Source organism: Segatella maculosa OT 289 (genome assembly GCF_000243015.1).
Classification (GTDB): Bacteria; Bacteroidota; Bacteroidia; order Bacteroidales; family Bacteroidaceae; genus Prevotella; species Prevotella maculosa.
The window spans coordinates 19,623-77,293 of the sequence record NZ_JH594503.1 but is presented as its reverse complement, the minus strand read 5'-3'; the positions used below and the strand labels follow the sequence as shown (position 1 = coordinate 77,293).

At 48.3% G+C, this 57,671-nt stretch carries 46 protein-coding genes, 2 tRNA genes and 1 riboswitch (1 of these 49 only partly in view); of the genes, 26 read left to right on the top strand and 22 right to left on the bottom strand.

Annotated features, from left to right (window positions below; genetic code table 11):
- From HMPREF9944_RS06320 to recQ, 11 genes are all read left to right on the top strand, one after another.
- A protein-coding gene (locus tag HMPREF9944_RS06320) for a GumC family protein (RefSeq protein WP_008565261.1) crosses the window boundary here: on the top strand, positions 1–1,392 show its 3' portion. Its footprint begins 189 nt before the window's first position; the window shows 1,392 of its 1,581 coding nt (coding positions 190–1,581); the start codon falls outside the window, past its left edge; it ends in the stop codon at positions 1,390–1,392.
- A gap of 16 nt (positions 1,393–1,408) precedes the next feature.
- A complete protein-coding gene (locus HMPREF9944_RS06315) occupies positions 1,409–2,569 on the top strand; it encodes an EpsG family protein (protein ID WP_008565259.1) in 1,161 nt (386 codons plus the stop codon).
- 1 nt (position 2,570) lies between these two features.
- Positions 2,571–3,866 carry an oligosaccharide flippase family protein gene (locus HMPREF9944_RS06310; RefSeq protein WP_244861128.1) on the top strand — a complete coding sequence of 432 codons (1,296 nt, stop codon included), beginning with the start codon at positions 2,571–2,573 and terminating at the stop codon, positions 3,864–3,866.
- Complete coding sequence (locus HMPREF9944_RS06305; RefSeq protein ID WP_008565256.1) at positions 3,859–4,626, top strand: glycosyltransferase family 2 protein; 768 nt, start codon at positions 3,859–3,861, stop codon at positions 4,624–4,626. Before HMPREF9944_RS06310 ends, HMPREF9944_RS06305 begins: the two co-directional genes overlap by 8 nt.
- Positions 4,613–5,482 (top strand): alpha-1,2-fucosyltransferase, encoded by an 870-nt coding sequence (locus tag HMPREF9944_RS06300; RefSeq protein ID WP_008565255.1) that lies wholly within the window; start codon positions 4,613–4,615, stop codon positions 5,480–5,482. The genes HMPREF9944_RS06305 and HMPREF9944_RS06300 overlap by 14 nt, the downstream gene beginning before the upstream one ends.
- A gap of 61 nt (positions 5,483–5,543) precedes the next feature.
- Positions 5,544–6,350: a glycosyltransferase gene (locus HMPREF9944_RS06295; RefSeq protein ID WP_008565254.1), complete on the top strand. Its 807-nt coding sequence runs from the start codon at positions 5,544–5,546 to the stop codon at positions 6,348–6,350.
- Between the two features lie 47 nt (positions 6,351–6,397).
- Positions 6,398–7,033 carry a sugar transferase gene (locus tag HMPREF9944_RS06290; protein ID WP_008565253.1) on the top strand — a complete coding sequence of 212 codons (636 nt, stop codon included), beginning with the start codon at positions 6,398–6,400 and terminating at the stop codon, positions 7,031–7,033.
- Positions 7,034–7,401: 368 nt separating this feature from the next.
- On the top strand, positions 7,402–8,754 hold the full coding sequence (gene tig / locus HMPREF9944_RS06285) for a trigger factor (protein WP_008565252.1): 1,353 nt from the start codon (positions 7,402–7,404) through the stop codon (positions 8,752–8,754).
- Positions 8,755–8,923: 169 nt separating this feature from the next.
- Positions 8,924–9,589, top strand: a complete 666-nt coding sequence (gene clpP, locus HMPREF9944_RS06280; protein WP_008565250.1) for an ATP-dependent Clp endopeptidase proteolytic subunit ClpP — start codon at positions 8,924–8,926, stop codon at positions 9,587–9,589.
- Positions 9,590–9,592: 3 nt separating this feature from the next.
- On the top strand, positions 9,593–10,831 hold the full coding sequence (clpX, locus tag HMPREF9944_RS06275) for an ATP-dependent Clp protease ATP-binding subunit ClpX (RefSeq protein ID WP_008565248.1): 1,239 nt from the start codon (positions 9,593–9,595) through the stop codon (positions 10,829–10,831).
- Positions 10,832–10,933: 102 nt separating this feature from the next.
- Entirely contained in the window at positions 10,934–13,111 is a 2,178-nt protein-coding gene (gene recQ, locus HMPREF9944_RS06270) for a DNA helicase RecQ (RefSeq protein WP_008565247.1), read from the top strand.
- A 920-nt stretch (positions 13,112–14,031) separates the two neighbouring features.
- On the opposite strand, the gene HMPREF9944_RS06260 is transcribed toward recQ, so the two are convergent.
- The 18 genes from HMPREF9944_RS06260 to HMPREF9944_RS06180 form a co-directional block, all read right to left on the bottom strand.
- Positions 14,032–14,463, bottom strand: a complete 432-nt coding sequence (locus tag HMPREF9944_RS06260) for an HU family DNA-binding protein (RefSeq protein ID WP_008565245.1) — start codon at positions 14,461–14,463, stop codon at positions 14,032–14,034.
- Positions 14,464–14,546: 83 nt separating this feature from the next.
- Positions 14,547–16,172, bottom strand: a complete 1,626-nt coding sequence (locus HMPREF9944_RS06255; protein ID WP_052300153.1) for a hypothetical protein — start codon at positions 16,170–16,172, stop codon at positions 14,547–14,549.
- A 72-nt stretch (positions 16,173–16,244) separates the two neighbouring features.
- Positions 16,245–16,475, bottom strand: a complete 231-nt coding sequence (locus HMPREF9944_RS06250) for a hypothetical protein (RefSeq protein WP_008565243.1) — start codon at positions 16,473–16,475, stop codon at positions 16,245–16,247.
- 51 nt (positions 16,476–16,526) lie between these two features.
- Positions 16,527–16,685, bottom strand: coding sequence for a hypothetical protein (locus tag HMPREF9944_RS12970; protein ID WP_155814626.1), 159 nt, complete (start codon positions 16,683–16,685; stop codon positions 16,527–16,529).
- Between the two features lie 451 nt (positions 16,686–17,136).
- Positions 17,137–18,381, bottom strand: a complete 1,245-nt coding sequence (serB, locus tag HMPREF9944_RS06245) for a phosphoserine phosphatase SerB (RefSeq protein WP_008565241.1) — start codon at positions 18,379–18,381, stop codon at positions 17,137–17,139.
- A 22-nt stretch (positions 18,382–18,403) separates the two neighbouring features.
- Entirely contained in the window at positions 18,404–19,504 is a 1,101-nt protein-coding gene (gene mnmA, locus HMPREF9944_RS06240; protein WP_008565240.1) for a tRNA 2-thiouridine(34) synthase MnmA, read from the bottom strand.
- A 5-nt stretch (positions 19,505–19,509) separates the two neighbouring features.
- Positions 19,510–20,406 (bottom strand): YitT family protein, encoded by an 897-nt coding sequence (locus HMPREF9944_RS06235; RefSeq protein WP_008565239.1) that lies wholly within the window; start codon positions 20,404–20,406, stop codon positions 19,510–19,512.
- 644 nt (positions 20,407–21,050) lie between these two features.
- On the bottom strand, positions 21,051–22,736 hold the full coding sequence (locus tag HMPREF9944_RS06230) for a RagB/SusD family nutrient uptake outer membrane protein (protein WP_008565236.1): 1,686 nt from the start codon (positions 22,734–22,736) through the stop codon (positions 21,051–21,053).
- A gap of 11 nt (positions 22,737–22,747) precedes the next feature.
- The gene (locus tag HMPREF9944_RS06225) at positions 22,748–25,516 is read right to left on the bottom strand and encodes a SusC/RagA family TonB-linked outer membrane protein (RefSeq protein ID WP_008565235.1); all 2,769 of its coding nucleotides are present in this window, start codon (positions 25,514–25,516) and stop codon (positions 22,748–22,750) included.
- Positions 25,517–25,548: 32 nt separating this feature from the next.
- A complete protein-coding gene (locus tag HMPREF9944_RS06220) occupies positions 25,549–27,390 on the bottom strand; it encodes a RagB/SusD family nutrient uptake outer membrane protein (RefSeq protein WP_008565234.1) in 1,842 nt (613 codons plus the stop codon).
- An 11-nt stretch (positions 27,391–27,401) separates the two neighbouring features.
- The gene (locus HMPREF9944_RS06215; RefSeq protein WP_044113495.1) at positions 27,402–30,527 is read right to left on the bottom strand and encodes a SusC/RagA family TonB-linked outer membrane protein; all 3,126 of its coding nucleotides are present in this window, start codon (positions 30,525–30,527) and stop codon (positions 27,402–27,404) included.
- Positions 30,528–31,088: 561 nt separating this feature from the next.
- Positions 31,089–31,170: transfer RNA gene (locus tag HMPREF9944_RS06210), tRNA-Tyr, on the bottom strand.
- 9 nt (positions 31,171–31,179) lie between these two features.
- Positions 31,180–31,254 (bottom strand) — tRNA-Val (locus HMPREF9944_RS06205).
- A gap of 108 nt (positions 31,255–31,362) precedes the next feature.
- Positions 31,363–31,986 (bottom strand): hypothetical protein, encoded by a 624-nt coding sequence (locus HMPREF9944_RS06200; protein ID WP_008565232.1) that lies wholly within the window; start codon positions 31,984–31,986, stop codon positions 31,363–31,365.
- A 10-nt stretch (positions 31,987–31,996) separates the two neighbouring features.
- Entirely contained in the window at positions 31,997–32,995 is a 999-nt protein-coding gene (locus HMPREF9944_RS06195) for a hypothetical protein (RefSeq protein ID WP_008565231.1), read from the bottom strand.
- A gap of 22 nt (positions 32,996–33,017) precedes the next feature.
- Entirely contained in the window at positions 33,018–33,989 is a 972-nt protein-coding gene (locus HMPREF9944_RS06190; protein WP_008565230.1) for a hypothetical protein, read from the bottom strand.
- Between the two features lie 32 nt (positions 33,990–34,021).
- Complete coding sequence (locus HMPREF9944_RS06185) at positions 34,022–34,915, bottom strand: tetratricopeptide repeat protein (protein WP_008565229.1); 894 nt, start codon at positions 34,913–34,915, stop codon at positions 34,022–34,024.
- Between the two features lie 974 nt (positions 34,916–35,889).
- Complete coding sequence (locus HMPREF9944_RS06180) at positions 35,890–37,248, bottom strand: TrpB-like pyridoxal phosphate-dependent enzyme (RefSeq protein WP_008565228.1); 1,359 nt, start codon at positions 37,246–37,248, stop codon at positions 35,890–35,892.
- Positions 37,249–37,358: 110 nt separating this feature from the next.
- Between HMPREF9944_RS06180 and HMPREF9944_RS06175 the strand changes: the two genes are divergently transcribed.
- The gene (locus HMPREF9944_RS06175; RefSeq protein WP_008565226.1) at positions 37,359–38,771 is read left to right on the top strand and encodes a sodium:solute symporter; all 1,413 of its coding nucleotides are present in this window, start codon (positions 37,359–37,361) and stop codon (positions 38,769–38,771) included.
- A 14-nt stretch (positions 38,772–38,785) separates the two neighbouring features.
- On the opposite strand, the gene trxB is transcribed toward HMPREF9944_RS06175, so the two are convergent.
- Positions 38,786–39,724, bottom strand: a complete 939-nt coding sequence (trxB, locus tag HMPREF9944_RS06170; protein WP_008565225.1) for a thioredoxin-disulfide reductase — start codon at positions 39,722–39,724, stop codon at positions 38,786–38,788.
- Between the two features lie 28 nt (positions 39,725–39,752).
- Positions 39,753–40,307, bottom strand: a complete 555-nt coding sequence (locus tag HMPREF9944_RS06165; protein ID WP_008565223.1) for a glutathione peroxidase — start codon at positions 40,305–40,307, stop codon at positions 39,753–39,755.
- Positions 40,308–40,665: 358 nt separating this feature from the next.
- Here HMPREF9944_RS06165 and HMPREF9944_RS06160 point away from each other — a divergent pair, with 358 nt between their 5' ends.
- Together HMPREF9944_RS06160 and HMPREF9944_RS06155 are read left to right on the top strand one after the other, a co-directional pair.
- On the top strand, positions 40,666–41,205 hold the full coding sequence (locus tag HMPREF9944_RS06160) for a lipocalin family protein (protein WP_008565222.1): 540 nt from the start codon (positions 40,666–40,668) through the stop codon (positions 41,203–41,205).
- Between the two features lie 35 nt (positions 41,206–41,240).
- Positions 41,241–41,876 carry a hypothetical protein gene (locus HMPREF9944_RS06155; RefSeq protein WP_008565221.1) on the top strand — a complete coding sequence of 212 codons (636 nt, stop codon included), beginning with the start codon at positions 41,241–41,243 and terminating at the stop codon, positions 41,874–41,876.
- 695 nt (positions 41,877–42,571) lie between these two features.
- Here HMPREF9944_RS06155 and HMPREF9944_RS06150 read toward each other — a convergent pair.
- Entirely contained in the window at positions 42,572–44,032 is a 1,461-nt protein-coding gene (locus HMPREF9944_RS06150; RefSeq protein WP_044113493.1) for an aminoacyl-histidine dipeptidase, read from the bottom strand.
- Positions 44,033–44,055: 23 nt separating this feature from the next.
- On the bottom strand, positions 44,056–45,054 hold the full coding sequence (locus HMPREF9944_RS06145) for a lysylphosphatidylglycerol synthase transmembrane domain-containing protein (protein WP_008565218.1): 999 nt from the start codon (positions 45,052–45,054) through the stop codon (positions 44,056–44,058).
- Positions 45,055–45,143: 89 nt separating this feature from the next.
- Positions 45,144–45,239: riboswitch (purine riboswitch) on the top strand.
- A gap of 15 nt (positions 45,240–45,254) precedes the next feature.
- Between HMPREF9944_RS06145 and HMPREF9944_RS06140 the strand changes: the two genes are divergently transcribed.
- The 12 genes from HMPREF9944_RS06140 (at position 45,255) to HMPREF9944_RS06085 (ending at position 57,422) form a co-directional block, all read left to right on the top strand.
- Positions 45,255–46,601 carry an MATE family efflux transporter gene (locus HMPREF9944_RS06140; protein WP_019966766.1) on the top strand — a complete coding sequence of 449 codons (1,347 nt, stop codon included), beginning with the start codon at positions 45,255–45,257 and terminating at the stop codon, positions 46,599–46,601.
- 349 nt (positions 46,602–46,950) lie between these two features.
- On the top strand, positions 46,951–47,754 hold the full coding sequence (gene rsmA, locus HMPREF9944_RS06135; protein WP_008565216.1) for a 16S rRNA (adenine(1518)-N(6)/adenine(1519)-N(6))-dimethyltransferase RsmA: 804 nt from the start codon (positions 46,951–46,953) through the stop codon (positions 47,752–47,754).
- Positions 47,745–48,221: a GAF domain-containing protein gene (locus tag HMPREF9944_RS06130; RefSeq protein WP_008565215.1), complete on the top strand. Its 477-nt coding sequence runs from the start codon at positions 47,745–47,747 to the stop codon at positions 48,219–48,221. Before rsmA ends, HMPREF9944_RS06130 begins: the two co-directional genes overlap by 10 nt.
- Before the next feature lie 45 nt (positions 48,222–48,266).
- Positions 48,267–48,827 (top strand): ribosome recycling factor, encoded by a 561-nt coding sequence (gene frr / locus HMPREF9944_RS06125; RefSeq protein ID WP_008565214.1) that lies wholly within the window; start codon positions 48,267–48,269, stop codon positions 48,825–48,827.
- Positions 48,828–48,835: 8 nt separating this feature from the next.
- Positions 48,836–49,768 carry a ribosome small subunit-dependent GTPase A gene (rsgA, locus tag HMPREF9944_RS06120; RefSeq protein ID WP_008565213.1) on the top strand — a complete coding sequence of 311 codons (933 nt, stop codon included), beginning with the start codon at positions 48,836–48,838 and terminating at the stop codon, positions 49,766–49,768.
- Between the two features lie 84 nt (positions 49,769–49,852).
- Positions 49,853–50,356 (top strand): STM3941 family protein, encoded by a 504-nt coding sequence (locus HMPREF9944_RS06115; RefSeq protein WP_008565211.1) that lies wholly within the window; start codon positions 49,853–49,855, stop codon positions 50,354–50,356.
- A 142-nt stretch (positions 50,357–50,498) separates the two neighbouring features.
- Entirely contained in the window at positions 50,499–51,008 is a 510-nt protein-coding gene (locus HMPREF9944_RS06110) for an RNA polymerase sigma factor (protein ID WP_008565209.1), read from the top strand.
- Positions 50,998–51,726, top strand: coding sequence for a hypothetical protein (locus HMPREF9944_RS06105; protein WP_008565208.1), 729 nt, complete (start codon positions 50,998–51,000; stop codon positions 51,724–51,726). Before HMPREF9944_RS06110 ends, HMPREF9944_RS06105 begins: the two co-directional genes overlap by 11 nt.
- A gap of 17 nt (positions 51,727–51,743) precedes the next feature.
- A complete protein-coding gene (locus HMPREF9944_RS06100) occupies positions 51,744–52,400 on the top strand; it encodes a hypothetical protein (protein ID WP_008565207.1) in 657 nt (218 codons plus the stop codon).
- Between the two features lie 363 nt (positions 52,401–52,763).
- Positions 52,764–55,199 (top strand): SLBB domain-containing protein, encoded by a 2,436-nt coding sequence (locus tag HMPREF9944_RS06095; protein WP_008565206.1) that lies wholly within the window; start codon positions 52,764–52,766, stop codon positions 55,197–55,199.
- 36 nt (positions 55,200–55,235) lie between these two features.
- Complete coding sequence (locus HMPREF9944_RS06090) at positions 55,236–56,306, top strand: GumC domain-containing protein (protein ID WP_008565205.1); 1,071 nt, start codon at positions 55,236–55,238, stop codon at positions 56,304–56,306.
- A 36-nt stretch (positions 56,307–56,342) separates the two neighbouring features.
- Positions 56,343–57,422 (top strand): TerC/Alx family metal homeostasis membrane protein, encoded by a 1,080-nt coding sequence (locus HMPREF9944_RS06085; RefSeq protein WP_008565204.1) that lies wholly within the window; start codon positions 56,343–56,345, stop codon positions 57,420–57,422.
- Positions 57,423–57,671: the final 249 nt, after the last annotated feature.

Genomic DNA, 57,671 nt, shown 5'->3' with positions numbered 1-57,671 from the left:
GGTTCGAAGCTCACAGCAGGCCTTAGTATGATACAAGGTATGGGCGGATTGTTTGGCGGTTCGTCCAATGTAAGCAACGAACTCTTGGCCATGAAGACGCCGGCCAACATCATGGAGGTGGTCAACCGCCTGCATCTTGACTATGTATACAGCACACGTCCCTTTCTGAGAAAGCTGCCTTTGTATGGCGAAACACTGCCCGTCAGGGTGTTCATAGGCCGACTCAAGCCCAATGAAACGGCCACCATGAAAATCGATCTGAACGGAAACAGCGTGAAAATCTATGGACTAAAGAAAGGAAAAACGGCTTTCGAGCAGGAATATCAAGGTCGGGTGAACGGCGTGTTCCACACGCCCATCGGACCGATTGCCGTTACGTCGACCCCTGTCTACACAGGAAAAGAAGACCTTACCATACGTTTGAATAAGGTTGCCGCCATGGATATGGCCGACAATATCCTGCAAAATCTCAACGCAGGTATCACGGAAGAGTTGGGATCGGTCATTGATTTGAGTTATCAGGACGCTGTTCCTAAACGAGCAGAAGACATATTGAACATGATTATCAAGGTGTATAACGAGCGTTGGATGGCCGATGAGAACATGCTCAATCGCACGACTACGCAGTTCATCGACAACAGAATAGCCGAGTTAACGGCTGAACTAAGCAAGACAGAGCGCACACTGACGACCTATAAAACAAAGCATGACTTGCCCAATGCCATTGAAATGACCAAGTTGGCTATAGAGAATTCGGCAATGATGAGCACGGAATTAACGACGTTGCGCAGCCAAAGAACGGCGGCATCTTACATGAAACAGTTTCTCGACAAGCCTTCGAATGCCAACCAAACCCTGCCTGTGAACCTGCTCAACAACGACAAAATACTCTCCGAACAGATTGGAACTTACAACCGTTTGCAGCTGGAACGCAACCGAATAGCCGAAAACAGCAACGCCAACAACAGCATTGTTCTGGGCTTGGAAAAGCAACTTGGCAACCTGCGCACGTCCATTCGGGCCGCCTTGGACAACAGTATCCGACAGGCAGACATTCAGATTGCCGGCTATAAAGGGCTGAAAAGCGAGAATGATTCACAGTTGAAAGCCAGTCCGATGCAGGCAAAATTCCTCTTATCTGCCGAACGTCAGCAGAAAATAGAGGAGCAACTCTACATCTTTATGCTGCAAAAACGCGAGGAAAGTGTACTCTCCAAGGCTTTTACTCCCTACAAAATACGTGTGCTTTCTCCGCCAATGGGTAGCCTGAAACCCATGAAACCCAAGGCCAGTGTCATTATCTTTGGTGCCTTGCTGGTAGGACTTCTGCTGCCAATGGGCTGGATATTCGCGAAAATGAACATAGAAATCATGCTTCGGGAAGCGGCATAACATCTTTCATTCCGGCATGCTCTACATCGCACTTTACTTCTTTTCATTTGTCATGGTGGCCGTGGTCTCTCGCGTTTTCGACAACGCCGGGACTCGGAAACTATTTCAATGGGTGCTTTGTTTCTGCCTGCTTTTCGGCTTTTTTGGCTTCCGTGACATCACAGTCCTCAATGACACGCCCCACTATTACGGCTTTTATTATAGCAAAACGCTTTACACAAGCTATCTGAATGCGTCCGTTTTCAGCTTCAGACTGGCCGACCAATTCGAGTATGGCTTTCAGGTTTTGGTGCATTTCCTCATCAAATACGTTTCCAAAGACCCCTATACCATCATTCTGTTCTCCTCGTTTGTCATCACGATAGGCAACCTTTGGTTCATTCAAAAGAAAGCGGAAGACGTGGCAATGGTGTGCTTTTTCATGCTGATAGGCAATGTTTTCTTCATGCACTACTGCATCATTCGGCAGACATTTGCCATTCTTATCTTCTATATTGCCTACATCAAGTATTTAGAAAAAGGCCGAACAATGGGCTTTTGTGGCCTGATTTTCCTTGCTTCTTTGTTCCATTCGTCGGCACTTGTGTTGTTGTTGCTGCCCGTATTCAAGCGAATCAAGGCCACAAAACGCAGCACATTACTTGTTTTGGGAACTGCTTTCATCGTGTCATTATGTATATTCAAGCTGCTCTCCGCATTCGGATTGCATGACAATCCCTATTATAAATATGCCATACAAAAGGAGTCACTCTCGATAATCGGCCTCGTTGAGGGGGCCATGATGTTCCTTATCGTCTTCCTATCTTATTTCCTTCAAAAGCGAAACCGGGAAGTTCCGATTGACAGAAACGTTTATGCCGTGCAACTGCTTGCCTTATGTGTGAGCATAATCCTGCCCGTTTTCTATGCCTTTGCACGCATCAATGACTATCTCTGGCCCATTATTTTGATTACGTTCCTGCGTTATGCGTATCCCGGACTCATTGAAAGAGGTTCGCCGATAAGCCACAGAAACAGGCTCGTCAGACAGGTTTCGGGATTGGTAATGACCCTTGTCTTCGTCTCAAAACTCGTCATTGTCAACACTTATCGCCCCGAATGGCTGCACGTAGTGCCCTATAAGACCTACGATTTCAGTAGCCGTTACCACTATTATCACCTTTATCCACAGGAATAACGTGAGAAAAATCATCGCAACCCTACGCACTTCAGACATTGCCCGCCGCATCATGGGTGGCGCATTCTGGTCGTTTACCGGCACAGCAGCAGGTAAATTGTGTGTGTTGATTGCCGGAATTGCATGCGCAAGGATACTGGGTAAGGAGTTATTCGGGCAGTTCGGAATGATTCGTTCCACGATAAATATCTTCATCGTATTGGGCGCTTCAGGCATCGGAGTGACTGCAACAAAGTTCATATCCCAGCTCCGTCAGACCGAAACCTCGCGTGTTCTTGCCATCAGCAGACAGACCTATCGCTTCGCTATTGCAACGGGATTGGTGATTGCAACAGGCTGTTTTGTGTTCGCAAAGCAGATAGCTTCTTACGGACTTCACGAGGAATCGCTCACCGGAGAGATAGAAATAGCGAGCCTATTGCTGTTCTTTTCCATTCTCTATGGTGTACAGAACGGCATCTTGTCGGGTATGGAAGCTTTCAAGACCATAGCAAAGAACACGCTGATCGGAAGTATTCTCGAGTCTGTCTTTATGATTGTCGGTGCACTTCTTTGGGGCTTGGACGGTGCAATCTTAGGTTTCGGGATAGGTGTCATCGGCCTGTATGTTGCCAATAAGATAGCCATTCGGCAGCTGTTTTCCAGTTATGAAAATAGCCAAAACACCAAAGTAGCGTCTCAAACCGACTATAGGTTGCTCTTGAATTACAGTATTCCGGCCACCCTTTCAGCACTGACGGTGACGCCGGCCTTTTGGTGTATCCGGACGATTCTCGTCAAACAGAACGGTTATGACAGTCTTGCGCTGTTTGAAGCTGCCGACCAATGGAAGGTCATGATGCTTTTTATTCCGACCGCCATCAGCCAGATTGTACTGCCAATCCTATCAAGTACGTTGGGAGACAGCCGGAAATTCCGTCGCATTCTTTATGCAAATATCTTGATTATAACGGCCGTTTCGCTCGTCATAGTGGCTGTGGTTCTGCTGTTCGGAGAGCCGATTATGCATCTTTACGGCAGGGGATTTACAGACAAGATGCCGTTGTTTTACCTCGCTGTTTCAACTTTATTCTCGGCCTATTCCAATATCATTGAAATGTCAGTTTACAGTAAAGACAAGATGTGGTCATGTTTTTTCCTGAACTTGTTATGGGCCATCGTCATGATAGGTTCGGCCTCGTGGCTGGTTGATAAAGGGCTTTCGGCGACGGGAATCGCCTTGGCTGTCTTGATTGCCTACATTGTAAAGTCCGTTTGTTTAACCATTTATCTGACTTATCTTGTTAAAAATGATTGATTTTTCTGTAGTCATACCAACCTATAAACACCCTGAATTGGCACGGAAAGCCATTGCTTCTGTGCTGAAACAACAAGGCGTGACGGTGCAAATCATCATTTCTGACGATTCCGACAATGATGGAATTGCGTCATTATGCAGCTCTTTCTCTCGGACAAACCTCTTGTACCGGCACCATGAAAAGCGTGGCAATGCGGTTGGGAATTGGAACTATGGGCTTGGATTTGCCGAGGGAAAGTACATCATTTTGATGCACCATGACGAATATTTTGAAAGCAATAACCATTTGGAACGGCTGAAAAAGGAATTCGATGCAGGGGCTGACGTGGTGATAAGCAATGTCAAAGTAAGGCTAAACGGGAAAGAAAAAAGACGCTTTTTCCCTGAAATCGTAAAATCATTCATGCTACGTTGCCCATCGACCCTCTTTGCCTTCAATGCCATTGGCCCGTGTGCTTGTGTTGCTTTTGCCCGCGGAGCCGTACCGAGATTCAACGAACGGTTGTCATGGTTGGTTGATGTAGAGTGGTATTTTAGATGTCTTTCACATCAGGAACCAGCTTATTTGAATGACTTATACATTGTATCACAACACGGACATCAAGGTCAGATAACGCAAGAAATCAACATTTTGCAGGCATTAAAGGAAGATAAGAAAACCGTTTGCGAGCTGTCTTATTGCACAGCGGCTATCAAAGCAGCCTTGTTTCTCAATCAAACCATACAGTCACTGAAATGTTTCAGATATGAAAATCGTTAAAATCATAGGCGGACTTGGCAATCAAATGTTTCAGTATGCACTGGCTATTGCATTGCAAGAAAGGTGGAAAGACGAGGAAATCAAGCTCGACTTGCATGGCTTCAACGGCTATCACAAGCATCAAGGCTACCAACTTGACATGCTGTTCGGGCATCGGTTTGAGGCCGCAACGCTAACCGATGTGGCACAATTGGCGTGGCCTTATCCACATTATCAGCTGTGGCGCGTGGGCAGCCGACTGTTACCTAAGCGTCGGTCGATGTTGTGTGAGCCATCAAAAGGACTTCTTCCGTCAGACGTTTTGAAGCAAAAGGGTAGTCTGTATTACGATGGTTACTGGCAAGACGAACGCTATTTCAAGGCTATTCGCCCGCAAATCATGGCCGCATTCAAGTTTCCCGACTTTACAGATAGGCGCAATTTAGAGACCGAAAAGCGGCTGAAAGCGAGCGAAGCGGTCTCCATTCACGTCAGAAGAGGAGATTATTTGGACGATATTTTGTTTCAAGGAACCTGTGACATTGCCTACTATCAGCGAGCCATTGCCCGACTCTGTCAACTCAAAACGCCGGTGTTTTGCATCTTCTCCAACGATATGGCTTGGTGTAAAGTGCATATTGAACCGCTACTCCACGGAAAAGAAATCCTTTATGCTGATTGGAACCGCGGTAAAGAGAGCTATCGCGACCTGCAACTCATGACCCTTTGCAGGCATCACATCATTGCCAACTCCTCCTTTTCTTGGTGGGGTGCATGGCTTAGCAAGGCTGATGACGGCATTACTATAGCCCCCCAGCATTGGTATGCCCATGATGCGAAACCCTCACCTGCGGCAGAACGTTGGATAAAGGTTTAGTCTTCGCAAGTTTGAATAATACAAGAAAAAGGTGTAACTTTGCAGCATCGTTTTTCAACACATGGAGTTTTCCGTCCTTATATCTATCTATCAGCGCGAGAAACCGCAGTATTTGAAACAGGCACTCGACAGTCTGTATGCGCAGATTGTGCCTCCCTCGGAGGTCGTCATCGTTGAAGACGGTCCGCTGACCGACGGACTTCATGCCGTTATCAATGCCTTTTCAACGCAGCACCCTACGAAAATCGTCAGGCTACCCCATAATCAAGGACTCGGAAAGGCTTTGCGCGAAGGGTTGAAGCACTGCCGGTTTCCCATCGTGGCACGCATGGACAGCGATGATATTTGCATGCCCCGGCGGTTTGAAAAACAGCTTTCCATCATGGAAAATACGAAAGTCGATATCGTTGGAAGCTGGATAGACGAGTTCTCGGGCTCAAAAAGACACGTCGTCTCTACGCGGAAAGTGCCCGAGTTTCAGGCCGAAATACTTCGCTTTGCCCGCCATCGAAACCCCATGAATCACCCAACGGTGATGTTTCGTAAGCAAGTTATAGAGGCCATTGGTAGCTATCAAGACCTAAAACTCTTTGAAGATTACGACTTATGGGTACGTGCCTTACAGGCCGGAGCCACCTTTTATAATCTACAAGAGAGTCTTCTTTGGTTCCGACTCAGCCCGGAAGCCTTTCAGAGAAGGGGTGGATTAAACTACATCAAAAAAGAGATTAGATTTCAAAGAAGGCTCCATCGATACGGTTTTATCGGTCTGTGGAATATGCTTCAAAATATCTTTATACGCTCCATTATCAGACTTTTACCCAATAAAATACGTAAATATATCTATATTTTTAGCATACACAGATAACAAAACACACAAAATTACGTTAAGATATTTAGAAAGTAATTGACAAAATGCTCACAACAATCATTAGAAACAGTTATAGCTTAGAAGGAGTGAATGAAATCGAACCCATGATAAAACGCCTCATAGATTTCATGATTGCCGCAATATGTCTTGTCATCTTCTCACCCTTGCTCCTCTATTGCTATCTTGCTATCAAGAAAGAAGACGGTGGTCCAGTCCTATTCAAGCAGGAACGCATTGGTCGTTTCGGCCGTCCTTTCTACATTTATAAGTTCAGAAGTATGACCATCGACGCTGAAACAAACGGTCCGGAACTGTCTGATCAAACGCATGATAAGCGATTGACCAAGGTAGGAAAGTTCCTTCGGGGCCATCATCTCGACGAGCTTCCCCAGCTATGGAATGTTTTTAAGGGCGATATGGCATTCGTCGGGCCGCGGCCGGAGCGCAGTTTCTACATCGAAAAGATTATGAAAAAGAATCCGCGCTACAGCGATTTGTATCAAATTAGACCCGGAGTGACCAGCTATGCTACCCTCTATAACGGCTATACCGACACGATGGAGAAGATGCTTACACGGCTGCAAATGGACTTATACTATCTTGAAAACCGCAGTTGGTGGCTGGATTTGCGCATTCTTGGGCTAACTTTCCTCCGTATTGTCTTTGGTAAAAAGTTCTGAATATGGACTTTTGATCATTGAACATTGCTGTTTGAACTTTATGACTTGCTGACCGGTAGCTATTAAATGAAGTGGAGAGCTATCGTAGGCCTTAAAGAATGCTCGGTGGGGTTGTGTTCTTTATTTAAAAAGGTGGGCTTGTATATTTTTCGAAGCGTAAACTAAATGAGACAGCTCACGCCGTTCTGTGCAGGAAGGACACAAGACCTATAGCCTTGGAAACCAAATATTTGCATTCAAGATGAAGCGTTTTGTTGGTTAAAAAAATAAATTTTTGCCTTATATATTAGGTATATTCATTAATTATCTGTAATTTTGCGTTCCGAAAATTGCGGAAATAACATAATTATATAAACAAAAACATCGAAATGAACATTTCATTTGAAAACCCTGACAAGGTGAATGGCCTGTTGACCATCACCGTTGAAGAGGCTGATTACGCGGCAACTGTCGAGAAGACATTGAAAGACTATCGCAAGAAAGCCAACTATCCGGGCTTCCGTCCGGGCATGGTTCCAATGGGACTTGTCAAGAAACAGTATGGCTCGGCAGCCAAAATGGATGCCATCAATAAGCTCATTGGTGAACAGCTTTCCAAGTATATACAAGATAACAAGATACAGATGTTGGGCGAACCGCTGCCTTCTGAAAAGCAGGAAGCACAGGATTTGGAGAAACCGGCACCTTATACGTTTGCCTTTGACATTGCTATTGCACCGGAATTCAAGATAGAACTCAACGGACATAACAAGATTGACTATTATAACATTACCATTGACGACGCACTCATCGACCGGCAAGTGGATATGTTTGCATCGCGCATGGGAAGCTATGAAAAGGCCGAAAGCTACGAAGACAACGATATGTTGAAAGGTGACTTGCGAGAACTCGATGAGAAAGGCAACACCAAAGAGGGCGGAATTACGGTGGAAGGAGCTTCCATCTTGCCGAACTATATCAAGAACAAGACGCAGAAAGCACGCTTCAAAGGTGCGAAGCAGGGCGATGTCCTAACCATCAATCCAAGCAAAGCCTACGAGAGTGAGGCCGAGATTGCATCACTTTTGAAAGTAGAACGTGACCGTGTGAAGGACATCAAGGGCGACTTCAGCTATCAAATCACCGATATTCAACGTTATAAGAAGCACGCCATAGACCAAGAACTCTTCGACCAGACTTTCGGAAAGGATGTCGTTAAAGATGAAAAAGCATTCCGTGAGAAGATTGCAGAGGGTCTGAAGAAGCAATTGGAGGTTGATGCCGACTATAAGTTTATCCTTGATGTGCGTGCTTATTGCGAGAAGAAAGTGGGTAAACTCACGTTCCCCGATGCGCTGTTGAAGCGTATCATGCTCAATAACAATAAGGACAGGGGAGCCGATTTCGTAGAAAAGAACTACGAGCAGAGCATCAAAGAGCTCACTTGGCACTTGATCAAAGAGCAGTTGGTTGCTGCTAACGACATCAAAGTTGACGATGCCGACGTGCTGAATGCGGCCAAAGAGAGTGCCCGTACCCAGTTCGCACAGTATGGAATGAATAATGTTCCCGACGAATATGTAGAGAACTATGCAAAGGAAATGCTCAAGAAACGCGAGAATGTAGATGGTCTTGTAAACCGTGCTGTCGACATCAAACTGACTGCAGCCTTGAAGAAAGCTGTCAAGCTGAATGAGAAGGAAATCAGTCTCGATGACTTCAACAAGATGATGTCGGCGTAATCGTTTTTTGAAAAAAAACTTCTTTTATCAAGAGGTTATCGACTTTTTTTATTATCTTTGTCTATGTGAAGACAGCCGATGCAGGTTTAACATTGGCATTTTCTTTGCAAGAGGGATACTAAAAAGGTGGATAACCTCTCTTTTTATCTTCAAACAAAAAGATTTTTATATGAATGATTTTAGGAAATATGCTACGAAGCATTTGGGAGTGAACGGCATGGTGCTTGATGATGTCATTAAGTCGCAAGCACAGTACCTGAACCCTTATATCTTGGAAGAGCGACAGTTGAATGTCACACAGATGGATGTGTTCTCACGACTGATGATGGATCGCATCATCTTCTTGGGAACCGAGATCGACGACTACACGGCCAATACATTGCAGGCACAGCTGCTTTATCTTGATTCGGTAGACAGCGGAAAAGATATTTCAATCTATATCAACTCTCCCGGCGGTAGCGTTACGGCAGGCTTGGGCATCTATGATACGATGCAATTCATCAGCAGTGACGTAGCAACAATATGCACCGGAATGGCTGCTTCCATGGCTGCTGTGTTGCTTGTTTCAGGACAAGAGGGCAAACGATCGGCCTTGACGCACAGTCGGGTGATGATACATCAGCCGCTCGGAGGGGTGCAGGGGCAGGCCTCGGACATTGAGATTGAAGCCAAGGAAATACAGAAATTCAAGAAAGAACTCTACACAATCATCTCCAAACATTCGCATACTCCGTTTGAAAAAGTATGGCAAGACAGCGACCGAAACTATTGGATGACGGCCGAAGAAGCCAAGGAATATGGTATGATTGACGAGGTTTTGGTACGCAAAAAATAAGCCATGACAAAGAAAGTATGCAGTTTTTGCGGACGAAATGAGAAAGAAGCCGGTCCGCTGATTACCGGAGTCAACGGCTATATCTGTATGGATTGTGCCAAGCAGGCCTACGAAATCGTGCGCAGTGCAGGCTTTGCAGATGACGAAAAAGAGGCAAAGGCCCAACCTTTCGAGTTGAAGAAAGTACCAAAGCCCAAGGAAATCAAGCAATATCTTGATGAATATATCATCGGACAAGATGAAGCCAAGCGTTTCCTTTCGGTTGCGGTATACAACCATTACAAGCGTTTGCAACAGCCGAACGATGATAATGGCGTGGAAATAGAAAAGAGCAACATCATCATGGTAGGCAGTACGGGAACGGGAAAAACGCTCCTTGCCCGCACGATAGCCAAGCTTTTAGACGTTCCTTTCACGATTGTCGATGCCACAGTCTTCACGGAAGCCGGCTATGTCGGGGAGGATGTGGAGAGCATTTTGAGCCGTTTGCTTCAAGTAGCCGACTACAATGTGGCTGCAGCCGAGCGAGGAATTGTCTTCATTGACGAGATAGACAAGATTGCAAGAAAGAGCGATAACCCCTCGATCACGCGTGATGTAAGTGGTGAAGGCGTACAACAGGGATTGCTGAAACTGCTGGAAGGCACGATGGTCAACGTGCCGCCAAAGGGCGGACGCAAGCATCCCGATCAGGATTATATCCACGTCAACACGAAGAATATCCTCTTTATCTGCGGCGGAGCCTTTGATGGTATCGAGCGAAAGATAGCACAACGCATGAATACCCATGTCGTTGGCTACAACTCGGTGCAGAATGTTGCAAAGATAGACAAGAATGATTTGATGAAATATGTACAGCCCATGGACTTGAAGTCGTTTGGATTGATACCCGAAATCATCGGTCGTCTGCCTGTATTGACCTATCTAAACCCACTCGACCGTGAGGCTTTGAGGCGGATACTCGTAGAACCGAAGAATTCTATCATCAAACAGTATGAAAAGCTTTTCGAAATGGACGGTATCAGTCTTTCGTTTGAGGAAGAAGCACTGGACTTCATTGTCGATAAAGCCGTGGAATACAAACTCGGAGCCCGTGGCTTGCGCTCTATTGTGGAGTCGATCATGATGGATGCCATGTTTGAAGTGCCTTCTAAGCGCACGAAAACATTTGTCGTTACGCTTGACTATGCCAAAGCACAACTCGACAAATCCTATTTACAAAAGCTCGACCCCACGGCATAGTCTCTCCATATTCGGGCGGAAGGAAAGGAACTTGCGCCTGAATACCCCAATGAAAAACAACGCTGCCCCACACAAAGGGCAGAACAGAAGACTTCTTATCGTATGGCAAAGGACGTTAATCTTACCCGGCAACTGAAACACTATTTCGGCTTTGACAAGTTCAAAGGTGATCAGGAAGCGATTATCCAAAACCTGATGAGTGGCCACGACACATTCGTACTGATGCCCACCGGCGGCGGAAAGAGCCTGTGTTATCAGCTACCTTCACTGCTCATGGAGGGCACGGCTATTGTCATTTCGCCGCTCATTGCGTTGATGAAGAACCAAGTTGACGTCATCAACGGGCTGAGTGAAGAAACCGGAGTGGCCCATTACCTGAACTCGTCGCTCAATAAGGCTGCCGTTCAACAGGTAATGGACGACATAAGAAGCGGACGTACCAAGTTGCTGTACGTTGCTCCCGAATCGCTCAACAAAGAAGAGAGCATTGATTTCCTGAAATCGGTCAAGATATCGTTTTATGCCATTGATGAAGCACATTGCATATCTGAATGGGGACACGATTTCCGACCCGAATATCGCAATATACGCCCCACCATCAACAAGATTGGCGATGCGCCCGTCATCGCCTTGACGGCAACGGCCACCGACAAAGTGCGTTCCGACATCAAGAAGAGCCTTGCCATCATCGATGCCAAGGAGTTCAAAAGCTCGTTCAACCGTCCTAACCTTTATTATGAGGTGCGTCAGAAATCGGACGAGGTGGACAAGCAAATCATCAAGTTCATTCGCCAACACGAAGGAAAGAGCGGCATCATCTATTGCTTGTCACGCAAGAAAGTGGAAGAGCTTTCCGAGGTGTTGAAAGCCAACGAAATAAAAGCGGCCCCCTATCATGCAGGACTTGACAGTGCCACGCGCTCGCAGACCCAAGACGACTTTCTCATGGAGCGTATCGATGTTATCGTTGCAACGATAGCCTTCGGAATGGGTATTGACAAGCCCGACGTGCGCTTCGTCATTCATTATGACATTCCAAAGAGCCTTGAAGGCTACTATCAGGAGACCGGACGGGCCGGACGCGACGGCGGGGAAGGCCTCTGCATCGCCTTTTATGCGCAGAAAGACTTGAAGAAACTCGAGAAATTCATGGAGGGGAAACCCGTCGCCGAACAGGATATCGGCCGCCAATTGCTGCAAGAAACGGCCGCCTACGCAACCTCTTCCGTCTGCCGGCGCAAGATGTTGCTGCATTATTTCGGCGAGGAATACACACAGGACAACTGCCACAACTGCGACAACTGCCTGCACCCGAAAGAAAAAATCGAGGCAGGGAAGGCCTTGCTCATCGTTTTGAAGTCCGTACTCGCCGTCAAAGAGAACTTCCGACAGGAGTATGTCATCGATTTCATCAAGGGTCGCGGCACAGATGATATCCTATCGCATAAGCACGACCAGCTGGAAGATTTCGGCTCGGGCGAAGATGAAGATCCGAAGCTCTGGAACCCGGTCGTGCGTCAAGCGCTGATAGCCGGCTATCTGAAGAAAGATGTCGAGAACTACGGCCTTCTGAAAGTGACTGCCACGGGCAAACGGTTCATCAAGCATCCAACCGCTTTCATGATAGTCCGCGACAACGAGTTCAAAGACGACGAAGACGAAGTCGTAAACGAGGCCGTGGGCACCGTGCTCGACCCCGAACTGTTTGCCATGTTGAAGCGGCTGCGCAAGGACATGGCCGAGAAGCTCCACGTTCCGGGCTATGTCATCTTCCAAGACCCGTCGCTGGAGCAGATGGCCACCATGTATCCCGTGACGACGGAGGAGCTGCAACAAATACAAGGCGTGGGCTCAGGAAAGGCAAAAAGATATGGCAAGGAGTTCCTCGAACTGATCAAGCGTCATTGCAAGGACAACGACATCGAACGACCCGAAGAGCTGAGGGTGCGCACCGTGGCCAAGAAGAGCATCATCAAAGTGAAAATCATTCAGAGCATCGACCGACAACTCGCACTGGACGATATCGCCGAGTCGCTCGGTCTGTCGTTCGACGAACTGCTTGACGAGGTCGAGGCCATCGTCTACAGCGGAACAAAACTCAACATCAATTATTTCATCGAAGACGTCATGGACGACGACCATGTAGACGACATCTACGACTATTTCAGGGAAAGCGAAACCGACAGCCTCAATGCCGCCATCAAAGAATTAGGCGATGACTACAGCGACGAAGAAATCCGCTTAGTAAGGATTAAGTTCCTCTCTGAAATGGCGAATTAGCAGCCAAGTAACTTTTCATTTCTTCTTCCTCGTCTTGCCTTTTGGCATACGTCAAAACCCTATGCAAACCAGCAATCCAAGCGCCCGAAAAAGCTTCTGATTGTAAATTATTTTCAATTCCCTTCTTTCTCTTTTCGGCCTCGAAAAAGGGTTAAAAAATCGACTCTGTAACTTATTGATAATCAAGCTATTAGGAGAGCAAAAATTCCCTTATAAGAGAATTTAAATTCGCTTATAAGACAATTTAAATTCTCTTATAAGGGAATTTTGATTTTCTTATAGGAAAATTCAAAAAGAGTGCGTAGCAAATTCAAAAAGACTACAGAATTGTAAAGTTTTTTTGCCATCCCTAACCCCTCCCCCCTCCCCGAAGGCCCACCCATAACCTCTCCCGAGGGAGGGGAGGAAACCTCACCCCCCGGCCCCCTCTCCGAAGGGGAAGCCTCCCCCAGCCCCTCCAAAGGGAGGGGAGAAAGCCTCTCCCCCAAACCCCTCCCCGAAGAGGGAGGGGAGTAAAATGCAAATAGACCTTGCGAACACTTTAGTTCACAAGGTCTATTCAATTCATAATGACATTATCTATCATTGCCCGCAAGCTCGGTCTCCCCTCCTTCGGAGGGGCTGGGGGAGGCTTTCTGGGAGAGGCTCCCGGGTGTGTATTGAAACGGGGAGGGCACACTGACAAGCGAGTTAATCATAAGGTGAATTTTGATTTTGATTAAATACAGGTAAGTCGTGCGCCCTCCCCAAGGAGGCTTCCCGCTGGGAGCCTCCCCCAACCCCCGGAAACCTCCCCCAACCCCTCCGAAGGAGGGGAGTGCAAACTAATTCCTCGCAAGCTCGGTCTCCCCTCCCTTCGGGAGGGGGCGGGGGTAGGTGTCTGGAGAGGGGTTGGGGGTGGGCTGTTAGTTGTTAGTCTCTTAGTTCCCGGGCTTCTCGTCTGCCGCATTCACGATATCCTCCTGCGGTGCGAAGTTGAGGAGGGTTGGCGTGAGCGTGTCGCGCATCGTGGTGCTCTTGGTGAACTGCACGTTCGCCCGCTTGATGAGCTGTGCGCCCTTCTTCTTCGCTTCGGCTGCCGTGGCCACGCCTTCGGACTTGATGGTGAGGCGGAACGAGCCAAGGTCGCCCAAGCGCACTGTGTTGCCACTCTCCAGCGCGTCGATTACCTCGGTCTGCAGGGCATCGAGCACGGCCTTCACGTCGGCGCTCGACACCGTTGACCGCTTCTCAATGCGCTTCACGATTTGTGGCAGCGTCACCGGCGTGCTCGGCGCAATCTGCGGGTAAAACTTCTTCTTTTCGTCCTTCTTCTGCGGATTCTTCTTTGCTTGAATGATGTATTTAATCATAGCTCTAAAAAATTAAATGGTTATAAAATAATTGATTAATATCAGGCTCCACACATGACGGAAGCCTGTTTGGGGTTGGATACTTATTCGAACATTCTCATTGCATATCCCTGCTGTCGGTCTTGATAGCCACAGTTGATAAACTTAGAACTACCATTGATTGTGATAGCTAATACATATGCACGATAATTATCATAAGGCCATGAACTCGACGACCAATAATAAGCACGTTCTCCCATTTCGCGCATCGTTCCCGCTATATATTTACCAAATAAAGGCAAGAAGAAATAATCTGTAGTATTAGGTACTGGGGCTGTACTCAGCTGAACATGGGCTGGCCAACGACCAGTGTCTATTTGCCTTCGCCAATCTATGGGGTTATGCTTTGGATAGCCGTTCTCCATTTGTTCTTTAGTGATTCCCTCGTCGGCCATGATCTTTGCCTTTTTCTTCAGCCATACTCCACGATATTGGATAGCGGAGATTAAATGATTATTGCTAATAATAAACGGATAGCCCATTGACTCAAAATGCGGATCGCCATGATATGCATACCACATCATCTCGTTTGCATTGGGAAGTTTTCGGAAGAGTTCGCTTTGTGCATCGTAACGAACAGGGACTGTCATAGTGCCCGTACCACCGTCATTGAACCACCGTTCGGGGTCATCTGTCTTATTCTTAGGCCAGTTCGGTCCCCCATAGTTGTTTGAGAAAGGCTGATCTAATTCATGCCCCCACCAATAATCTTTCCGGGCATCCCACATGTAGTACTTTCCCATTTCATACTCTGGAGCAAAGTTGACAGTAATGTCATATATCTTTCCTTTCTCAAGAGTTTGGGCCATGAAGGTTTTTCTGATGTTTCTAGTGACATTAGTGATAGGGTCTTTGAGGCAGTATTCAATCTCTAAATCGTAGGTACCGGGGCGGATAACCACATAGGCAGCATTAGCATCATGCCGTGTCTCGGTATAGAGAGGAGTGTTGGCCCATACAAATATCTCTTTACCAAAAACAGGAGAACTTTTACGCGTGAGATTCTCACCATCAAAATGGAAAGGGCCTGTTATAGACCCAGCAGGACTTGCATCGTTTTTGTTGTCTGCTTTGATAATGAAATTTACCAAATTTATATTGGAAACAAGCCCTGCATGACTACAACGGGGAAGGAAACACAGATAGGCTGCTTTGTGTGCTATAGTGAAGCTGAACATGCTGGTACCTACGTTGTGTGCTACGCCCGACCCACAATCACCATTCTTGCCTGCAAGCCTAAAGTCATTACGACCTGCATGCACAGTATTATTAATAAAAACGGTATTGGCATTTTCATTCCCCCCGTTTGTCGTATTCGTATAACGCACCTCGCAACCATCATTATAGTCTGACATACTGCCGGGTAGGGTGAATGCTGCTTTTCTTCCTTCATTGTACAATACCGTGGCAGTGCTCTTCCTCCAGTTGCCATTACGGTCTTTTACCCAAATAAAATCATCGCTTGTCCAAATGAAATCGGCGCCTTGGCCGGGTGTATGCTTGATATTGGTACGTGTCTTTGCATCAACAATCTCATCATCACCATATATACACTGATGTTTGGCGGCAAGTCTCGGGACTTCGGTTGAAAAGATTACTCCACCTTTTTGGACCTCATCTTTCTTATCTATATCCTGTGTTACATTTTCATTATTACAAGCTACTAACATTCCTACTACTGTGATTAGTAGACATGTTCTTATCGAAATCTTTATTTTCATATCTTTTGTCTTTTGGTTATTTTATTCTTCCCACACCGAGTAACTGCTTCCCTCTCTTGAAAGGGGGTAGGAGATTTCCTCTTCCTCGTCTTCCCATTCCTCTATCCTTCGCTTTGCATTACCTAATGTGCCGCCTTGTTCGACATGCTCATGCTGACCACTCATTGCATGTAAGAGGTAATTTTTCTCCATCGGTATAACTGTGCACCGTGGGGTAATGTAATGTAGTCTTTCTTTCTGTTCTCTGTTCATAATCTCTCATTTATAGGGTGAATATTCTTTTGTTTTGCTTTCCTTTTCTCGTTACGTGCATGGCGCATGTAGGGACGCACGGCTCGTGCGTCCGCTCCAATGGCCCGCTAACTGCCGACTCATCAACTCGTCCACTTGCTTACTCGTCAACCGAATTGGGCGGATGCACGAGCCGTACGTCCCTACATTTTGCGACGTTATTTCGTTCATTTTTTGCTCATGAAAGGACATGAAAAAGCGAACAAAGGGAACTCTCTTAAGCCCTTTGTTTATTGGGGTTGCGCGCTCCTCGCGCGCGCGTACGCGAAGACGTTTAAACGCTAGATGCGCCTGTGTGTGTGTGTGTGTGTGTGTGTGTGTGTGTGTTAGCAAATTATTTGGATTAACCAAATAATAAGCGTTAAAAGATGCAGAGAAATCAAAGTTTCTTTGCACCGGCTTCACACCTTTATATATATGATTACTTTCTGTCATCGCGTGCAAAGGTAAGGCAAAATTTCGGAACAGACAAACTTTTCCTCAACTTTTGAGCATTGACCATTGACCTTTGACCTTTGACCTTTGAGCATTGAACTTTATGATTAGCTCGCTATTAGCTCGCAAGCTCGCACTCCCTCCCTTTGGGAGGGCCGGGGTGGGTGTTAGGAGGCTCCCCTTCTCTTCACAACTTTCCCTGCTCTCCCAGATAACTGTCTTTAAAACCGAGGAAATAAAGCACACCGTCGAGACCGATGGTGCTGATGGCCTGTTGGGCTGTTGCCTTCACACGTGGCTTGGCATGGAATGCAATGCCCAGTCCGGCCTCGGAAATCATTGGCAGGTCATTGGCGCCGTCGCCCACGGCTATGGTCTGCGCAAGGTTCACCTGCTCCACCTGCGCGATGAGCTTCAGAAGCTCGGCCTTGCGCCTGCCGTCTACGATTTCTCCCACGTAGCGACCCGTGAGTTTGTTGTCGTCATCGATTTCCAGTTCGTTGGCATATACATAGTCTATGCCGTAGCGATGGCGAAGGTATTCGCCGAAGTAAGTAAAACCACCGCTGAGAATGGCTATCTTATAGCCGCAACGCTTCAAGACCGACATCAATCGGTCGGCACCCTCGGTGATGGGCATGTGCTCGGCGATATCTTGCATGACGCCGGCATCGAGGCCTTTGAGCAGAGCCACGCGTTGGGTGAAGCTTTCCTTGAAGTCAATCTCGCCGCGCATGGCCCGTTCAGTAATGGCCTTCACCTGTTCGCCGACGCCTGCGCGCGCGGCCAGCTCATCGATACATTCAGTCTGAATGAGCGTAGAGTCCATATCGAAGCAAATCAGGCGGCGCATGCGGCGGTACATATCGTCGCGCTGGAAGGAGAAGTCTATCTCTTGTTCCGAAGCCAAGTGCATGAGTTGCGCCTGCATCTGCTCGCGGTTGTTGGGCGTTCCGCGCAGCGAGAATTCGATGCACGCCCGCACGTTGCGCTCGGGGTTCTTGATGCTCATTCGACCCGTCAGGCGCAGGATAGAATCGATGTTCAATCCCTGCCCGGCGATAATCTTCGTGGCGGCGGCGATTTGCTTGGCGGAGAGCGTGCGCCCGATGACGGTCAGAATGAAGCGGTTTTTGCCCTGCCGGTTCACCCAAGCCTCGTATTCCTCATCGGAGACGGGCAGGAAACCGATGTTCACATTCAGCTCTTCGGCCTTGAAGAGCAGTTCTTTCATCACTTGCCCCGAGTGCATGTCGCCAATACGGATAAGGATACCGAGCGACAGTGTACTGTGGATATCTGCCTGCCCGATGTCGAGGATATGCGCATTGTGCCGCGCAAGGATTTCCATGATTGAGGCCGTCAGGCCCGGTCGGTCTTGTCCCGTGATGCGAATGAGTATCTGTTCTTCCTTTTCTTCTGTTGTTTCCATTTCGATATATGATGTTCGTTAACTACCATGTGATTTCTCCCGACCCATAACAACGATGATGCCGTTCGTCGTAGACTACGCAGAATTGGCCCGGAGCAACGCCATGCACCTTGCTGTCGGCATGGATCATATAGGTGTTGTCGCCCGTCTGTTCGATTGCAGCCGGCAGATATTCGGGCGTGTGGCGTATTTTGAACGTGACGCGGAGGGGAAGTTCCGGCTGTGCGACGCCATCGGGACAATACGTCGTGGCATGGAAGTCGTGCACATTGAACGTCTGCTTGTAGGCCGTCGCCGGGTCGTAGCCGTGGCTGACGTAAAGGATATTCTGTGCCACATCCTTCTTCACGACAAACCACGGACCGCCACCGAAGCCCAAGCCCTTGCGCTGCCCGATGGTGTGGAACCATAGCCCCTTATGCGTGCCTATCTTCTTGCCCGTTTCCAGTTCGATGACATCTCCCACCTGCTCGCCAAGATAGCGGCGCACGTATTCGTTGTAGTCGATGTTGCCCAAGAAGCAGATGCCCTGACTGTCGCGTCGCTTGGCATTGATGAGGTGCTCGCGTTCGGCAATCTCGCGCACCTCGTTCTTCTCGAAATGTCCGATGGGGAAGAGGGCCTTCCGCAGTTGCCAACCCTCGATCTGTGCCAAGAAATCCGTCTGGTCTTTCACGGGGTCGGGACTCGTTGTGAGCCATTTCCGCCCGTTAATCCATTCCGTTTGCGCATAGTGCCCCGTGGCGATGAGGTCGTAACCGTGGCCCATCTTCTCATCGAAGGCACCGAACTTGATGAGCCGGTTGCACATCACATCAGGGTTAGGCGTGTAGCCGGCTTTCACCTTCTCCATCGTGTAGCGAGTCACCTGCCCCCAATATTCCTTGTGGCAATCAACCACGTCCAACTTACAGCCGAAGCGAGCCGTCATGGCCGTAGCCATCTCCAAGTCTTCCTCGCTCGTACAGTCCCACTCCTCTTTTTCCTCGGGCCCTATCTTGATGTAGAAGCAGTCGGGGCGCAGGCCGTGGATCACCATCTCATAGAGCACCACGCTACTGTCGACGCCGCCCGAGAGCAGCAAGGCCGTTCGCCTATTCTTTATTTCGTCGTAATCTATCATAGACTTTATTTACCATTCAAGCGTTTGCGCCCCACCTTCATGCGGTCGAAGCCCAAGCCGTAGACGCCCGACACGGCACTCTGACTCACGAAGGCATAGGGGTCGACATCGTCGATGATGCGGAAGATATTATGGCTTTCGTTCTGCTTGGCAATCACGAACAGCATACCCACCTTCCGCCCCGTGTAGAAGCCGTGGGCATCAATCACCGTGCACCCGCGGTCGGCCTCGTCGTTGATGAGCCGCCCTATCTCCTGATACTTCTCCGAAATGACGAAGAACTGCACCGACCGCCTGAAGCCATTGATGACATGGTCTATCGTGTAGGTCATCACAAACAACACGATATAGCCGTAGATGACTTTCTCCCAACTGCCCGTGACAAGATAGCCCGACGTAATGACGCAAAGGTCGCAGGCAAGGATAATGTGCCCCAAAGAGATGTCGCGGTACTTGTGCACGATGGCCGCAATGACGTCCGAACCGCCCGTGCTCCCGTTGCGCAGCAGGCTGAACCCCGTTCCCAGTCCCAACAGCAGGCCGCCCACCACGCAGGCAAGGAACGGCTCGTCGCCGAACATCACCTTCGCGCCCACCACGTGCTGCCACAGCGTAGTGAACAGCGTGAAGAAGCCCACGGCATAGATGGTCTTCATGCAGAACCTGAGCCCCATGATGCGCAAGGCAACGGCCAACAGCAGCGCATTCACCGCCAAATAAGTGTATTGAACAGGAAGCCCTGTGCCCCAGAAAACCACCGACGAGATGCCCGGAAGCCCACCTATCGTAATCTTATGGGGCAGCAAGAACGCCACCCAACCCAGACTCCCTATCATCATCGCCAACGCTATGATGAGGTAATCATAGAGCCCGCGCACAAGTCTTTTGTCGTTCCTTCTCATACATGCATCGTTATTGCTTGCAAAATTACAAAATAAAAGCCCAACTCATGCAAGTCAGACTGTAAAAGTGGCGGAAAAGGAAGCGTAATCCGCCCCACACGCCTTATAGGTCTGTCCCGCTTCCGCACCTTATCATAGGAAATTGGACAAACGTGTCCAGCCGATTGGACAAACGTGTCCAACGGATTGGACAAACGTGTCCAGCTGATTGGACAAACGTGTCCAGCGAATTGGACAAACGTGTCCAGCTGATTGGACAAACGTGTCCAACGAATTGGACAAACGTGTCCAACGAATTGGACAAACGTGTCCAATTCATTATACACGTCGTTATAATCAATTATACACACTTGTATAATCAATTATACACGTTAGTATAATGGGCTATATACGCCTGCATGATTGGTGGTGTACTACAGTATGATGATCGATTGTAAAGCCTATCCGAATACGTCGGCTTAGGGTAGGAGGGGGAAAGCATCTCGCTGCGTTCGGGCGTTTCGCTGCGCGGCATAAGGCGAGTGGGGAAACGGTTCGCCGCAAGGCATAAGAAAAAGGGAAAGCGGGCGGTTCGCTTTCCCCTTGACACCGGGCAGGCTCCGCCTCGCGGGGAGCGCAGGGCTGCGGCCGGCAATGGTGAGCGGCTATTGTGCCCAACCGGGGTTTTGAATCAGATGGCCGTTCTTGTGCAGCTCGGCGTTGGAGAAGGGATAGAAGTAGAGCTTGTCAGTCACGGCGTAGGTGCAGAGCTTCTCGCGGGTGTAGGCCAGCGTTCCGTCGTCGCGTTTCTCGATGCTCACTTTGTAGATGTCCTTCATCTCGTCCAAGGCTTTCAGGCGGCGCAAGTCCCAGAAGCGGTGCCCCTCGAAGGCCAGTTCCACGCGCCGCTCGTTGCGCAGGCGGGCAAGGAAGGCGGCCTGCGGCATGCCCGTGGGGTAGGGCGGCATGGCTACGTTCTTGCGGGCTCGCACCATGTTGACGGCCTCGCGGGCCGTGAGTGGCAGTCCGGCAGCCGTCTGGTCGGGCCCGTAGGCCTCGGCCATCGCCTCGGCATAGTTCAGCAGGATTTCGGCGTAGCGGAAGAGTATCCAGTTGTGGTCGAAGCTGTTGGTAGTCTTTCCGGCCTCGAAGGTCACTTTGTTGTTGAGATACTTCTTCAGATAGTAGCCCGTCGTGGTGGCGTTGCGCAGGGGCTGCCCGTTCTTTCCGCCGAAGAAGGTCTCTACGGGCACGGCTCCGGGCCATTTCGAACCGTTGCAGACGATGGTCATCTGCAGGCGTGGGTCGCGGTTCTTGTAGGGGTCGGCCGCTTGGGCGGCGTTGTTCCAGTCGAAGGGGGTGCCGTCTTTCATCTCGTAGGCGCTCACGAGGTTCTCCGTGGGGCACGTGTTGCCCGAGCCCCGCTCTACGCCGATGGGATAGTTGGCCGCCTCGAAGTGCGTGGTCTTGCCTTCAGGCCGGCACAGAATGACTTCGGGGCTTTGGTTGTTGATGGCACCGAAGAGGTTCTGATAGTCGTTGTCTAAGGCGTAGCCGAACGCTGCGGCTTGGCTGATTAACTCGTAGGCTGCGGCTGCGGCGGTCTGCCACCGTGCCACGTCGGCCGAGGGATTGAAGAGCGGGCTGGCCAGATAGAGCGTGGCGCGCGACTTCAGGGCCAAGGCCACGCCCTTGCTGACGCGCTGCATGTTGGCCGGGCCGCCGGGCAGTGCCGTGGGCTTGTCGGGCAAGGCTTGTGCCACGTCGGTGCATTCGTCGATGACGAACTGCAGCACCTTCTCGGCCGAAGCCGGTTGGGCGCGAGCGGCCTCTTCCTTGGTGAGGGTCTTCGTGATGAGCGGGACGTTGCCGTAGCGTTTCACCAATTCGAAGTAATAGAAGGCCCGCAGGAAGCGCACTTCGTGGCGTTGGTTCAAGTAGGCGGCATAGGTATCTTGGAAGTCGTCGGTGTTCTTCCAGTCGTCGAACGTCAGACCGAGGCAGTTCTCCAAGTAGAAGTTTGCGTCGTGAACGGCCTTGTAGTAATTGGCGAACACGTCGTCGACCGTGTTGTTGGGCGACCAGCCGCCGTTGACAAAGCGTTGGACGGTCGCCGTGGGATAAACGTGGACGGCGTCGTCGGTGGCTGCGTCTTGCATCGCGCCGGATATTCCATCGAGCCCGTTCGGCAGATAGCTGTAGACCTGTGTGCACAACTGTGCGACCTTGGCCGGGTCGTACAGCGTTTCGTTCTTGTCGTAGTAGGTGGACTCTCCCGTGTTCAAGAAGTCACAGCCGGTGAACAGTCCGATTGTGCCGACGAACAATATCGTTATCTTTATATGTTTCATAACCATCTGTTTTAGAATTTCAAATCAAAGCCGATAGCAAAGCGCGACATCGACGGGTGGCCCGCCTTCATGTTCTCGGGGTCCATAATCTTGATATGGTCGAGACTGAATAAGTCGTATGCCCGCACGTAGACCTTTGCGTCGCTCACGTATTTCAAGGGCTTCAGCCAATGCTTGCCGGGCTTGTAATACAGCTCCAACGTGCGCAGCTTGAGAAAGGCGCCGTTCTGTGTCCATAGCGAATTGTTCGCATAATTGTTCACCGAGCCCGTAGAGGTCAGTCGCGGATAGCGGGCGTTGGGTCTGTCGGCGGTCCAGCGGTTGTCGTAATATTCCTTCGATAGAGTCCGGTTGCCAAACAACGGGTGATAAACGCTCGGCGTATTGGCCTGCACACTGACATTGCCGATGCCTTGGAACAATGCATACACGCCCAGTCCTTTATATTCGGCATTCAAATCGAACGAATAATAGATTTCGGGGGTCGAGCTATAGCCCAAGGCCTGCTGGTCGTAGGCATCTATCACGCCGTCGTTGTTCAGGTCTTTGTATCTTAAGTCGCCCGGACGAACGGCTGACAGCGTCTGCTTGACGTTCCGTTGGTCAATCTCGTTCTGACTCTGATAAATCCCTTCCACGACATAGCCGAAATACTGTCCGATTCGCCTGCCCGTTCGCTTCAGATAATCGTACGGACGATATTCTTCATTCTCATTCACAATCTTATTGCGAATGAAAGAGAACGTTCCGCCCACCGCGTATCTGAAGTCGCGGACAGCATCAGACCAATGAATGGCGGTCTCGATACCGCGGTTGTCCACAACTCCCGTGTTCTCTTTCGGCACGGGGAGTCCGAACAAAGAAGACACCTTGCCGTTCGCCCCGACCAAGATATCCGTGCGATGGTCATAGAAGAGGTCTACCGTTACGGCCAGCTTCTGGAAAGCACGCATGTCTAATCCGAGATTCAGCTTGTGTGACTTCTCGTAAGTAAGGTCGGTAATTCCCAATTGAGAGAGTCTCAAGCCGTCGTTCTTCTGCGGTGTCTTCCCGAAAAAGAAGCTGCCGCCGTTGCCATACATATCGATAAAGAGGTCGTTGTCAAAGTCTGCGCGTCCAGCAATGCCATAGCTGGCCCTGAGCTTCAACAAGTCTAACCAATTGCACTTGAGAAACTTCTCTTCAGATAGTACCCAGCCTGCACCAACGGCCGGGAAGAAGCCCCAGCGTTTGCCCGGCATCAGAATGCTCGAAGCCGACTCCGACATTGACAGGTCGAACAGATAACGTTGCTTGTAAGCATAATGCACTTGTCCCACTATGTCTATGAACGAATAAGATGTGTTCTGTCCTTTTGCTGAAAGCTTATCCATTCGATATTGAGCCATGACAGATAAGGAGTGCAGTGCCCAATTCTTTTGATAATTTGCAAATGAATTGAAATTGAAATGATTGTAGGACGCACCAACCGAATGGCTGGCATTCAGTGCGGTTTCATTGCGCAGGTTCTTATAAGTATAGGTACTGGTTGCCCAATCATAGGTAGCTTGCTCGTAACCATACTTCCGCGCATTCCCGTCCCAATAAGAGGCGTTATTGTCTAAGCCGACCTGCAGGCCTGCCGTGAGTCCTTTCAACAAGAAATCCATGTTTTGCGTCAACTTCATGTCGGCAAAGATATTCCTTTGCTGCGACCGGGCATAGCCCGACCCGGATATCATGGCCACGGGGTTCGTGCCGATGTCTGTCGTTCCGGCCCAGATATTGCGACTGTTCTTGATTGGGAACGCTCCGGAAGGCACTTTATAGAGCGCCTCAAAGATGTCGGAAATGGTTTCATTCGGGCGATTATGCTCCGAGAATGTCCCAAACATATTCAATTGAAGCATGGTTCTCTTTCCCAATTCTATATCCAAATTGGTTCGAATATTCAACTTCGAGTATTTGAACTGCGTGGAATAACCTTCATTGTCTTTCGTCGGTCTCAATATACCGTTGTCGTTCAAGTAATTCAGTTGCGTATAATACTTCACATATCGGCTGCCTCCCGTTGCAGAGAACGAAATGTTGTTTCCGTTGCTGTATTTTCTAAGCGACTCTCCCCACCAATCTACGTTGGCATAGGCATCGGGCTTCGTCCCGTCTCTGAAAGCGGCAAGCTCGTCTGCATTGTAACGTGGCGTCAGTCCGTCGTTCTCCATGCCCTCGTTCAAGGCCCGTGCAAAGGTGTATCCGTCTACGAACTTCGGCGTACGGAATGGCTTTGCCATGTTGAACTCATAGGAGAACCGGATGGTTGGGGCACTGCTCATTCCTCGTTTCGTCTTTACGACGATAACTCCATTACCACCTCGCATGCCATATAAGGCCGTCGCCACCGCGTCTTTCAGTACGGTAATCGATTCTATCTCTTCCATTGATATTTGTCCGAGCTCACGTTCAAAGCCATCAATCAATACCAAAGGACTCTTCTTGTTGAACGTGCCGTCGCCTCTGACAAAGAGTTTGGCCGTAGTCTCCCATGCCGTACCTTGGTTCTGCAAGACTTCCATTCCGGGAATCAAACCGTAGAGTGCGTCGCGTGGGTTGATTGCCTTACGATGTGCCAATTTCTCTTTTGTGGTATAGGCGGTGGCAGTCGTCGTTTCTTTCAAGTCAAACGATACATCGCGTCCATAAGTCACTAAACTGGTGTTCTTCTTTGCCGGTATGCTGTCTGCATGGGATAACAAACATGCCGGAGAAAAAACAAGCCCTACAATATATATTTTAAGATTCATTTTCTTCACCTTATTTAATTATATCTTCATTATCATTCCCAGCCCGGATTCTGTACCAAGCCATAGCCCTTATTGACCTCTTTTGAAGGGAAGGCACTCAGACACATCCGTGGTTCCCAGCCGGTCTTCCACCATGCTCTATAGTATTTCGTCAGCGCAAAGGGTTTTAAGACGTAGGCCTTGGTCTTTTTGTTCTTGTATACATGAAGTCCGTGGAGCGGTTTCTCGAAGATATCATACATCTTCCAACGAATCAAATCGAAGAATCTGACTTCCTCGTATGCAAATTCAACCGCCCGTTCATGTAGAACCGCCTTACGGAACTCTTCTTTACTCATTCCGACTCTCAATGCTGGCATTCCTACACGCGCACGGACTGCATTTATATATTGATAGGCTTCGGCCGTAGGCCCATCATTGTATTCGTTCAATGCCTCCGCATAATTCAAATAAACCTCAGCCAATCGCATGATAGGCCATTGAACAGGACGATTGTAAGCATCGGTGTTCCTGTCGAGACCCCATTTACGGCATGCCAAACCTGTAGCCAAGCTCAGTTTGTGCATTCTTCCTTGTGCCCAATCTTTCCCTTTGGGATAATTGACCTTGTCCTTTGGGTTCTCATCTACCATATCGGCATTACGCCCATTATATTTATCGCCGTCCAAGATAAAGTTCTCATACAGTCGGGGATCACGGTTTTTGAATGGATTTTTTGCCATTGCGGCATCTTTCCAATCGAAAGGCCGACCATCTTGCATCTCAAACATATCGAAAAACTCTTTCGTTGGACAATATGCGCCCCATCTGATAGCCTTGTCAAACTGCCCGTTATCATTCGTACAAAGGAAGCTTCTGCGGCATGCTATCAGCGTTTCCGTATTCCCCCGGTCAAAATAAGCACTCGTATAAGCCTCACGTTTCGTGGCAATTCCCTTATCGCCGGCCTCCACCAACTTGTAAAAGCCGTTGGCATTCATGGCATCAAAAAACGCTTTGCAAGCATCAACGGCCTGTTTCCACCTGTTTTTATCATAGCCACCGAACCATGTCATCTTCTTTTCAGAAGCCTTTCCATTGGCAAACGGCGCATCTGAATTAAATAGCGGGCTGGCTACAAAGAGCAACACGCGTGTCTTTAGTGCCATGGCACCACCCTTTGTCATTCTGCCATCCCAATTCTCCAACTCTGTTTCGGGAATACTCCAAGGGAACTCTTTCTCGGCAATAGCTTCATCTAAGAGTTTTATGATGAAGTCCACGGTCTCTTGTAACGTGGCACGTGCTGGGAACGTTGCGTCATCGGCGGAAATAGCATGGTCGATAATCGGTAGTGCCCCGTAATGCCGCAACATGTGTACATAGAACACGGCGACCATCATCTTTGCTTCTGCCTTCAGACGTGCTTTTTCCTGCGCATCCATGTCGGGAACCCGGTCTACATTCGCATGGAAAAGCCATGCATGACGGACGCCGGTCCAAATACCCGACTGGGCGAATTGCATCTTTGTGCGATGCGAATTGATGGTTGTGTTGTCCTCTATCGCTGCATTATAGAGACCGGGATAATAGGTATTGGAGAGCGCAGAATATCCAATGTTGTCGTAATTCAGGTCAGTCAGCCCCTCTATCGTACTCATACACATCTGTGTCCAAAAGCCTTTGGTCTCCATTCCATACGGCAGATACTGGTAACTGCGCCATAATACACGCCGTGCATATTCTGCTTTTCCGAAGATAGTGTCTTTGGTTACGTCCGTACTTGGCGGTTTCTGCAGGAAACCCTCTCCCAATGCCATGTCTTCACATGAGGAGAAGCTCATCATCATCATCAGACCGGCGAACAATATCCATGTTTTATTTATTGTTTTCATCGTTTCTTGATTTAAAATCCAACTTTCAATCCAAAATCTATAACCTTGATCAGCGGGTATGCCCTACCATTCGGATTCGCTTCAGGGTCACACACCTTCAAATGATCGAACGTAAGTAGATTGTATCCTGATACGGCAAAGCGCAGTGTATTCAGATGCAAGGAACGCGTAATCGCTTTTGGAAACGAATAACCCAGTTCGATATTCTTCAAACGAACATAAGAAGCATCTCTCAACCACAGGTCCGAATCCAAATAATTGTGTGATTTATTGCGCAATGAAATTGCGGGAGCAACGGCCGAATTGCCCTTTTCGGGTGTCCAAGCATCGTTCATCATGTAGCGCATCAGACTCCAATTGTTCGTCTCACCGAATGGAATACGATAGGGACCACTCAACAAACGGGAGGTTTTAGACGCCCCTGAGAACGTAACACTGAAATCTATACCACGCCACGACAGCCCCATGGTGATTCCATATGAGAGGAGCGGATAGGCTGGATAACCGATATCGCGCATATCTTTCTCGTCTATCTTGTGATCACCATTCAAATCCTTGTACTTCACATCGCCGGGTAACGGCACATATCCGCTGCCTTGGTCGGCAATGCCGCCTTCCTTGCCTTTCATTGTCGGATAGTTTGCAACCTCTTCCTCGGTGAAATAACCGTCGAAAACATAGCCGAAGTTCTGTCCGACGGGCTTCCCTGTACGCTGCATCCATTCATACGGATATTTGATTTCGTCCATAAAAATGACTTTGTTCTTTGCATACGAGAGGTTTCCACCTATATAATAATGTCCGCCTTTTATCTTGTTCTGCCACCGTAGACTTACTTCATAACCAAAATTGTTGACTTTTCCCATGTTCACAGTAGGCAGTTGCACGGCCAAATAAGTAGGAATGACACCGCGGGAAATCAGAATATTGGTGCGATGCTCAATGAAATAATCTACGTTGAGCGACAATCTGTTCTGAAAGAGCTTCATGTCCAGACCGTAGTTCTGCTTGGTTGCTGTCTCCCATGTCACGTTCGGGTTTCCGATTTTGCCTTCCGAGGCTCCGGGGGTCTTTGTTCCGGTAGTTGTTCCGAAGCTATAGCTTCCCGAACTGATGTTATAGGTGTCGGGTAGATAAAGGAATCGCGATTTGTCGCTCGTGATGTCATTGCCCACCTTGCCATAGGAAGCCCTGAACTTCAGATAACCGACAACGGGCTTCAAGGCATTGAAGAACTTTTCCTCTGAAATAATCCACCCGATTGAGCCTGCCGGGAAGACACCGAAGCGATGTCCCTTGGCAAAGTTCTCCGATCCGTTATACCCAACACTGAAATCTACCAGATATTTGGTCATATAATCATAAGTGGCACGCCCCACTAAGCCAACATAGCTACGTGGAATATCGGCATAACTGCTCGAAGGATAATACTTCATCGTCTGATTGTACATGGCCAATGCAGAGATATGATGACTGCCAAAATTGCGTTTATAGTTGAAAGCACCCTCAAAATACCAGTTTTTCCCAAGCTCGTTCCACTCCGAGAAGCCCAACTTATGATAGGTTTGCATCAGCTTCAAGCCCACGGTGCCATCGCTGTTGACAATCGGTTCATACAAAGATTCCGTGCCTTCCCGCCGCTTATGAATGCCCACATTGCTGTTATAGGCCGTCTTGGCATGGAAAGTAAGCCCCTTTGTCAGGAAACCGAGCTTCTGGGTCAGCGTGAAATCGAAATTCAAAGCATTGTCGGCACTCGTGTTGTAGCCCTTACCATAGTAGATGTTCAGGCCATCTTGCAAGTTACCGATGGCAAACTGATTCGTATTCATGCGGATACGTTTCCCGTCAACCAGCCCCGCACCACTGAAAGGTACTGCAGAATACAGGTCGCGAAAGATGAAATCGGTCGACTTTGACGAGCCGTTATTGTAATTAGGTTCGCGCCGACTGTTCAGATAACCGCCCAAATTTACCTGTGCAGTGGTTGTACGAGTCACATCGATATCCAAGTTGATGCGATAATTGTAGCGATCATACTTGAAACCCTTGTCGTTTCGGTTCTTGTAAACCTTGAAAAGTCCCTCTTGAGTAAACACGCCTAACGACGCAAAATACCTGACACGGTCCGTTCCGCCTGAGATATGGATGTTATGTCGCGTCTGAATGGCAGACTTTCTGATCATTTCTTTCGTCCAATCCACGTCGGGATGCGTCAAAGGACTGCTGTGCGTGCGGAACTTTTCCAAGTCGTCGGCCTTGAAAGCAAGCATGTCTTCGGTCACACCGTCATGCAGCTGAGCCTTGTTATACTGCGTGGCCCACTCGTAACTGTTGGCAAAATCGGGCACACGTGAGGGAACTTGGAACCCCATCGATGTAGAGAAACTGACACGCGGCTTGTTTTTTGTGCCGCGTTTTGTCGTCACCAGAATAACACCATTGGCGCCGCGAACGCCGAATACGGCCGTGGCGGAGGCGTCTTTCAACACGGTTACGTCGTCTACTTCATTCGGATCGATTTGCGAGAACGGCCGTTCTATACCGTCTACCAATATAAGTGGCTGCGACAATGACGTACTCAAAGAGCCCACACCGCGGATAAACAACTGCGCACCATCGGCGCCGGGCTGTCCGCTCGTCTGAATTCCCGTCAAACCTGCTATCTTTCCCGTCAGTGCATTGCTCATACTTGCCACCGGAGACTTCACTAATTCGTCGCTATTCACTGACGACAAGGCACCCGTCACGGTCACTTTGCGCGTGGCACCATAGGCTATCACCTGCACGTCTTCCAATGCAACGGCATTTTCTTCCAACCGTATCGTCAGGTGTCCCTCACCTTTGCAGACAACAGTTTTAGGCTTGTAGCCCACGCTCGTGATCTCAATCTTCGCCCCAACGGGAACTCGTAAATGAAATACGCCGTTCACGTCGGTAACCGTGCCCGTCTTTCCGCCAACAACTCTCACCGAGGCTCCGACGATCACTCCTTCGTCGTCTAAAACCGTTCCTTGAAGCTCGATCGTCTTGTCTGATTGGGAAACAATTCCTACCTTTGAAGCATACAAAGGTGGTTCGGACAACAGTCCGAAAAGCAGCATCAAGATGCCGCATCGAATAATCTGACCTTTCATTCTGTCACATTTATAAAGCTTAAGTTTGCTATTCATGATACAACAACAAATATATTAATATAGTGATTTCCATATAGGTTTAAGCGTCATTGCCGTTCCAAGACTTCAACAGCCGTTGCAAAGCTACGTATTTTCGGTGTTCCGGAAATCCAATTTCGTTCAAATTGATTACACTTTTGTACAAAATCGCCGAAAAACACCATTGGTTATAAAACGTGTAGCATGTTTACACGGAACAATCTCAGCCATTTTACACAGTAATATGGTTGAGATTAGGGTTTAATATGGGTCAGATTGTACGCTAAAATGGCTGCTATTGAAAAACAATATCTAAGTCGTTGATATTCAATTTGAATGTATGTAGGGACGCACGGCCTGTGCGTCCGCTCCAACGACCATGTATTTGCGTTTCATTTCACCTTGAGCGGACGCACGAACCGTGCGTCCCTACATCTCCGTCTCGGTCTTGTTATTCCTTTTAATAATTGAATGGCCCAACAACAATCTGCCCGCAGCAATCAAAAAAGAGGAACTTAGCATTGCTAAATTCCTCTTTTCGCGTGGGTGGTGATGGATTCGAACCACCGAAGGCATAGCCAGCAGATTTACAGTCTGCCCCATTTGGCCACTCTGGTAACCACCCTTGCATCGGTGGGCGTTGACGGATTCGAACCGCCGACCCTCTGCTTGTAAGGCAGATGCTCTAAACCAGCTGAGCTAAACGCCCTTGATTTGTAAGGCGGGTGCAAATGTAGACAATTTATTTTAACGGTGCAAGCATTGCTTTTCTTATTTCATAAAAATTAAGAATAAAGGATTCGCGCACGCTTGCACTTTATTTTCCGTTCTCATATTCCCGGTATAACCCCACTTTCCAAAACATTTTCACGGCCAATAGCATTATGATCAGGCAGAGAATGCCGCCAATCATATAAACCGTTTCACGCTTTTTCCAATAGAAAGTGGCGTTATCCATCAGTTCGACACGGCCGATTCCTGTCGCCTTTTGCAGGGTTTTCAGACTCGGATAATACTGAATTTGCCCCGTATTCATGTCAAGAGCGAAATAGATATGTGTGCCTTTGCCCACCACTTTTCCCTTAATAACCTGCACAGCCGTCACATGTTCAACCATTACTTCATTGCCTTTCATCAGCATTCCATGCTCTGACGTGTCGATAGACTCCAAAGCATAGACCTTATCGATAGGCACATACCAACTGTCTCCGAAGCCTAAATCGATGTTGAGCACTGAAGATACTAAGGCCATGTAGAGCATACTGCAACCTGCATAAACAAAAATGGCAACGCCGGGTGTCAGGAATGCCAATACCATTTTCAGTATTCTGCCCTTCGGTTTGCAGAAAATTCGCACGCCGACAGCTGCCAATAATCCCAATATGAAGGCCAATATGGAGAATATAATACCCCAGACGACGAGTGTAAATCCTATTCCCATGGTTTGAAAATCATTTGGTTTCTTGCATTGCAGTTTCCAAAATACGTTCCCATTCTTCCTTTGTTATCATCATATCCTCGGTGAGTAAATCCGAGAACACACCGTCATAGCAATACAAATCATCTTTCACTTCGGTGGGTAAGTCGTCGGGATAGTCGTCACGATTGTTGTCTTTTTGATACCACCAGCGTCCTTTTTCTCGATAAACAAAGGCAAGAAGCAAATCATCTTGAACGACAGCCCACAGCTCACCAGCATACATTTCCTTGTGATGGAAGTAATAACAGCCGTGAAACTGCTGCTCCTCCAAACGTAAACAGAGTTTGCGCAAGGCCGAAAGTCTGTGCTTTGAAAGTTCTTTCCACGGGATATTGACGTAGAAAGCTGCTTGGAATGGACCTTCACGCTTCATTTGCCAATGCACGGTTTGAGGGAAATCAGGCCGCAAACGCGCTACTTCTGCCATCAAACGACGTAGATGAAGCGTTGTATCTACAGGGTTTAAATGAATAAATTTCTTTGAGATTGTGTATCTCTTTGTCGTGGTTTTATAACCAAACCACGCCTTTATTTCACGGCCATAACTGTCATATCCATTCTCCAAACATACGGAACTGACTTCCTTATGTCCGAAGAACTGGCGTTTATACCACCAATAGAGGATAGAATAACGTTGCCTTATAGCGGTAAAGAGCATCAATAGCATGAGAAACACGAGGGGCATGGCGTTGCGGGGACTGCCTTTCAGGCTGCCTAAAAACATCGAACCGATGACGAATAAGGCTACGCCCCAAAGCAAAAATGCTGTAATTTGCTTCGTAGTCTCTACCAAACGATAGTGTTGCCAGCACCAATTTTCAATGCATTCAAACTTCGTCAATCGGATAATGACGGTCGGAATCATCAGTAAGATGCCCCATACCAGCCCCTGATTGTCAGCCGGATCAAAGAATGAAAACCCACAGGCAATCGCTCCGATTACAAAAGCTATTCGGTCTAAACGCCTCATCTGTCTCTCATCTACGCATAAGTCAATTTACAACATCACACATTTGACGCCTGCGATAGGCTCGTGCCGCCTGAAGATAAGGCTTGAAGGCCGGCACATTTGGGTTCTCATAGACGCATCGCAATGCATATTTCCTCACCATCTCAGCATCGTTGTAATCGTCTTCTTCGGGAATATACTGCCAATGCGCATGGATATCAAGCCGTAATCGGGGTTCCGGAATGTCCTCAACCGTCCTTTCGGGGTGTAACCACCGTGTTATCTTCTCCGAAAGTGGGAGTCTTGGCGCATGAATGTGTTCATATTCAGCCCAATAAGCAGCTATGTTAATCGGGTCTTTCACCTTTCCTTGCAAGGCATCGAGCACATATTGGCAGTCTTCGGGCCTGCGATAGCGAGCCAAAGCCACTAAGGCTTCGATGTAATGATGGCGAAGAAAGAGGGCTTTCACACGCTCGTAATACTGCCGATGTGGCGGAAGTCGGCACAGCAAATACCTGAGGTAATCGAGATGTTTGGCGTGGGGCGTGAACAAAACACAGCTGTCTATCGCCACTGAGTCGGCTTTGCTGAGCCCATAATGGCGGTTCTTTTGGAGAAACGCAATGCGGAGGGCGGCCAACGACTCCATATAGACACTGCAACCGTATAGCGTCGGCACGCAAGCCTGACTTTGAATGTCCATCAAAGCGATGGTTTTTGCGATGGAAGGTCGCTGTTTCATGATGGCGATAAAGGCTGCCAAGCGCACCATGGGCACGCTGTCTGCCGTGGCCAATTGGTAAAGTTCGTCAAGCGTTGCCACCCGTCTTAACTCGTCGATACGGTCATCTTGATGCGTAATCCGCCCCTCATAACCCACCGGAAACGGCGTGTAAGCGGTGCCTATCTGCTTCACAATGCGGGCCACTTCGGGCCTTTCCGGCCCCGACTGACACCCGGAAACGATGCCCATAAGCACCGAAACGAGTCCGCAAAATATGGTTTTCTTCATTCTAAATGCCTTTCTTTTGTAGTGCAGACCTATCATCTCTGTCCCAACTCTTCCTTGGCAATGGTCCTTAACTCCTCGTTCTTGCTCTTCAACAGCTTTTTATAGAATGCCTCGGCCTGCTTTTTATCTCCCTTTTTCTTATAAAGATAGGCGATGTTCGACACGACAATGTCGTCATCGGGAGCCAAATCGTGCAGCTTTAAGAATATGCGGAGCGCCTCATCTTGCTTTCCTGCCTCGGCCAAAAGCGATCCTTGGTCGTTCAGGAAGACGATGTTTTCGGGGTAATATGCCAAGGCGTGGCTGATGAAATCCATCGCAACAGCATCGGCCTGCGCCTCGTAGAGCTGACTGAAATAGTCTTGTAGGCATGTAAAAAAGAAGGTTTCGGGTGCTTCGGGCGTGGCTTTATCGTTCGTCCATGACCAATGATTGTGGTTCAAAACTGACCTGTCGAGTGCCTTTTTCAAGGTTTCAACGGCCGCATGATAATTCTTTTCGAGCAGATGTACATGTGTTTTGCCGAACCAAAGGTCCAATCTGTCGGGGTATTTTCGTATGCCTTCGTCGATTTTCTGATAGGCCCGGGCCATCTTTTCCGCGTCATAAAAGGTGTGACCTGTGATACTTCCCACGGCATTTCCCACCGAATCGCTGATCAACAGTCCCTCTTGAACCGTCGTATCGGGGCGCAATTCCAAGCCTTCGGTCATGGCTTCCAACACCAATAGATTGAACCATGCGGCATAAGTGTCGCCCGATTGTCCCCGTTTCTTTTCCCATTTGGGGATAAAAGTGCGCAGGCCAACGGTGTCGCGCTTGTCCAATAAGTGTTTGAACCGTGCATAATCATCGGTCTGTCCCATGGCAACAACGCTGCAAAGACATGCAAAAGCAAAAAGGAAAATACGTTTCATACCCACCATTTTCAATGTTTTATTAGGACAAATATAGTCACTTTCGGCTTCACTTCCAATGTTTTCGGGCAAAAAAATGGTGGGTGGAAAAAAACAAATCGGCCCAATTGCAGCGCAAAAGGACCGAGCAACAATCAACTTGTCCACCTGTTTACTCGTCAACTGTCAATCGAATTATGGGTGGACGCACGGGCCGTGCGTCCCTACATGCACTCAAACAAATCGTGCTATCAGCCATGTTATGCATCAATATGGCCATGATGGCGGTGTAGGGACGCACGGTTCGTGCGTCCGCTCAAGGTGAAATGAAACGCAAGTACAATGGTTGTTGGAATGGACGCACGGACCGTGCATCCCTACATGCACTCAAACAAATCGTGCTATCAGCCATGTTACGCATCAATATGGCCATGATGGCGGTGTAGGGACGCACGGTTCGTGCGTCCGCTCAAGGTGAAATGAAACGCAAATACGATGGTTATCGGAGCGGACGCACAGACCGTGCGTCCCTACATGCACTCAAACAAATCGTGCTATCAGCCATGTTACGTGTCAATATGGCCATGATGGCGGTGTAGGGACGCACGGTTCGTGCGTCCGCTCATGGTGGAATGAAACGCAAATACGATGGTTGTCGGATCGGACGCACGGGCCGTGCGTCCCTACATTATTTAAATTGATAATCAACGACTTACATCTTACGTTTCAATCTCAGCCATTTTGTTGTGCAATATGGCTGAAATCACCGTGCAATATGGCTGAGATTGCACGGTGAAATGGCTGATATTGAAAAGCAATTTGATATAAATTGCGAGGTTCCCTCCACCCCTTGCCCCGCTCACTCCACTTTTTATGTGGGGCGGGGGAGGCTTTTTCTATTCGCTCTCCCTCCCTTTGGGAGGGTCGGGGTGGGTATTTGGGAGAGTCGAGATAGGTATTTGGGAGCCCCGGGGTAAGTATTCGGGAGGCTTGGTTGGCCCTCTTTACCTCGGCACCTTCTTCAGGTTCTCCTCAATCTCACTGTTGCTGACGCTGTAGTTGCGCAGGTCGCCGTTGATAAAGCTTTCATAACTCGGCATATCTATCAGGCCGTGGCCGCTGAGGCAGAAGAGAATGACGGGCGATTGGCCTGCCTTGGTGGCCTTGTTTGCCTCACGAATTGTCGCAGCAATGGCGTGACAACTCTCCGGAGCAGGTATGATTCCCTCGGTTTGTGCAAAGAGTAAGCCCGCTTCGAACGACTCCAATTGAGGTATATCCACGCCTTTCATGAAGCCATCTTTGATGAGTTGCGAGATAATCACGCCTGCGCCATGGTAGCGAAGGCCGCCGGCGTGAATGTTGGCAGGCTTAAAGTCATGCCCCAACGTGTACATTGGCAGCAACGGCGTGTATCCTGCCTCGTCACCGAAGTCATATTCGAACTTACCGCGCGTGAGTTTGGGGCAACTTTCAGGTTCGGCGGCGATGAACTCCGTGTCCTTGTGGCTCCCATCAAAGAGATGACGCATGAAAGGAAAGGCTATTCCACCGAAATTACTGCCACCTCCGAAGCATGCAATCACTTTATCGGGATATTCACCAGCCAGTTTCATCTGCTTTTCTGCCTCAAGTCCGATCACAGTTTGATGCAAAGCAACGTGGTTGAGCACTGAACCGAGGGCGTATTTACAGCCCGGCGTGGTCGTTGCAAGCTCTATTGCCTCGGAGATTGCCGTACCTAAGGAGCCGGGATAGTTCGGATCGCGCGTAATAACGTTCTTTCCGGCACGCGTAGACATTGAGGGAGAGCCCTCAACCGTGGCCCCGAAGGTGCGCATCACTGTAGATCGGTAGGGTTTCTGCTGCATTGTGATCTTTACTTGGTAGACGGCGGCTTCCAATCCATAGAGTTTGGCCGCATAACTCAAGGCCATACCCCACTGTCCCGCTCCGGTTTCCGTGGTAACGTTGGTATCTCCCTCCTGTTTACAGTAATAACATTGCGGAATAGCAGAGTTTATCTTGTGAGAACCCAATGGGTTTGTGCTCTCATTCTTGAAGTATATGTGTGCTGTTGTGCCTAATGCATTTTCAAGCGCATAGGCCCTGACCAACGGAGTGGTGCGATAGTAAGAGTATTTCTCGCGAACCTCCTCTGGAATCTCTATCCATGTGTGTTCCATATCCATCTCTTGCTTCGCACATTCTTTATTGAATATATGGCTGAGGTCATCGGCATTGAGTGGCTTCCGCGTGGCAGGATTCAGCGGAGGCAGTGGTTTGGTGGGCATATCTGCCTGAATATTATACCAGTGTGTAGGGATTTCTTGTTCCTGCAAGATGAATTTCTTCTGTCTCATAAAGCTGAATTGTTTTATAGGTTATATATTCTTTGTTGACATTGCAAAGGTAATAAAAAGAAATTCTAAATGGGTAAGTTCGTTGTTTTTTTATTAATTTTGCAGCTATTATGGTCATAATTATAACTATTATCGCCTATTTTGGCTTTCTTCTTGCATTTAGCAGGGTCACAAGTCGGCGTGCCACGAACGACACTTTCTATCGGGCCGACCGCCGTTCACCATGGTATATGGTGGCATTCGGCATGATCGGTGCCTCAATATCGGGCGTCACGTTCGTCAGTGTGCCGGGAATGGTCATCAAAAGTGACATGACCTATCTGCAAATGTGTCTTGGTTTTATCTTCGGCTATGCCATCGTTGCCTTCGTATTGCTGCCGGTTTACTACCGAATGAACCTCACAACAATCTACAGCTATCTGCAAACAAGACTCGGTCGGCAGGCTTATAAAACGGGAGCTTCGTTCTTTCTGCTGTCGAAACTCATTGGGGCTGCCGTGCGTTTCTACGTGGTCTGCTTCATTTTGCAGCACTTTGTGCTCGACACTTTGGGCGTTCCTTTCCCCCTGACCGTGCTGATTATGGTGGGTTTGATATGGCTTTATACCCGCAAAGGAGGCATAAAAACCCTCGTTTGGACAGACGCTTTTCAGACGGTTTGCATGCTTTTAGCCCTCTTGTTGATTGGTTTTCACGTCATGTCGGCCTTAGATATGAATCTCAATCAAGCCATTCAGGCCATCATAAACGACAGTCATAGCCGCGTGTTCTCGTGGGATTGGGTATCAAAGCAGAATTTTTGGAAGCAATTCTTGAGTGGAATATTCGTCGTTATCGTGATGACGGGACTCGATCAAGACATGATGCAGAAGAATCTTACATGCAAATCGTTGCGCGATGCACAGAAAGATATGTGCACATATGGGTTGGCTTTCGTGCCCGTCAACCTGATGTTTCTCTCTTTGGGCATTCTTTTAATGATGCTTGCCGGTAGGGAAGGTGTTGCCATTCAGCAGCCCGATGATCTTCTTCCCATGTTCGCAGCTACCGGAAGCCTTGGAATGGTGGTCGTCGTTCTGTTCACTATCGGTATTGTGGCAGCCGGTTTCTCAAGTGCCGACAGTGCTATGACGGCACTAACCACAAGCTATTGCATCGATATTAAGGGAAGAAAAGATGATGAAAAACTGCGAAAGCGCACGCATCTTGGCTTTGCCGTGCTTTTCGTGGTGTTCATCTTGGCTTTCAAAGTGGTCAATTCCACGAGCGTGATCGATGCCATTTACATCATTTGTTCCTACACTTACGGACCGTTGCTCGGCCTTTTTGCCTTCGGACGTCTCACATCTTGGCAGGTAAAAGACCGTGCTGTGCCCTGTATAACAATAGCAAGCCCGGTCATTTGCTACGCTATCGAGACGATAACAAAGCAAACAACCGGTTATCAATTCGGCTATGAACTGCTCATGCTTAATGGTGCTTTGACGTTCATAGGGCTGTTCTTATTCAGGAAGCAACCGTAGGAAAGACCGCAATCTTATTTGCCAAGCGCACTCAAATAGGCTTGTGCATCGAGTGCAGCCTTGGCTCCGGAGCCCGCAGCAACGATGGCTTGCCGGTAATATGGGTCACAAACGTCGCCAGCAGCAAAGACTCCTTCGACATTAGTGGCTTGGTTCTGCCCCTCAACCTTGATGAATCCCTGCTCATCGAGGGCGATAGCGTCTTTAAAAATGGCTGTCTGTGGCTTGTGACCAATGGCAAGAAAGAAGCCATCAATGGGCAAATCGTAGGCCCGTTCTTCGCTTTCTCCCTTGCGATATACCACATGTGCGCCCTCAACACCAGCCTTTCCATATAGCCCAAGTGTGTTGGTTTCGTAGAGAATCTCAATGTTTTCGGCCTCTTCAACACGCCGTTTCATGGCCTCAGAAGCGCGAAGATAGGGCTTACGCACAATCATATAGACTTTCTTGCAAAGCCCCGAAAGATAGTGAGCTTCCTCACATGCGGTGTCACCACCACCCACAACGGCTACCGTTTTCTTGCGATAAAAGAAGCCATCACATGTGGCACAGGCACTAACTCCCTGTCCCATGTACTTTTGTTCATCTGGGAGTCCGAGGTATTTTGCCGTAGCTCCGGTGGCAATAATCACGCTATCGGCTTCTAATTCCATGCCCCGGTCGGTCGTAAAGACATAGGGCTTGCGAGAGAAATCGGCCTTGACAATCTCACCATCCCGCAGGTCTACGCCGAAACGTTCAGCCTGTTCGCGAAGCTCTATCATCATTTGATTACCGTCAACACCTTGCGGATAGCCCGGAAAATTATCGACAATGGTAGTTTGGGTCAGCTGTCCTCCGGTCTGCATACCGCAATATTCGACCGGTTGAAGGTTGGCCCTGCCGGCATAGATGGCTGCGGTATAGCCCGCAGGTCCACTGCCTATGATTAGACATCTGATGTGTTCCATATGCTGTCTCCTATATATAATAAGGTGTCTACGCTTTCAAGAGGGCTTCGATCTGCGCTTTGATGTGCTCAAACTTCTCGGTTGGCTCGAAACGCGCAACGACTTGGCCTTTCTTGTTGATTAAGAATTTCGTGAAGTTCCACTTGATATCGGGGCTTTCCTTATAGTTCGGGTCGGCCTCGGAAAGCATTTTTTCAAGGATAGGATAGATAGGATGGCTTTCATCCCAGCCTGCAAAGCCTTTTTGTTCCTTGAGGAATTGATACAGAGGTTCGGCATCTTCGCCGTTCACCTTGACCTTCTTGAAGCGCGGGAACGCTGTGTTATAGTTCAATTTGCAGAACTGATGAATGCTTTCGTCGGTGCCCGGAGCCTGCTGCCCGAACTGGTTACAGGGGAAATCAAGCACTTCGAAGCCCTGAGCATGATAGGTTTCGTAGAGCTTTTCCAGCTCTTCATACTGCGGAGTGAAGCCACATTGCGTAGCAGTATTCACGATTAACAACACCTCGTTGGCATACTCTTTCAGGGAAACGTCGTTACCTTTCCTATCCTTCACTGAAAATTCATAAACTGTTTTCATTTTCTTCTATTGCTAAAAAATATAATTTGTTGTCTGATACAAAGCATAAAACAAACTCAATGCCATTTTCTTGTGGTGGAAAATCTGTCATATGCCGTATTGCAAAGATAGCGAATTAAAACGGATTCGGGCACAACCGCCTTTGATGTTAACGCAAATTTAGATTTCATAGCCATGTGATAGCGGCCGAAAAATGGGCTTGGTGGCCGGCATTTCCACGGCTTTTGCCGGAAAACCTCAAAGAAAAAGGGAAATCCCTACGGCCGAATATGGAATTTACATTTGCGGGAACCGATGTCTATACTATCTTTGCTGCATAGAAAACATAAAGAAACATGAACCAAAAAACATTCTCATTATGAAACGATTTGCAACGATATTCACGGTAATCATCATGGCCATGCTGTCTATGACACTGGTTTCATGCGACGAAGATGCCGAGGTTGCCGCCTATCTCGACGGCACATGGCAAGGCAATGTGTTTGTTTCTTCCCGGTATAACGGCCGACTTTACAAGGCTGCAGAGACCAAAATAGAGTTCATCAGCGGCTATAATTCGGGTATGGGCTATTGGATTGACTACTACAGCAACGCTCCGTTCGACTATCAGGCCAATCATATCAGCTGGCGTGTCAGCAATGGTAACATCTATATTCGCTTTGAAGAAGAAGGTTCGGAGGTCGTTATCTACGACTACAGCTTAAGCAACAGCCGTCTTTCGGGCTACATATTGACGAGTGGCGGCACGCGGGCTGCCATCACACTTTACCACACTTCGTCGCCCAACTGGAACAGTTACCGATACGGTTACACGTCCTATGACGACGATTATGGCTATGCCAAGAGCCGTGCTACAGCTTCTGCGACAGAGAAACCGCAGCGAATATTTGTGAAATAAACAAGAATGAACAACGATTTTAATGAAAAACGAATATGAAACGACAACTAAGACACGGCATGCTGCTTGCCGTAGCAGCACCACTCTTCGCACTTACGGGTTGCGATTCGGGCGATACCTATTATGATTTCGGCTATCCGAGGACCACAAATAACGGCGGTAGCGGTGCAAATAACGATGACAGCCGACTCTATGAACTGGCCAATACGTTGCGAGGACATTGGAATGGCGCCATGAGATACGAATATACCGACGACAACGGTAAGCGTTCTATCGCTCAATTTGACGCACAAATGGAGTTTGATCAGTATGATGCGACGCGCTTAGAGGGCCGGGGACAGGAGATAGATGCCGCAACCGTGAACGGAAAAACGCAGACACAGACGCTCACTTTCACGTGGGCTATCGACGAAAGAACAAGCGATATCTACGTGGTTTACGACAATTCGCAGAAGAAATACCGCATTACTTTCCTGCAAAACAACGAGCTTCAGTCTTATCTTGACGGTAAACGCTTCGCCGGAACGATGATCGGCGTGAACAACAACGAGTTCATCGACTTTGAATTGAGCCGTTACAGCTATGCCAAACCGGCCAATGTGGTCTTCAGTCGCGCGGCAAATACGCGGGCAGCAGGCCTTGAAGTGGAGTATAAGTTGGTGAAAAGGTAGGGCTCACCCACCCTTAAAGGTAGGCCCACCCCTGACCCCTCCCAAGGGAGGGGAACCGAATTAGCGGACTATGGCAGTGTTGTTGGAAGCCGTAGAAAGCGAGTTGAGGCAGCAAGACTTTAAGTTTTAGTGACGAATGCATGCAATGCGCATGTAAGGACGCACGGTTCGTGCGTCTGCTCAAATGGCTATGCTTTGTTGATTCCCCCTCGTTGGTGTATGACATTGCTGCTTGAGCGGACGCACAAACTGTGCATCCCTACATGCCACAGGCGTTTCCGGCATACATAATCCATTGGATAGCGAACCTGTTTATGCCATATGGCATGTGCGTTGTACGCAACGTGCACACCATATCATTGAAGCTGTTTTGCAATATGGCCCATTTTAGCGCGCAAAGTCAGCCATTTTAGCGTGCGAAATGGGCTATATTGCGCGGTAAAATGGGTGAGATTGAAAGGCTAAATGTAAGTTGTTGATTATCAATGTGGCTGACACTGCGAACAGCTTTGGTCGCATGTAGGGACACACGGCTCGTGCGTCCGCTCAAACAATCATGCATATATGCTTTTATTTCCAATGGAGCAGACGTACAATCCGTGCGTCCCTACTTATCAACCCTGCCGTTTCCACCTTATTATATATATGGGGTGGAGCGGTCATGGGGCCTTTTGGGGACTGCTGTTTGGGGGCCGTTACTTCTCAGGAGCCTCAATGAGCACCTGTTTAAGCAGCTTCCAGAATGGTTCGATGGACGAGATTTGACAGCGTTCGCCTGCAGTATGCGGACTCCGAATGGTGGGTCCGAGGCTCACAACGTCCATGTTGGGGTACTTACCGAGGATAATCGAGCATTCAAGTCCGGCATGATCCACCTGCACAATAGCCTCTTCTCCGTTCTGTTCTTTGTAGATTTTCTTCAGCAAATGGAGGATTTCGCTGTCCGGATTGGGGTCCCAACCGCCGTAACTGGCACTGGTTTCCACTTTCATTCCAGCCATATTGAAGCAGCTTTCGAGCGTTTTCGTGATGTAGTCTTTCATGTCTTCGCGCGACGAACGAGCCAAAACTTGAAGCACAGCCTTGCCATCTTTGATGTTGATGATGGCCAGATTGCTCGACGTTTCCACCACGTCTGGGTAGGAAGGTATCATGCGAACGACGCCGTCATGGCAAGCATAGATGGCATCAATGAGATTGTCTTGGATCTCGACGGGCACTTCTTGCTTCGGTGTTTCAACCGTTTCGGTAAAGAATTCGATACCTTCCTCGATGTTTTTGTATTCATCTTCGAAGTCGGCCTGCCAGTCATTGACGAGCGCTTTCACGGCTTCAACGTTCTCTTTCGGCACGGTCAGCACCACTTCGGCCTTGAAAGGAATGGCGTTACGCATGTTTCCTCCGCTCCAAGAAGCCAGCCGGGCCTCGCATGTTTCAACGGCTTCGCGCACGAAACGCACCATGAGTTTGTTGGCATTTGCGCGTCCTTCGTGTATTTCCAAGCCCGAATGGCCACCCCTTAATCCCTTGAGTATGACCCTCAAAGCAGCGTCTTCAGGGTCTGTTTCCACCTCTTTATAGTCGAGAGTTGCAGTGATATTGATGCCTCCGGCACTGCCAATAACGAACTTACCCCACGTTTCTGAGTCGAGATTGAGCAGGATATCGCCGTTCAATTCGCCTGTGGGAAGGTCGTTAGCTCCATACATTCCGGTCTCTTCATCGGCTGTAATGAGGGCCTCAATTGGGCCATGTTGCAAGTCGGTTGCCTCCATAACGGCCATGATAGCAGCTACTCCCATGCCGTCATCTGCCCCAAGTGTGGTGCCTTTTGCACGCACCCAGCCTTCTTCATCAACGTAGGTCTCAATGGGATCTGTCTCGAAATTGTGCTTACTCTCGGGCGATTTCTGTGGCACCATGTCCATGTGAGCCTGCATAAGTACGGTCTTTCGGTTCTCCATTCCAGCCGTTGCAGGCTTGCGCATCACGACGTTGTTGCCCTTGTCTACATAAGCTTCGACACCTATTTGACGTGCAAAGTCGAGTAAGAACTGCTGTACTTTCTCCAAATGTCCCGATGGACGCGGCACTTTCGTCAGTGCATCGAAGTTTCGCCAGATGCACGTTGGCTGTAGATTTGCGATTTCACTCATCATATTATGGTTTAATTGGTTGATTATGTTCGTTGGATAGCGGTGTTACGTCGGGTGAATGCCAGCATAATCCAGGCGTAAAGGCCCAGCAAAACGACAAGAAGAGTCTGTACACTATGGACGATAAGTACAAAGAAAAGCGCCTGTGTTTCGGCCACACCGTATAGGATTAGCATTGTTTTTACAGCGAAATGCCACGGCCCTGCGCCGTTAGGTGTGGGCACAATCACAGCTATACTACCCACGATAAACGTTACAAGTGCACACGAAAGTGATAGACTTGAGGTGGCCGAAAAGCAGAAAAAGGTGAGGTAATAGTGCAGGAAATAGCTGCCCCAAATGGCCAAAGTGTAGAAGATAAACAGTGGAACATGGTGCACATCTTTTAGGGATACGATGCCTTGCCAGATGCCTTTTATTGTTCCGCGCACCTTGTCGATGATGCTCAGTCGGCGGAAAAGAACGTAGAGAAGAATGAGAACGGCAGCGCCACAGACTGCGGTTACGAGCCAACCTGCTGTAGAAAAGCTCGTAAAAAGGGTGTCGATGCGGGTGCCGGTCTTGGCAAAAAAGCGTGTGAAAACGGGGATTTGAGAGAGAAAGGTGAGCAGGGTGATGAGCAAAACGAGCAGCGAGTCGATGGCTCGTTCGGTCACAACGGTGCCTATGGCCTTGGGGAATGAAACGCCATCATAGTGCTTCAGTACGCCACAACGGGCAAATTCGCCCATTCGAGGAACCAAAAGACTGACGGCATAAGATAGGAATATGGAATAAACGGCAGTCGAAGTGCGGGGCTTTTCGCCAAGAGGTTCGAGCGTTTGTCTCCATCTCCAACCGCGGAAAGTCTGTGCCAATATGCCGAAAGGAAACGACAATAGCATCCAAAACCAGTTCATTTGGTGAAAGAGAACGTCGCTGATACGATTGAAATCAAAGCCACGATACATCCAATAAAGAATGGTTCCGCCAAGCAATAACGGCAGAACAATCTTGATAAATTTGGCAGATAGCGTTTTCACTTTCTATGGTTTAACGTTACAAAATTAGGTAAATCGCGCGGAATAACAAAATTATTTATCGGCAATTATTTGCAGTTTCAGTAATTAAAGCGTAATTTTGCAACCGTTGTTATATAGGTCTGAAACAGGTCAGACGTTTCTACCGGCTACCGAAATAGCCGTCTATGACAGCTATTATTAATGTAGGAACAAAACAAAACATGATGAATTCTTTTGGAAAGTACGCTGCACAGTATCCTCATTTGGTGCGTCTTGGCGTGCCCATCACTGTGGGGCAGCTGGGAACGATAGTCCTTGGGTTTGCCGACACGCTGATGATCGGCCACCATTCTTTGCAGGAATTGGCGGCTGCGAGCTTCGTTACGAATATGTTTACGCTTGCCCTTCTCTTCGGACTTGGCTTCTCTTACGGGCTTACTCCTATCATCGGACGACTCTACGGGCAGGGAAAAGCACATGAAATCGGCGTGGCTTTGAAGACCGGTTTGGCTGCAGGAGCCGTGTTGACACTGGCACTTATCGCCGTGATGAGCCTGCTTTTGTTGAACTTAAGCAACCTCGGACAACCCGAAGAGCTGCTGTCTTTGATGCGTCCCTACTTCATTGTGAACCTCGTTTCCATTCCTTTTGTCATCGGATTCAATACCTTCAAGCAATTCTTCGATGGCATTTCGAGGACTCAAGTGCCTATGGTCGTGATGCTTACGGGCAATCTTTTGAATATCATCGGCAACTATTTGCTCATCTATGGCAAGTTGGGAATGCCCGAATGGGGGCTCTTCGGAGCCGGTGTTTCGACCATGCTTTCACGCCTTTTCATGTGTTTGGTGCTCGTTGTGCTGTTCTTCAGGCGTCGAACAGCCTACAGAACAGGCTTCATGCAGGCGAAAGTAGGTCGCGAAGACTTTGTTTATCAGAACAAACAAGGCTGGCCTTTGGCCCTGCAGATGGGTATGGAAACCGCTGCTTTCAGTCTTTCGAGCGTCATGGTAGGCTGGATAGGCACTACAGCCTTAGCCGCCCACCAAGTGATGTTGACCATTAGTCAACTCGGATATATGCTATATTACGGTATGGCGGCAGCCGTTGCCATTCGCGTAAGCAACTATCATGGCCGGCAAGATTACGCATGTGCCGACACAACTGCAAGTGCCGGCTTTCAGTTAATCCTGCTGTTAGGCGTGGCAATCAGCGTGCCTGTCTTTGCTTTCCGCCATGTCATTGGCAGCTTATTCACAGACTCCGGCGATGTCATCAGCATGGTTTCCATGACCATTATCCCGTTTGTCGTTTATCAGTTCGGCGACGGTATGCAGTCCAACTATGCCAATGCGTTGCGCGGTTTGTCGAATGTCAAGCCGTTGGTTTATGTGGCTTTCTTGTCTTATTTCGTCATTACGCTGCCCTTGGGTTATTTTCTTGGCATCTATCTTGATGCAGGTTTGGTGGGCATTTGGAGCGCATTTCCCTTCGGTCTCACCGTGGCCGGCGTGCTTTATTGGCTCTGTTTCAGACGAACTTTGCACAAGGAGGCCTGTTTGATTTAGGTCAATAAAACGCGAGATATTGGCGTTTAAAGTCCGATTTGTTTGCGGGCACAACATAATCTGATTACCTTTGCATCGTAAAAATTTAAGGATAACAATTTAAGAAAGGTAAAAGATTATGGTAACATTAATGGTATTCGCCGTTGTTGCAGTGATGATTGCACAGGCAATTAACTTAGGCAGTAAGCTTCGCTAATAGCGAAGACCGCATTGAAAACGAAAAATTAATTGGTTAAACATAGTGAATGGCATATCAAGGAAAGTTCCTTGATATGCCATTTTTTCGTGTTTTATTTTGGAAGTTGACCGATATTGTTTAATTTTGTGACCCATAACACAGTATAAACCAATGAAATCAGTAAGACCGAAGAAGCATCTCGGACAGCATTTTCTCACGGATTTGAACATTGCGCGACGCATTGCTGACACCGTAGATGCTTGCCCTAAGCTTCCAATACTTGAAATCGGGCCCGGTATGGGCGTGCTAACTCAGTATTTAGTCAAGAAAGATCGCGAGGTAAAAGCAGTGGAAATAGACAGGGAATCGGTTGCTTTTCTGCACAAGAATTTCCCGAAACTGCATGACAATATTATTGGCGAAGACTTCTTACGTATGGATCTTTCCGAACTGTTTTTTGGCAAACCGTTCGTCTTAACGGGCAATTACCCCTATGATATTTCGTCGCAGATATTCTTCAAGATGCTTGATTATAAGGACTTGATACCTTGCTGTACGGGCATGATACAGCGTGAGGTGGCCCTCCGTATGGCCTCGGCTCCGGGCAATAAGGCCTACGGTATCCTGTCTGTTCTGATGCAAGCGTGGTATGATGTGGAGTATCTTTTCACGGTGGATGAGTCGGTTTTCAATCCCCCTCCAAAGGTTAAGAGCGCCGTTATCCGCATGACACGCAACCAAGTGACCGAACTTGGTTGCGATGAAAAGCTTTTTAAGCGACTCGTAAAAACTGTTTTCAACCAGCGAAGAAAGATGCTTCGCGTCAGCATCAAACAGATGTTCTCGAAAGAAAAGTCTGCGAGCGAAGCTTTCTTCACGCTTGATATCATGACCAAACGGCCCGAACAGCTCGGCATCGAACAGTTTGTGGAGCTGACAAATCTTGTGGAAAAAGAACTGACGACATGCAAATGAGCGATAAAGAACAGGCTTACGAGACCCTTTGCAGGCAGATATCGTCTCTCATCGAGGGCGAAAACAACTTGATAAGCATACTTTCCAATGTTGCTTCGGCCTTGCATTTTGCCTTTCCCGACCGCTTCTTCTGGACGGGATTCTATTTGGTTTGTGACACTGAATTGCAGCTTGGACCCTTTCAAGGTCCTGTGGCTTGCATGCATATCGGCCGTGGTCGCGGCGTGTGCGGCACGGCTTGGGCCGGAAACCGTACGCTTGTTGTCGACGATGTCGAGCGCTTTCCGGGCCATATCGCCTGCTCTTCGCTCTCCCGTTCGGAGATTGTTGCCCCGCTTCACAGGTCGGATGGCAGCGTTTGGGGCGTCATAGATATCGACAGCAAGGCTCATTCAGCCTTCGATAACACCGATGCTTGCTACCTTGAAAAGATTGCAATAATTTTGAATAAACAGTTGGAAGAATGAAAATTAATACCTAATTTTGTCGGAAAGAAATTAATATGAACCAATATGATAGACGTTAAAGCAACATTAAATGACGCGCAAGAGCGCATGGAAATGGCCGCAATGTATCTTGCCGAAGAACTTTCACACATTCGGGCAGGCCGTGCCAACACCGCAATCCTTGATGGAGTGCGGGTCGATTCCTATGGAAGTAAGGTGCCATTGAACCAAGTAGCCAACATTTCTACGCCTGATGCACGCACCATTGCCATTCGTCCTTGGGACAAGAAAGCCATCAAAGACATTGAAAAAGCCATCATGGACAGCGACGTGGGCATCACTCCAGAGAACAATGGTGAGGTGATTCGCCTTGGAATTCCGCAGCCGACGGAGGAGCGTCGCAAGGAACTTGTGAAGCAATGCAACAAGATTGGTGAGCGAACAAAGGTAGAAGTGCGCAACGTTCGTGGCGAATTGAAGGAGAAACTCAAGAAGGCCATCAAGGATGGATTATCAGAAGACCTCGAGAAAGACGCGGAAAACGACCTTCAAAAGGTTCATGACAAGTACATCAAAAGGATAGATGACCTGCTTACCGAGAAGCAAAAGGAAATCATGACCGTGTAAATAGCGATTTGAAAGGCTTAGTCATCAAGAACACCGGCAGCTGGTATACCGTCAAAGGTGACGACGGTAAGGTTGTCGAATGCAAGATTAAGGGCAATTTCCGCCTGAAAGGTATCCGCAGCACCAACCCGGTTGCCGTGGGAGACCGGGTGGAAATTGCCCTTAATCAGGCTGAGACAGCATTCATAACCCATATAGAAGATCGTCGCAATTACATTGTCCGGAAGTCGCAAAACCTTAGCAAACAGAGCCATATCCTTGCTGCCAACTTGGACCAAGCACTCCTTATTGTCACTGTGAATCACCCACAAACCGGCACAACCTTCATCGATCGGTTCCTCGCTTCGGCTGAGGCTTACGGCGTACCTGTCGTACTTGTGTTCAATAAATGCGACATATTGTCGGCCGACGAACGGCATTATCAGCGGCAGATGGTACGTCTTTACGAGACCATTGGCTATGAATGCCACGAGGTTTCGGCTGCCACGGGCGAAGGAATTGATATACTTCGGCCTTTGTTGCAGGGCAGAATAACACTATTGAGCGGTAACAGTGGGGTGGGGAAGAGCACGCTTATCAACCTAATCCTACCCGAAGCCGATCTCAAAACAGCCGAAATCAGCGACGCACACAACACGGGTATGCACACAACGACGTTCAGTGAGATGCTCGAACTGCCCGAAGGCGGCTACCTGATTGATACACCCGGCATCAAAGGTTTCGGCACTTTCGACATCGAACCCGAAGAGTTGACGAGCTATTTCCGCGAGATTTTCCACTTTTCCAAAGGCTGTCGGTTCAACAACTGCACGCATACGCACGAGCCGGGTTGCGCAGTTTTGAAAGCACTCTCTGAGCATTACATTGCTCAAAGCCGCTATCAAAGTTACTTGGGCATGCTCGAAGACAAAGATGAACGAAAGTATCGGGAGGCCTATTGAAAGCCAAGGCTCGGGTTATTCTATAGCAACTTATCTTAGAAATTGTAATATATTCTGTTTAATCCAATAAAATATCACTAAATCATGCGGTTGTTCTTACGTAAAATAATTGTTTATGTCCTACTTGTTGCTTTCATCGCCATCGGTATCTGGCTGATTTCAGATGTTCAAGTGCATGAAAAATACGGTGTGATACAGCCCATTTGCATCGGTATTCTTACGCTTTTATTCTTCGGTTTGGGTAGTTTGGTGATGCTTTACAGAGACATTCGCTCATTTTTTACCCACGAGCAATATCTTCAATTCACGGATGAGGCCTTGGTGATAGCAGGAGATAAGGTAGCATGGAACGACATACAAGGCTTTCAATTGTTGAAGATCAAAGGTTCGGATATTATCGCTGTAGTCTTGAAATCCCCCGAAACGGTTATCAATCGCTGTCAAAAACCATGGAAACGGTGGCTGATGAAGGTGAACTATAAGCATTTCGGTATGGTTTATTCGATAGCAGTGATCAACACAAACTTTACGAAAGACGAACTGTTTGCCTATTGTTGTCGTGAGTTAGACAGGCGACAGACCAGTTGATTTGGCTTTTCTTTCTTCCCTTTTTCATAGTACAATAAAACCGAAATGCACGAAAGTGTCTTGCCTTACGGTTTTATTTTTTCATCAATCATCTTTACTTTTGGGTCGTTTCAGCGTCAATAAAGCGAACAGACCCTAAAAAATGGACGAAAAAGCATTTGAAGAGACAGTCCGACATGTGCGGCCCGGCATTGAAAGTATAGCGCGGCGGTTCTTCGTTTCCTTGCAGATGGAGGACGAAATTGACGACGTTGTGCAGGAAGTTCTCATCGTGTTGTGGCGTCATTGCGGCCAAATTGAAGGGCTTAAAAACATGGAAGCGTGGGTCAATCGCGTTGCACGTAACCAATGTGTTACACATTTTCGACAACTCAAAAAGCATGAAAGAGTGGCGCTGAACGACCATTTCATGGCAACCGACACTGCTTCGGCCGGCATAGAAGACAAAGAACGGCTACGAATGGTAAGGCTTCTGTTCAACCGTCTGCCTAAGGCTACCCGGCGAATTCTCTATCTCAGGAATGTTGAAGGCATGACGTTAGACGAGATTGCTACAGTGTGCAATCGTCCGAAAACAAGCATCAAATCGTCGATAACAGCGGCGAAACGACAACTTATAACACAATTAAAGAAACAAGATAATGCAGATTGATATTCATAATAAACAAGAACGTATGGCATTGCTGCAGCGGTTCCGCGAAACGGAGACTACGGTTGCGGAGGAAAGCATGCTTGCCGACTATTTTAAACGGCACGAACCGGACGATGACGAGCGTGACGTGGCCTTGCTGTTGCATACGTTTAGCAACGTTCATGGCTTTGAAACGAGCGCGGAAGAAGACCTTGAAAGCGCGTATGAAGCCGTGGTTAGCAGCCGGCGGAAGGACCATCGGCGGACAATGTGGCTGTGGTTGACGGGCGTTGCGGCTGCTGTTTTGTTGGTGTTTGTGCTTGAACGGCATGCCATGGATATGGAAAATAGGGACGGAATCAAGCCGTTAGCCATGCAGATACGGTCGGTTTCGAACGCGACAATACCGTCATCGCGGGATTCCGTGATGCGACCTGTCGCTGAAAAAGACTCGGTTGCGATGCCAATAAGGCCCCGAAAGGCGTGGAAGACCCTACAGGAAAAGGAACAAGAGAAGCGTGAAAAAGCCATCAAACGACGCTTGACAACGCCTGAAATGATTGGGCAGATACGCTATTTGGCCGAGATTGCGTTGCAAGATGATGAAAGCATTGAGATAAGACCCATTGGAAAGGCGGCTTTGGTGTCTTCGACGGCCGAACCGGCAGGCCGGGTTTACCTCGCGTTTCCGCTTGACGATGAGGGCAACATGGAACTGTTGGCATTTGAAAACGAATAACCTTAAACACAAAAAATATGAAACGATTGATTTTAACAGCCATTTTTGCTGCCTTATTGGCTTCGGTGGGCAGTGCACAGACGACAAAAACCGCCGATAAATATATTGTTGACGGTAAGGAAGTGACCCATTTCGACGGTTCGCAACTTAAAGGTAAGATAATCTTAAACTACAACTTGGATTCCACACTCACTGGTGTTGTGCATCAAATCAAAACGAGTGACGGGTTGAAAAACGACATCGACAAGGCCCGACATTGGAATTTTTACGTTCAAAAGAAGCCGGGCAAGCAGTTCAAAGGTAAGTTTCAAATCAAGAATCCCTATGTCGGTACGCCGATATACGTGGTAGATGGTGTCGTGAAAAAAGACGGATTGGTGGGCATTAGCCCTGATCATATTGTATCGGTAACGGTGCATAAGCCCGGTTCAAAGGTGGCATTGGACTACGGAAACGATGGAAAGAACACAGTGGTTGTTGTCACTACGGGAGAGAAAGCAGTCCCCGTTTATGTTGTGGCCGGTAAGATGATGTCGGAAGAAGAGGCAAAAAAACTTTCATCCGACCGCATTAAAAATATCGTAGTCGCTAAGAAAGGCTCAAAAGAAGCCGTAAAACTGGGCGGTGAAAAGCAAGGAAATCAGCATGATTATATTTCCATAGAATTAAAATAAAGCGCATGGTAGTGACCATGACGTGCGCCTTGCGGGTTTTTAGTCTTCCCGCAAGGCGTTTTGTTTGGCTAAGATTGAAAAGCATAATGATTTGATTTGAAAGCAAAGCGAATAAGAGCGAAAACGGAAAACAATGCCTTCAGATTGCATTTTATAAGCAATAAATTCGTCATCAAGCGGTATTTTTTATAAATTTGCACCATATATATTGGAGAGTTATGGCCAGAAGGCTGTCGGTGAGCACGTTATCAAGTAATAATCATCGGCAGACACGGCGGAAAGAGATGCCGATTTGGCAGTCGGTCTTGCCCGAACCTCCTTCAAACTTTCGCAAGGTTGAACCTATTGAGACAAGATAAATTTATGAAAAGAACGCTCTTTTGTTTGCTTTTCTCCATGATTTCGCTCGGCAGTTTTGCCCAAATGACAGACAGCCAAGTGATGCAATTCTATCAGAGAGAGCACAAAGCAGGAACCTCCAACGGTCAGATTGTGACCAAACTCATGCAGCGTGGCGTGCAGATAGACCAGATACGGCGCATCAGAAACCAATACCAAAGCCAAAATCAAACAATGGCTGGTAATACAACTCCGACTTCTTCGACCGGTGTTTTGCGCAATAATAACAGCACAAACAAGCAGAATTTGACGTCGGGGAACATGGTATTGGACAAGACTTCGCAGGAAACGACACAGCAACAATACGTGGAAGTGCAGCCCAACATTGATGAACGTGCCGAGGAGGTACTCTCTCCCGGAGGCAAGAAAGTGTTCGGTCGTGATATATTCAACAACAAACTGCTGAGCTTTGAGCCCAACATGAACATCGCAACTCCCACGAATTATACCATAGGGGCAGGCGATCAGGTGGTCATTGAGATTTATGGTGCCTCGCAAAAGACCGAGACATTGACCGTTTCACCAGAAGGAACGGTGACCGTTCCGGGTTATGGTCCGATTGCTATCAGTGGTATGTCGGTGGCAGCGGCCAATGAAAAGATACGGCGAACGCTTGGTTCTCGCTACAACAGTAGCCGCATCAAGGCCTCGGTAGGGCAGACACGGACCATCATTGTCAATGTGATGGGCGAGGTGAAAGTGCCGGGTACCTATACGGTTAGTGCGTTTGCGAGTGTCTTCCACGCCCTTTATATGGCCGGAGGCATCAATGGTTTGGGCACGTTGCGCAACATCAAGGTGTTCCGTAGTGGCCGTTTGGCGACGGTGGTTGATGTGTATGACTACATTCTCAACGGCAGATTGACGGGTAATATCCGCCTGCAAGACAACGACGTTATCGTGGTTGGGCCTTACGATTGCCTTGTAGATGTGAGCGGTTCTGTGAAGCGTCCGATGACATATGAGATGAGAAAGAACGAGAGTGTGGCTTCTGTTATCCGCTATGCTGGTGGATTTGCGGGTAATGCTTACAAGAAATCGGTACGCTTGTTGCGCTCAACGGGTCGCGAAAAGTCGGTATATAACATCGGAGAATTCGACATGAACAACTTCCATGTGGCCGATGGTGATGTGCTTTCCGTGGACTCTATACTCGACCGTTACGCCAATATGGTGGAGGTGAAAGGGGCTGTTTTCCGTCCGGGGTTATATCAATTGGGCAGAGAAATCAACAGTGTCCGGTCGCTGATTCAGCACGCCGAGGGGGTCACGGAAGATGCTTTTACTGCTCATGCCGTGCTGCATCGCTTGAAAAAAGACCGCACATTGGAGGTCATTGCCGTTGACATTGCGGGCATCATGAACGGCACCGTGGCCGATATTCCATTGCAAAATGAGGATGTACTCTTTGTTCCTACGCAGAGCGATCGCACCATTTCACGTACCATTACCATTCATGGAGAGGTGCAATATCCCGGGATTTATCAGTTTGCAGACAACGAAACGATTGAGGATTTCATTATGCAAGCGGGCGGATTGACAGATGCTGCGTCTACGGTAAAGGTGGATGTGGCTCGCCGTATCATTGATCCTGTAGCCACGACTTCGCCGAAAGAGATTGCAAAAACGTTCAGTCTCACGTTGAAAGAAGGCTTCGTTATTGATGGAAGTGCAGGCTTCAAGCTCCAGCCTTACGATGAAGTTTATGTCAGAAGAAGCCCGGGCTATCAGCCACAACGCAATGTTTCGGTAGTCGGAGAGGTCGTTTTCGGAGGCTCTTATACTTTAAATAATAAGAACATGCGGCTGAGTGCACTTGTCAAAATGGCCGGAGGCCTGTCACCTGAAGCCTACGTTCGCGGGGCAAGAATAGAGCGCCGGATCAACGACGAGGAGCGTATTCGCATGAAATCCGTCATGCGTGTGGTCAACAATCAAGGTGAAAAAGATTCTATAAACACGGCACTTCTCGACTCGGCAGAGACCTATTACGTGGGCATAGAACTGGATAAAGCGTTACAAAATCCCGGTTCCAATTATGATATTGTGCTACGTGAAGGTGACAAACTAATAGTTCCTGAATATAATGGAACCGTGAAAATCAGTGGTGATGTCATGTATCCTAATACGGTAGCTTACGAAGATGGCAGGTCATATAAGTATTATATCAATCAAGCGGGAGGCTTCGGAACACGCGCAAAGAAGTCAAAAGCTTTCGTTGTTTACCAAAACGGAACCGTCAGTATGGCCGGGAAGCGTAAGATAGAACCCGGCTGTGAGATTATCGTCCCAAGTAAACCGAAGTCCACGGGCAATGGTCTTGCCGGCGTTCTCGGCATCGGGACGAGCCTTGCTTCATTGGCAACGATGATTGCTACGATAGGAAATCTCATAAAATAAGCTGTGATTACACTTTTATATTATAAAACACAAAGCATGAACGAAGAAAATTGTCTACAAGATAATCCACTGACCGACGCGGAAGAGGCTTCCATCGACTTCAAAGCTATGTTTGGAGCCCTTAAAAAGCATTGGAAAAGTTATGCGATAGGGCTACCTGTGGCTCTCATTATCGGCGTGGTCTATGCGAAGTCGTTGCCTGCATACTACGAATGTCAGGTGACATTGGCCCCCGAATTGTCCTCGGCCGGGAGTTCAAGTGGCTCGTTAAACTCGCTTGCTTCCTCGTTCGGAGTGAAAATTGGCAGCGGCTCGGGGAAGGACATGGACGCAATTACGCCCAACTTATATCCCGATTTGATGAACTCAGTCGACTTCAAAGGCAGTCTGTTCGACATCAAAGTGCACCGCAAAAACAGCAATAAAGTGATGACTTATTACGACTATCTGCGCTATTATCAGCAGACACCGTGGTGGAATAGACTGTTTGCAGGAACGGATACTATCAGGGCAGAGAAGCTCAATACGTTTATGTTGACCAAGCAACAGGCGGCCGTCATGAGGGCTATCCAGCAGAATGTGACTTGCGATGTGGACAGTAAGACGGGAGTAATCAGCATCAGTGTGACCGACCAAGACCCGTTGATAGCGGCCACTATGGCTGATTCCGTGCAGTCACGCTTGCAGGAATTCATCACGAAATACCGCACGAACAAGGCACGACATGACTTGGAAAGCACCAAAAGACTCTGTATGGAGGCCAAGCAACGCTATGAGAAAGCACGCCAACTTTACGGGGCTTTCAGCGACAGTAATCAGGATTTGATACTTGAAAGCGTGCGCAGCAAGCAGCAAGATTTGGAGAACGACATGCAATTGCAGTTCAATACTTACAACTCTTTGGCTGCCAATCTGCAGTCGGCCTACGCGAAAGTGCAGGAAGTGACGCCTGCTTTCACGACGCTTCAGAGCGCGACCGTGCCTCTGAAGAAAGCCGGTCCGCATAGCAGTCGCATCGTTCTGGCATTTCTCTTTGTTGCTTTCCTCGGCGTAACTATACATGCGTTGTGGAAAGAAAAGCAGCTGAAAGCACTGTTCGGTTTATAATATCATCGCAACAAGACATTAATCACTCAATAGGAAATGCATTCTACGGAAATATTCTTTTTGGTCGGCTTCATCATCTTCATTGCCGCCATTCTCATTCTCGATATGTTGGTCATCGACCGCAAGGCCCATGCCGTTTCCATCAAGGAAGCCGGTACGTGGACGGCAGTCTGGATAACCCTCGCTTTGGCCTTTTCTGCTTTCCTTTGGTACTATGGAGATATGGTACACGGCATTCATAATTTCGCCGATTTGCAGGAAGTCGCCTCGCGATATGCCGCCCATCTCAAGCTCGACCCCAATGATTTCGAGGGCAGTTTAGAGCGTTATCGCCACTATATGACCATTGCCTATATCTCCGGTTACCTGATAGAAAAGACGCTTTCCGTAGACAATCTCTTCGTAATGATGATGATATTCACTTCCTTCGGCGTCAAGAACACAGAGTATCAGCACGTGTTGAACTGGGGCATTCTGGGCGCCATTGTGCTGCGATTTGTCTTTATCTTTGCTGGAGCTGCCATCATCAACCGCTTCGATTGGGTGCTGATTGTCTTCGGAGTCGTGTTGATTTACAGTGCGTATAAGATGTTCCGCGACCGCAACAAGCAAGAGGAAATCGACGTGCAGCAGCACCCGATGGTGCGTTTTCTCTCGAAACATTTCCGCGTTTATCCCCATTTTGCCGGCGACAACTTCTTTGTTCGCGCCATCAAGAGAGGCAACGACTATACCTTAGCGGGCAAGGGAACAAAGGGATTGCTTTGCATGACGCCGCTGTTTGTCACGGTGCTCGTAATAGAATTCAGCGATTTGATATTCGCATTTGACAGTATCCCCGCCGTATTCTCAGTGACGCTCGACCCCTACGTAGTCTTCTTCTCCAACATTTTCGCCATTCTCGGCCTGCGGGCCATGTTCTTTCTGCTGGCTGCCATAGCCGACAAGTTCCGCTATCTGAAGCCCGGCGTCAGCGTGTTACTGCTCTTCATCGGCGTGAAATTGCTCATTCACGGCTACATAGAGATTGATGCCGTGTGGTCGCTCGGCGTCATCGTGGCCGTACTCGCTGTCAGCATTGCCGCCTCACTGCTCATCAAAGAGAAGAACGCTTAGCAAATCCCCATTCCAAGATACCTTTTTTCGTTACAGAGCAAGTGTGCGGCGAACTCCGCCGCACACGATAATGTCTTTATTCTGTACAGAGATAAACAGTTTTTCTATACGTGAGAAACACTCATTCTATACACAGTAATCAGAGTTCCAAAGCTTGGAACGCACAGTTCCACCGCTTGGAATTCACAGTTTCAACGTTTGGAACGCACAGTTCCACCGCTTGGAATTCACAGTTTCAACGTTTGGAAC

Bases quoted from the DNA above. Each gene is read 5' to 3' on its own strand.
- HMPREF9944_RS06220 (WP_008565234.1), bottom strand. From the start codon at position 27,390: ATGAAAACAATAAATAAAACATGGATATTGTTCGCCGGTCTGATGATG.
- HMPREF9944_RS12970 (WP_155814626.1), bottom strand. From the start codon at position 16,685: ATGAACGAAATAACGTCGCAAAATGTAGGGACGTACGGCTCGTGCATC.
- HMPREF9944_RS06230 (WP_008565236.1), bottom strand. From the start codon at position 22,736: ATGAAACATATAAAGATAACGATATTGTTCGTCGGCACAATCGGACTG.
- HMPREF9944_RS06090 (WP_008565205.1), top strand. From the start codon at position 55,236: ATGAACGAAGAAAATTGTCTACAAGATAATCCACTGACCGACGCGGAA.
- clpX (WP_008565248.1), top strand. From the start codon at position 9,593: ATGACAAAGAAAGTATGCAGTTTTTGCGGACGAAATGAGAAAGAAGCC.
- HMPREF9944_RS06105 (WP_008565208.1), top strand. From the start codon at position 50,998: ATGCAGATTGATATTCATAATAAACAAGAACGTATGGCATTGCTGCAG.
- HMPREF9944_RS06300 (WP_008565255.1), top strand. From the start codon at position 4,613: ATGAAAATCGTTAAAATCATAGGCGGACTTGGCAATCAAATGTTTCAG.
- HMPREF9944_RS06255 (WP_052300153.1), bottom strand. From the start codon at position 16,172: ATGTTAGTAGCTTGTAATAATGAAAATGTAACACAGGATATAGATAAG.
- HMPREF9944_RS06110 (WP_008565209.1), top strand. From the start codon at position 50,499: ATGGACGAAAAAGCATTTGAAGAGACAGTCCGACATGTGCGGCCCGGC.
- HMPREF9944_RS06305 (WP_008565256.1), top strand. From the start codon at position 3,859: ATGATTGATTTTTCTGTAGTCATACCAACCTATAAACACCCTGAATTG.
- recQ (WP_008565247.1), top strand. From the start codon at position 10,934: ATGGCAAAGGACGTTAATCTTACCCGGCAACTGAAACACTATTTCGGC.
- trxB (WP_008565225.1), bottom strand. From the start codon at position 39,724: ATGGAACACATCAGATGTCTAATCATAGGCAGTGGACCTGCGGGCTAT.
- tig (WP_008565252.1), top strand. From the start codon at position 7,402: ATGAACATTTCATTTGAAAACCCTGACAAGGTGAATGGCCTGTTGACC.
- HMPREF9944_RS06150 (WP_044113493.1), bottom strand. From the start codon at position 44,032: ATGAGTGAAATCGCAAATCTACAGCCAACGTGCATCTGGCGAAACTTC.
- HMPREF9944_RS06095 (WP_008565206.1), top strand. From the start codon at position 52,764: ATGAAAAGAACGCTCTTTTGTTTGCTTTTCTCCATGATTTCGCTCGGC.
- HMPREF9944_RS06140 (WP_019966766.1), top strand. From the start codon at position 45,255: ATGATGAATTCTTTTGGAAAGTACGCTGCACAGTATCCTCATTTGGTG.
- HMPREF9944_RS06200 (WP_008565232.1), bottom strand. From the start codon at position 31,986: ATGGGAATAGGATTTACACTCGTCGTCTGGGGTATTATATTCTCCATA.
- serB (WP_008565241.1), bottom strand. From the start codon at position 18,381: ATGGAAACAACAGAAGAAAAGGAAGAACAGATACTCATTCGCATCACG.
- HMPREF9944_RS06160 (WP_008565222.1), top strand. From the start codon at position 40,666: ATGAAACGATTTGCAACGATATTCACGGTAATCATCATGGCCATGCTG.
- HMPREF9944_RS06115 (WP_008565211.1), top strand. From the start codon at position 49,853: ATGCGGTTGTTCTTACGTAAAATAATTGTTTATGTCCTACTTGTTGCT.
- HMPREF9944_RS06195 (WP_008565231.1), bottom strand. From the start codon at position 32,995: ATGAGGCGTTTAGACCGAATAGCTTTTGTAATCGGAGCGATTGCCTGT.
- HMPREF9944_RS06235 (WP_008565239.1), bottom strand. From the start codon at position 20,406: ATGAGAAGGAACGACAAAAGACTTGTGCGCGGGCTCTATGATTACCTC.
- HMPREF9944_RS06225 (WP_008565235.1), bottom strand. From the start codon at position 25,516: ATGAATCTTAAAATATATATTGTAGGGCTTGTTTTTTCTCCGGCATGT.
- HMPREF9944_RS06260 (WP_008565245.1), bottom strand. From the start codon at position 14,463: ATGATTAAATACATCATTCAAGCAAAGAAGAATCCGCAGAAGAAGGAC.
- HMPREF9944_RS06130 (WP_008565215.1), top strand. From the start codon at position 47,745: ATGCAAATGAGCGATAAAGAACAGGCTTACGAGACCCTTTGCAGGCAG.
- HMPREF9944_RS06185 (WP_008565229.1), bottom strand. From the start codon at position 34,915: ATGGTGGGTATGAAACGTATTTTCCTTTTTGCTTTTGCATGTCTTTGC.
- HMPREF9944_RS06290 (WP_008565253.1), top strand. From the start codon at position 6,398: ATGCTCACAACAATCATTAGAAACAGTTATAGCTTAGAAGGAGTGAAT.
- HMPREF9944_RS06100 (WP_008565207.1), top strand. From the start codon at position 51,744: ATGAAACGATTGATTTTAACAGCCATTTTTGCTGCCTTATTGGCTTCG.
- HMPREF9944_RS06155 (WP_008565221.1), top strand. From the start codon at position 41,241: ATGAAACGACAACTAAGACACGGCATGCTGCTTGCCGTAGCAGCACCA.
- clpP (WP_008565250.1), top strand. From the start codon at position 8,924: ATGAATGATTTTAGGAAATATGCTACGAAGCATTTGGGAGTGAACGGC.
- HMPREF9944_RS06180 (WP_008565228.1), bottom strand. From the start codon at position 37,248: ATGAGACAGAAGAAATTCATCTTGCAGGAACAAGAAATCCCTACACAC.
- HMPREF9944_RS06215 (WP_044113495.1), bottom strand. From the start codon at position 30,527: ATGAAAGGTCAGATTATTCGATGCGGCATCTTGATGCTGCTTTTCGGA.
- HMPREF9944_RS06190 (WP_008565230.1), bottom strand. From the start codon at position 33,989: ATGAAGAAAACCATATTTTGCGGACTCGTTTCGGTGCTTATGGGCATC.
- HMPREF9944_RS06085 (WP_008565204.1), top strand. From the start codon at position 56,343: ATGCATTCTACGGAAATATTCTTTTTGGTCGGCTTCATCATCTTCATT.
- HMPREF9944_RS06250 (WP_008565243.1), bottom strand. From the start codon at position 16,475: ATGAACAGAGAACAGAAAGAAAGACTACATTACATTACCCCACGGTGC.
- HMPREF9944_RS06165 (WP_008565223.1), bottom strand. From the start codon at position 40,307: ATGAAAACAGTTTATGAATTTTCAGTGAAGGATAGGAAAGGTAACGAC.
- HMPREF9944_RS06175 (WP_008565226.1), top strand. From the start codon at position 37,359: ATGGTCATAATTATAACTATTATCGCCTATTTTGGCTTTCTTCTTGCA.
- rsmA (WP_008565216.1), top strand. From the start codon at position 46,951: ATGAAATCAGTAAGACCGAAGAAGCATCTCGGACAGCATTTTCTCACG.
- mnmA (WP_008565240.1), bottom strand. From the start codon at position 19,504: ATGATAGATTACGACGAAATAAAGAATAGGCGAACGGCCTTGCTGCTC.
- HMPREF9944_RS06315 (WP_008565259.1), top strand. From the start codon at position 1,409: ATGCTCTACATCGCACTTTACTTCTTTTCATTTGTCATGGTGGCCGTG.
- HMPREF9944_RS06295 (WP_008565254.1), top strand. From the start codon at position 5,544: ATGGAGTTTTCCGTCCTTATATCTATCTATCAGCGCGAGAAACCGCAG.
- frr (WP_008565214.1), top strand. From the start codon at position 48,267: ATGATAGACGTTAAAGCAACATTAAATGACGCGCAAGAGCGCATGGAA.